The organism is Maricaulis sp. (assembly GCF_048269565.1).
In the GTDB taxonomy this organism is placed as follows: Bacteria; Pseudomonadota; Alphaproteobacteria; order Caulobacterales; family Maricaulaceae; genus Maricaulis.
Genome location: NZ_JBLXIK010000005.1, coordinates 146082 through 201427 on the forward strand (window position 1 = coordinate 146082; position 55346 = coordinate 201427).

The window sequence follows — 55346 nt, forward strand, 5'->3', positions numbered from 1 at the left end:
TTGCATGCCGATGGCGCCGAGCAGCAGGACGACCGGGAAGCGCTTGCGCGGGCCGAGAACCCAGGCGAGGCCGGCAAAAACGAACAGGCCCGCAAAACTGCGCAATTGCAGCGTCATGTCTTCCATCTGGTCCCCCGGAAAATCGCTGCGGCACCCTATTCCGGCCAACTGCACCGCTGCAAGCACTTGCCTCAACGCCCGCGCCGCGAAATGCTGGCGCCATGGCCGAAACCCCGATCAAGACCCCCTGCGTCAAAGTCTGCTTCGTCGACCCCGCAGCGGGGCTGTGCGTCGGCTGTTTTCGCACCCTCGAAGAACTCGGACGCTGGACGAAGTATTCCGATGCCGAGCGCGAGACGCTGCTGGCGGCGCTGCCGCAGCGCGAGGCGGCCTATGCTGCACGAAGCGGACCCGCAAAGGCACCGACACGATGAAACGCTGGCTCCCCCATCTCGCCCTCGCCGCACTGGTGATCGCCGCCGTGCTGCTGGCGATGCGATTCGCGGCGCCCGGCAGTCTCGATGACAGTGATACCGCGCTGCGCCTCGTCTACTCCGCCGGACTGATCGTCCTGATCTCCAGCGGTCTGGTCGGCGCCTTCGCCACCCGGCCCGGCCATGCGGTGCGCGATCTGGCGATCTGGATCGGGATCGGCCTGGTCTTGATGACCGGCTATGCCCTGCGCGAGGACTTCGCGATCATCGCCGGACGTGTGACCGGCAATCTCGTGCCGGCGCGGGCCCAGGGAGAGGCGGGCGGCGAACAGACCATCCGCCGCAATGCCGACGGGCATTTCTACATTGTCTCGGAGGTTGATGGCCGCCCGGTGCTGTTTCTGGTCGACACCGGCGCATCCATGGTCGCGCTCAGCCGCGCCGATGCCGAGCGCGCCGGGATCGACACCGCAGCCCTGCGCTTCAACCGGCCGATCCAGACCGCCTCAGGCACCTCCTCCGCTGCCGGAGTGCGCTTGCGCTCGATGCGGCTGGGAGGTCTGGAACTGCACGATGTCGAGGCCATCGTGATGATCGATGGCGGCCAGTCCCTGCTGGGCATGTCGGCGCTCAATCGCCTGTCCGGCGTCGAAATCCGCGGCGATGAACTTGTGCTGCGGCCCTGACGCTCGGTGGTCGCATTTTCGAACCGCAAGACCGGTGCCCGCTTTTGCTGAAAATGCTCCGGTCAGCCCCCCAGCACCGCTTCCTTGAGCAGCATGCCGCCGACAATCAGCAGGCCGACCGCGAAGAAGCGTTTCAGCGTCGCCGCCGGCAGGTCATGAGCCAGCCTGGCGCCGATCGGGGCGACGAAGAAGGCCGAACCCGCCAGCAGGGCAAAGCCGGGCAGATTCACATAACCCAGCGACCAGGGCACGATATTCGAGCCCCAGCCATTGGCGATATAGCCGATAGCGCCGGGCAGGCCGATGGCGACGCCGAAACCGGCCGCGGTCGCGACCGCCTTGTGGATCGGCTTGCCGCACAGGGTCATCAGGGTAACGCCGAAGACGCCGCCGCCAATCCCCATCATCGCCGAGAGGATACCGATCGTTCCGGCAAGCCCCACGCGGGCTGCGCCGCCGGGCAACTCATCGCGCAGTTTCCAGTCCGGACGGCCGAAGAAGAATTGCAGCGACAGCAAGAGCGCCATGCCGCCGAACAGGCCGGTCAGCACGCGGCCCGAGACCTGGTCGGCAATCACCGAGCCCAGCAGCGTCCCGGCAACAATCCAGGGGCCCCAGCTGCGCAGGACCGCAAAATCGACCGCATCGCGCTTGGCATGGGCAGCGACACTGCGGGCCGAGGTCGCGACGATCACCGCCAGCGAGGTGCCGACGGCAACATGCATCAGCTTGTCGTCATCATAGCCCAGCGCCGTGAAGGCATAATACATCGCCGGCACCATCACGACGCCGCCACCAATACCGAACAGGCCGGCCACAAGGCCCGCGAACGCGCCGGTCGCCGCCATCACGGCGACCAGCAGAAGCATATCGGTCATCAGGCGGCCTCATCTTGTTGCGGCACAGCAGCGCTGGCCTCGTCGAGCACGTCGAGTCCGGCGCCGGGGCGGCCGGCTTTTTCCGACAGGATACGGCGCCATTGCCGCGCGCCCGGCAAGCCCTGGAACAGGCCCAGCACATGGCGCGTCATCGAATGCAGCGACACGCCCTCATCGAGGCGGGCCTGCACATAGGGCTGATAGGCGCGCAAGGCGTCATGGCGCGTCGCGACCGGATCGGGGCGGCCGAAAATCCGCGAGTCGACGCGGGCCAGCACCCAGGGATCATGATAGGCGGCGCGGCCGATCATGGCGCCATCGAGCCCGTCACTTTCGGCGATTGCCTGGTCAAGCGTTTCCAGCCCGCCATTGAGGATGATCTCGAGCTCGGGCCGATCCCGTTTGAGGCGATGGACCAGATCGTAATCGAGCGGCGGAATGGTGCGGTTTTCCTTCGGACTCAATCCTTTGAGCCAGGCCTTGCGGGCATGGACGGTAAAACTCGTCACCCCGGCCGCCGCGACGGTATCGATAAAGCCGGGCAAGGCCGTCTGCGGGTCCTGGTCGTCAACACCGATCCGGCATTTGACCGTCACCGGCACATCAACCGCATCCTGCATCGCCCGGACGCAATCGGCGACCAGTTCGGGTTCCTGCATCAGACAGGCGCCAAAACGGCCCGATTGCACCCGGTCGGACGGGCAGCCGATATTGAGATTGATCTCGGCATAGCCAAAGCCGGCCCCGATCCGCGCTGCCGCCGCGAGATCCTCCGGCACCGATCCGCCAAGTTGCAGCGCCACCGGCTGTTCAAGCGGGTCAAAGCCGATAATCCGCTCCGGATCGCCATGGATCAGCGCCTTGTCGACCGCCATTTCCGTATACAGCAGGGCATGCCGGCTCAGGACACGGTGAAAGGCCCGGCAATGCCGGTCGGTCCAGTCCATCATCGGTGCCACGCTGAGGCGGCGATCAGGATTTCGATCAGAATTCATGCTGCCCCATAGCGCGCGAGCGCCGCGCCCGCAATTTGTGTCCGCCGCCCTGCTCGCAAAAGCATCAAATACTGCCGGCCGGATTTACCCCGTTTCAATCCGCTTGTGTTCATGTCGCACTGCAGGAGGACGACATGGCCAAGGCACTGTTCCACAAACATCAACGCGTCTATGTCGCGCCGGTCGGCACCTGGGCGATCGTCGAACATGTCAAACCGCACTGGGTCAAGGATGTCGAGGAGCCGGTCCGGATCTATTATGATTGCGGGCTCGGGCGCGACTTCACCACTCATGAACTGGCGTCCGAACAGGTCGAGACCGTTGATGGCGAGAACTGGCGTGTGCTGCGCGCCAGGAACAAGTGGCAGAGCATGGAAGAGTGCAGCCGCCACCCCTTCCCCGGCACCTTTCCTGTCGTGGTCACGGATCCGAAAGACTGGGGCGGTTGGCGTGTCCCGGCGGCCGAGTATGACCGCGACCCGAACCGGATCGAGGCCCAGGCCCGCCTGATCACACGCAGCCCCGGCCTGCTGGAACTCGCCGAACAACTGGTCCAGCTGGCCTCCGACGACACCGAACTGCCCGATTCCGTGTCCGCACTGGCGCGGCGCGCCGGTGAGCTGGTCCGCGAGATCAGCACCAAACCGTCGCCCGCCCCGTAATGCCACGCGCCCGTTTGGGTTGTTGGCTCAGCGGGTCTTAACGACCCTCTAACGATTTCGTAACAAGACTGTTTCAATTCTATAGATGGAACATTCTGTTATGTCATTGATTGAGCAGAGAAACCGTTTCCTGTCTTTCGCCTTTGCTGCCGCGGATGTTCTGATCGAAACGGATCTGGACGGGATGACCTGCTATGCCGCCGGCGCGACCGCCACGCTGGGCGAGCCCGCGATCGAGACCGGTGTGTTCGACTTTGCCCAACGGCTTGACCGGACCTCGCGCGCCATCGTCAAGGCCTTGATGCGCAGCCTGAAGCCCGGCCGCCGTGTCGGGCCGGTCCGCGTTGCAGTTGGCGGACGTGAGGCGCAATTGAGCGCCTGGATGCTGGGTGATGACAAAAAGATCCGATGGACGATGTCCTTCACCGCGCTGACAGCGCCAACCGAACTCGATCCGCAGGCCTTTGCCCGCACAGCCCAGAGCGCGATCACGCGGGCCCGGGAATCCGGTGTTCCGATGAGCATGTCAGTGCTGCGCATCGACGGAATTGACGATATCGATCGATTGCTTGGCGGCAAGCGCGCCGAAATGCTGCGCCAGGCTATCGCGGCAGAATGCGGCGCTGCGGTGGGTTCTGAAGGCCTGGCCAAGCGTGTCGATGCCGCCAGGACCGCGCTGATCCATCCGGCCAGTGCGGATCTGAAAACACTGCGCGCGGATATCGAGGCCCTGCTCGGTGACAACCGTATCGAGGACACTGTCGTCCGGCTTGAGTCCATTCCCGACGCCCCCGAGCTTGAACCGGATGTTGCGATCCAGGCCTTCCTGTATGCCGTCAACCAGGCCGCCGACAGCGCCAATGTGCTCGACGTGACAAGCTTGCAGCGGGTCGCGACAGAAATGCTCGAGGACACGCAGCGCCGGATGAACGAGATCCGCGCCACGATCGCCGGCCGGGTCATCGAGCCGCACGCCCAGCCCATCGTCTCGCTGGAAACCGGCAAGATCGAGCATTACGAGTTGCTGCTCCGGCTCCCCGGTGGCCAGCCCGTCTGCGACAGCGTCTGCTTCGCTGAAGGCACCGGCCTGATCCACGAAATCGACATTGCCATGGTCGAGATCGGCGCCAATTTCCTGCGCGATGATTTCGATCGCCCTGCCCTGGCGGTCAACCTGTCGGGCCGCTCGCTGGAGAACCCGGTCTGGGGCAAGAAATTCCTGCAAATGCTGGCCGACCTGCGCATTGATCGCAGCCGCCTGAGCTTCGAGCTGACTGAAACCGCCTCGGTCCGGAACGTGAAGGCTGCCAATGCCATCATCCAGAAGATCCGCGAGCGCGGCCACAAGGTCTGCCTCGATGATTTCGGCGCCGGTGCCGCGGGCTTCCAGTATCTGCGCGATTTCCCGGCCGATATCGTCAAAATTGACGGTTCCTATATCCGGCGCCCGCAGCTGGGCGAACGCGACACCGCGATCCTGAAGGGGATGGTTTCGCTGTGCAGGGAGCTGAAGCTCGAAACAGTCGCCGAAATGATCGAGACCGAGCAACGCGCCAAGCAAATGCAGGCCCTCGGTGTCACCTATGGGCAGGGTTACTATTTCGGTAAGCCTATTCCACTTAAAGTGCTCACTGATCCGCGGCGCAAATCCACGCGCGCCGCATGAGGCGACGTTAGGTAGAGCATGGCCGTAGATCTGAGCCGGTTGAAAGTCCTCGTCGTCGACGACAACGGCTACATGCTGACCATCCTGCGCACCCTGCTGCACGGTTTCGGCATCAAGAATATCTTTGAATCCCGCGACCCGGCCGAAGCCTTCGACACGGTGCGCGCGGACGCGATCGATATCATCATCACCGATTATCAGATGGACATCCTCGACGGGCTCGATTTCGTGCGCCTGGTGCGCACTGCCGACGACAGCCCCAACCCGATGATCCCCATCGTCATGATCAGTGCCTATTCCGAACGTCGCCGTGTCCAGAAGGCACGCGATGCCGGCGTGACGGAGTTCTGCTGCAAGCCGGTGACCGCGCGCGACGTGTTCGCGAAACTCACTTCGGTGATCAACACGCCGCGGCCATTCATCCGCAACAAGAGCTATTTTGGCCCCGACCGCCGCCGGGCTGGCGTCGAGCAGCCGACCTATCGCGGGCCGGGGCGGCGCGCGAGCGACCAGGTTGAGGCCACTTCCGGCGAAGAGGCGGGTGACAGCAATGCTGACCAGGGCGGCGCGAACGCAGCGTGAGTGCCTCCAGCCCGATGATCGACTGTCGACAGAGCCGCCAAACGCAACGTAGTTTGGCACCATGATTCAGGATGCCCCCCGCAGCGACAGAGCGCGCAAGGTCGAGGCTGGCTCGCAAAGCCCGGCTGCGGCCGAAGCTGCGCGCGCGTCAAAGCCGCGCCGCAATAGTGGTGCGGGATGGATCATCATCGCCATGGTCCTGTTTTCACTGGCTTATGGCGGCATTCTCCTCGTCAAGATCCAGCAGGAACGCGAAGCGCTGGTCAGCGAGGCCGAGCGCTCCCAGGCCAATGCTGCCGGTTATCTCGCCGAACGCGTCACCGGGCGCCTCGCCGAGGCGCGCTATGCGCTGTCCTTTGCCAGCACCGATCTGCGCAATACGCCGATGCGCGATATCGAGACCGTGGCCCGCGCCCGCCTCGCGACGCTGGCGGATTCGGAACTGATCGCCGAACTGGCCCTGTTGCTGCCCGATGGGCGCGTGCTGGCGTCCGGCGAGACCGATTCCGGCCTGCGCGAGATCGCCGGCACCGCGCTGGACGCGGCCTCAGGCTTCACCACGGAAATCACCGCAGACGGCCAGGCCTTTCTCGTCCTCGCCGTTCCCGCCGAGCTCAGCGATGGCACGGTCGGTGCCTATGTGGCACGCCTGCCCGCCCTGGCGGTCCTGCCCGACTGGGGCGAGGAACGCGTCGTGGCGCTGGCCGACGGCGTCGGCGGCATGCTTGCCATCCGGCCACGCATTACCGGCGCGCGTCCGGGCACGCCCCTCGCCCAGCGCTTTGGCCTGACCCACAGCTTCATCCAGCGGCTGGCAGCGGGCGGCGGCGGTGCGACATCACAGGCGCATTTCGGTGAGGAACAGGTCACCTTCGCGGTCGCCCCGATCACCGGCACCGAGCTGCACGTCTATGCGCTCGGCGCCATGCGCATCAACCAGAATGCCTGGTACCGGACCCTGTTCTTCTACGGGCTGATGTTCATCGCACCGATTTTCGTGGCGATGGGGCTCAGTGCGCTGGTCTTCATGCAGATGGGGCGCCTGCGCTCGACACGGCAGCAACTGGCCGACAATGAACAGCGTTTCCGCTTCGCCATCGAAGGCGCGCGCTGCGGTGTCTGGGACTGGAATCCCGATGCCGACACCGTTTTCGTCACCGACTCGCTGGCCCGCATTCTCGGGCTCGGCGATGCGGTGCAGTGCACAGGCACCGAATTCCTCAAACTCTTCAGCCGCCCCGATCGCGAAAAACTGCGCGCGGCGATGCGCGGCGCGCCGACCGGTGGTGAGGTTGATCTGGAAGTCCTCGCGGCCTCGGCACCGGTCTGGCTGCAGATGCGCGGCGGCATTCTCAACGAGGCCGGTGATGCCACCAAGGCACGCATTGTCGGCGTCGCGATCGATGTCACCGACCGCAAGGGCGCGCAGGCGCGCGTCGTCGCGGCCGAGACCCGGCTGCGCGCGGCGCTGGAATCGATGACGGAATCCTTCGTGCTCTGGGATTCCCGCCAGCGCCTGGTGCTGTGGAACCGAAAGTTCCGCGACCTGTTCAATTTCTCCGATGGCCGACTCAAGCCGGGCATGTCCTACAGCGCCGTCGAACAGGCCGCAGCCCTCGCGATCAAGGCCGTGCATGGCGACACCGACGGCACCGAGGCCTATGATATCGAGCTCGCCGACGGGCGCTGGCTGCACTATTCCGAGCGCGCCACCGCCGATGGCGGCCTGGTCAGCGTCGGCGCCGACATCACCGCCCTCAAGCACCATGAGGCGGCGCTGACGGAGAATGAGGCCCAGCTGCGCAAGACCGTCGATGACGTCAAGCGCAGCCAGGCGCGCATCGCCGACCTCGCCAAGAAATATGAGGAAGAGAAGATCCGGGCCGAGGAAGCCAACCGCTCGAAGAGTGAATTCCTCGCCAATATGAGCCATGAATTGCGCACGCCGCTCAACGCCATCAATGGCTTCTCGGAAATCATGTTGCGCGAAATGTTCGGTCCGATCGGCGACCAGCGCTATGTCGGCTATATGAAGGACATCCTCGGATCGGGGCAGCATCTGCTCGAATTGATCAATGACATCCTCGATATGTCGAAGATCGAGGCCGGCAAGATGCAGCTCCAGACCGAGCCGACCGATGCCGGCGACTTGGTCGACCAGTGCGTGCGCATCGTGCGCGGCCGTGCCGAGGAAAAGCAATTGCGCCTGCATGCCGATGTCTCGGACCTGCCGGAGATCGAGGTCGATCCGCGCGCCTTCAAACAGGTGATGATCAATCTGGTTTCCAACGCCGTGAAGTTCACGCCCGAGGGCGGACGCGTCACCATTCGCGGCTTCATGTCGGGCCTGGGTGTCGCCTTCCAGGTCTCCGATACCGGCATCGGCATTGCCGCCGACGACCTGCCACGACTGGGGCGGCCGTTTGAACAGATCGAGAGCCAGCACTCCAAGAGCCATCAGGGCTCAGGCCTCGGCCTGGCGCTGTCGAAATCACTGATCGAGCTGCACGGCGGCTCGCTGTCGATCGATTCCCGCCTCGGCGAGGGTACGACGGTGAGCTTCGTGCTGCCGGTCAGCCAGAACCAGCCGCTCGAATCGACGCCCGCCCCGGCACCGGACACGGGCCTCGATGATGCGGACGCCTACGGCGATTATGAGGATGAGTTCGTCGATCAGCCGCTGCAATCCCGGCTCACCGCCAACGAATAGCGAGCCCGGCTAGTCCCGGTCCCCGGGACCGCGGGGCGGGCCATCCCGCCGCGGCCCGTCCCGGCGGCGGCGTTCGCGGATGGACGAGCGGCGCCCGGCTTCCAGCGCGGCAGCACGCACCTCCGGGTCGAGCCCGGCTATAACCTCGATCAGCGACGCCTCCATCCCGGCTTCAAAGCCCAGTCGGATTTCGCGGACTCGTTCCAATGCGGCCTGCGCGGCCTCCGGATCAAAGGGATTGGCGGCGAGCACCTCATCGGCCTCGCGACGTGCCTCCCGGGCCTCACGGCCCAGCTCACGCATCGTCTCCATATTCTCGCGCAGGCGCCGGCCGGCCACCTCACGTTCAGCCTCCGGCAGGGCCTCCAGGAATCCGCGCACATTGAAGCCATTGGACATGGGCCCCTCATGCGGCGGCGGCCCGTCAGGGCCAGCCCCACCGGGTCCGGCGCGCCAGGACGGTCCGTCAGCGCTGCGATGGACGACAAAGCCGATCAGCGCGCCATTGAGCAGTACAGAGACCAGCAGGGCGGCAATCCAGGGTGTGGGCGATCTCATGCGTCTCCTCCCAGCCAGTCAACCCAGTCCTCATCCAGACCGTTGAAGGCATCGGCATAATAGGTTTCGACCTCGTCAGCCGGTGAAATCAGGGCGCCGCTCGAGAAGCCGAGCATGACACCGATCACCAGCGCCGCAGCCGCCGCCATGGCGGGAGCGTGCCAGTTCCACACTGCCGGTTCGGGCAGGCTGCGCAGGATGCGGCGCTCAAGCAGGTCGCTGGCGCGGCCGTCACCACTGCCGAGCATCGCATCAAGTTCCGCCTCGGCTTCCAGCTCCGCCAGGACATCGCTCCGGTGCCGCGCCGCAAAGGCTTCCGCCTGCGCGCGCTCGGCCACAGGCCAGCGTTCCGGGTTGGCGCCATAGGCGCTCAGGATCTGGTAAAATCTCTCTTCAGTCATGGCTCTACACCTGTCTGCGATGGTTCGGGCTGACGATAGCCTGACATCAATTCCGTGGCCTCTCCGATCAGGATGGATCGCAGATTCCGCCGCCCTCGCGCCAGAAGGGACTCAAGGGCCTCGACGCTGACCGACATTATCTCTGCCGCATCGATATTGCTCATTTCCTGGAAATGCACGAGTTCCATCGCCAGCTTTTGCCGCTCGGGCAATTGCACCATGGCTTCGGCAATCCGGTCCTGGGTCTCCGACCGCACGATGGTCGCTTCCTGGTCGAGCGCCGGATCACGGCGCTCCGGCAGGGTTTCCGGCAAGACCTCGCGATGCTTGCGCCGGCGGTCGTGACAGAGATTGATCGCGATCCGGCTCATCCAGGTCGAGACCTGAGCCCGGCCCGCCTCCCAGCGCGGCGCCGCCTTCCAGACACGAATGAACGTCTCCTGGGCGATATCTTCCGCCGCAACCGGGTCATTGAGCATGCGATTGGCAAGCCCGATGATGCGCGGCAATCGCCGCTGCATCAAAAGGCTGGCGGCAGCGCGGTCACCATCGGCAATCCGCGCCATGAGGGCTTCGTCGCTCTCTCCACCTGTCATGTGCTTCGCCATGTTGCGGGTACGGAAAGGCATCCTGTCATTGCTGACCTGGACTTCACTTGCCATTCCGCACCCGTCAAACATGGCAAAGTCACTAGTTGCGCCACCAGCGACGGCGATCATGACGCTCGTCGGCAGCCGCGTCCAGTTCCTCCGGCGTGATCACGCCATTGCTGTCGGCATCAAGCCGCGCAAAGCCGCGATGTTCCACGGCCAGGAACTCGGCACGGGAGACGCGATTATCGCCATCGGTGTCGGCATCGCGCGGACCGCGCTCACCGCGTCCACCGCGGTCACCACGTTCACCACGCTCGCCACCGCGGCCCATGCGCCGGCGGCCTTCGCCATCGGGACTGTCACCGTCGTCAGCGCGCGCTTCGCGCATGTCACGCATGCGCTGGCGGATCGGGGATTGATCGGCCTCGTCGAGATAGCCATCGCCATTGCGATCCATCCACTCGAACATTTCGGCCTGCAGCGCATCGACTTCAGCCTGGGTGATCGAATTGTCACCATTGGCATCGGCCAGACGCAGCATCATGGCGCCGCGTTCGGCACCGCCGCCATGGCGGCCTGGACCATCATGACCACGACCGGGTTGTGCCTGGGCTGCCGTACCGGCCATGACAATGGCGGTTCCGGCCAGCAGCATTGTGAGCATAGATTTCTTCATCGGAATTATCCTGTTTCAATGTCCTCGCTGTCCCTTCAACGCGCGGCCAATACAATTCCGTCGCCACCCTGTCAGTTTTTCTCCAGATACCGCGCAAACAACGCCCGCACCCTGTTGCAGCGCGCGTCGAGATCGGCGCGCAGACCGTCGAGGTCCGGCGCGCCGGCCATCGCCACAAGGCTGCGCGTGAAACCGGCGCTGGCACCGGCCGGATCGAATCCTGTCCCGTGCGCGGCACGCAGCAATTGCGCGATACCGAGATAGAGGTGGAGGCACTCATTGAGGAAGGCCGCATCCCGGCCCGCAATCAGCCCGGCCTGCGCCAGCGCCACCAGGGCCGGATTGGTGGAATTGCGAACCATATAGCCGTCCGGCGCCGCCAGCAGCTGCAGCGTCTGGACGATGAATTCAATGTCCTGCAGTCCGCCGACCCGGCTCTTGATATCCCACTCGCCCTGCGCAGGCCGTGCGGCCTCGAGCCGTTCGCGCATTTCGCGCGCATCCGCCAGCAGCGCGTCGCGTGGCCGTACACGGGTCAGCGCCATCTCGATCGCGCGCGCGACCTCGGCCTCAACTTCGGCGTTACCGGCCACCACCCGCGCCCGGGTCAGCGCCATCAGCTCCCAGGTCCAGGCTTCCTCGAGATAATACTGCCCGAAGCGCGCCAGCCGCACGGCGACCGGGCCTGCCTTGCCCGAGGGGCGCAATTGCATGTCGACCTCGTAGAGCTCGCCCTCCTCGGTCGGGGCCGACAGGGCGCTGATCAGGCGCTGGGCAAAGCGCGAGAACCAGGTCTGGGCCAGCTCGCCGCCATCATAGATGATCATGATGTCGAGATCGGAATCGGCCGCCAGCTCGCGCCCGCCCAGCTTGCCCATTCCAAGCACGACATAGCGCCCCGGCATTTCGCCCGAGCGCCGCACCGTCTCGCGTTCCGCGGCGCGGGCCATGAATTCCACCGCCGCATCGGCCACCGCGGAATAGGCTGCGCCGGCGGTCTGGGCGTCGGCGGTGCCGCGCACGATCTGGGTGCCGATGCGGAAGCGCTCCTCACGCACCAGCCGCCGCGCCGCATTGAGCGCCGCCTCATAGGTCTCGCAAGCCGTGATCTCGCTGCCGAGCCGGTTGCGGAAATCATCCGGCGGGTCCTGGGCCAGCGGTACCGAGAAACGGTTGTCCAGCATCACATCGAGCATGTTGGGCCGGCGCGCGAGATCGGCGGCCATACGCGGCGCCAGGGTCAGGATCGAGATCAGGTCAGCCGCCAGCCCCGGCTCATTGACCAGCAGCGAGAGCGGCTGCACCCCCATCGGCAGATTCTCGAAAAAGGCGGCGAAACGGATGAAGGCGGCATCGGGCTCGCCGGTTGCCGCCATGATATCCACCAGGCGCGGCGCGATCTGCGCCAGCAGGGTCCGGGCGCGTGGAGAGCGGGCCGCGCGCACCTTGCCGCCCGCCCAGCCATTGAGCCGTTTCCACACCTGCGACGCCTGCTGGAAACCGAGCCTGTGCAGTGTCGCCAGGGTGTCGGGCGTGGGTTCGACACCGGTGAGGATCAGGGTGCCCGCTTCCGATGAGAGCGAGGCATCATCCTCGAACTGGTCGGAGAAATGGCCGTGAACCCGGCGCAGCAGCGCCTCGACCGCAGCATCGAACGCCGCCAGATCGCCATAGCCGGCCATCGCCGCGACGGCGCGGCGGTCCTCATCGCGCAGCGGCAGGGTCTGGCTGGCCTCGTCCTGGCGCATCTGGATCCGGTGTTCCCAGGCGCGCAGGCTGCGATAATCCTCGCTGAGCGATTGCAGCGTGGCCGCATCGACGACGCCGCGCGCCTCCAGCGCCGCCAGCGCCTTCAGGGTTGGCGAGACCCGCACACTGGGGTCACGGCCGCCAAACACCAATTGCGGCACCTGGGCGAAGAATTCGATCTCGCGAATACCGCCGCGGCCAAGCTTGAGGTCATGGCCGGCCGGCTGGATCTCGCCGCGACGCCCGACCGTCTGGATCTGGCGCGCCAGGCCGCGGATATCCTCGATCGCCGCAAAATCCAGCGCCCGGCGCCAGATGAAGGGCTGCATCTGCCCGAGATAATCCTGCGCCGCAGCCGCATCGCCGGCGCAATAGCGCGCCTTGATCCAGGCGGCGCGCTCCCAGGTCTGGCCGAAGGATTCGTAATAATTCAGCGCCGCATCGGTCGAGAGCACCAGCGGGGTCGCGCCCGGATCAGGCCGCAGGCGCAGATCGGTGCGGAAGACATAGCCGTCGGCGGTGACCTCCTGCAGCGACCGCACGATTGCCTGCATCAGGCGTGGCAGGCGCTTGCGCGGCTCCTCCTCTGCCGGCATCGCCAGCCGCTCGGGATCGAACAGGGCCACCAGATCGATATCGGACGAGTAATTGAGCTCGCCGGTGCCCATCTTGCCCAGCGCGAAGACGAACAGGCCCGGCAGCGGATTGGCGGCATCGGTGACCGGCAGGAGCCGCCCCGCCTCTGCGGCAAAGCGGACATGGGCGAGCAGGGCCGCCTGCACGGCCGCCCCGGCGAACGCCGTCACCGCGCCGGTGACCTGCGCCACGTCCCAGCGTCCCGCCAAGTCGGCCAGTGCGACCAGCAGATGCATATCCGCCTTGGCCTGGCGCAGACCGGCATCAAGGCTGGCGATATCGGCCGCCTCTGCCCCGATGGCCCGCGCCGCGGCAATCACCGCCTCGAGCCGTTCGTCAGCGCTGTCTCGGACACAGAGCGCCAGCCCTTCGGGCCGCCGCTGGGCCAGGCGTCCGAGATAGGGCGCGGCGGCGAAAACGCTGTCGAGAAAGGGGCGCACCGCGGCGATCGCGGTCTGTACGTCCTGTGGCAGGCCGGCGAACAGGTGTTCACATTGCCCGGCCATTGACCCGGGCAAGGCAGGCAGATCAGGCGTGAGCAGGGCAAGGTCGGACATGGGCTCAAACTGGCGTGATTGCCCGGTCGGGGAAAGCCCCTAGGACTTGATGTCTTTGGCCGCGGCAGGAAAGCTGAGCGAAGCGCGCAGGCCCGGCCCGTGCTCGCCCTCGACCACGCCGGGGCCTTCTTCAATCCGGAATATCCCGTTGTGGATATCGCTGATCGCCTGCACCAGCGACAGGCCGAGGCCGGACCCGGGCAGGGTACGCGAATTGTCCAGCCGGACGAAGCGCTGCACCACGCGCTCGCGATCGGCTTCCGGCACACCCGGACCGGTATCGGTGACGGACAATTCAATCATGCCATCAGCCGTCTGCCGCAAGCGCAATGTCACGGCACCGCCGGACGGCGTATATTTGACGGCATTGTCGAGCAGATTGGCCAGCGCCTGTGACAACAGCCCGCGATCGCCGAGCATGGTGAGGCCCTGCTGCACCTCGCTGTCAAAGGAGAGGCCCTCGTCCTCGCAGACCGGCTGGTAAAGCTCGGCCAGATCGGTGGCGATATCGGCCGGATCCAGGCGCACCAGGGCGCTGCGGCTCTCGCCGGCCTCCAGCCGCGACAGGGAGAGAATGGCGTTGAAAATGCCGAGCAATTCATCGGTGTCGGCGACGGCGCGCTCGAGTGCCTGCTCGCGCGCCTCGATATCGCCATCCTCGCGCAGGGCCTCGTCGAGCCGGTTGCGCATGCGCGTCAGCGGTGTGCGCAGGTCATGGGCGATGCTGTCGCCGGTATGACGCATGCGATGCATCAGCGCCTCGACCCGGTCGAGCATGGCATTGAAATTTTCGGACAATTCGTCGAGCTCGTCGCCGGTGAAATTGCGCGGTGCCCGGCGTTTGAGGTCGCCGGCCTTGACGCTGCGCGCGACCGCATTGATTCCGTCCAGACGGCGCACGAAGCGGCGGCTGACGAATATTCCCGCCGCCACACCCAGCGCCAGCGCCAGGGCCGATGCAGCCAGAATGGTGTTGAGCATCCGCCCGACCAGGCGGTTCTCGTCGTCGACATCGAGGCCGACAAACAGGCGATAGCCGCTGGGCAGTTCGAGGATCTGGCCGCGGCCGGCGCGGTCATCCTTGTCGGTCTCTTCGGTCCCGCCGGCGGGCGGACGCCGATAGGTGAAACGCACCCGCCCCTCATCATCGGGCTGGACATCAGGCAGGCCGGACAGATTGCCCGACAGGGCCCGCCCGGACGGGTGAACCAGCAGATAGAGATAGTCGGCACCGCCGCCGACGGTGCGCTGCAGGATATAGCGGTTGATGTCGCGGATACCGCCGACCTGGAAACGCTCCTCAAGGACGGCGACCTCATCCTGGATCGATTCATCGGCGCGACGCATCATCATCCCCGCCGACGCCACATAGACGAAAGCGAGGATGACGAAGCTGGAGAGGGCGAACAGGCCGGCCGACAGGAGGGTTTGCCGGAAGGCCGTCGTTCTCAGAAAGGCGGCGCCGCGATTGCTCACGACCGATCAGGCCTGCAGGCGGTAGCCGGCCCCGCGCACCGTGTGCAGCAGCGCACGCGGGAAGGGCTTGTCGATCTTGGAGCGCAGGCGCGAGATATGGACATCGATCACATTGGTCTGGGGGTCAAAATGATAGTCCCACACCTTTTCCAGCAACATGGTCCGTGTCACCACCTGGCCGGAATGCTTCATCAGGAATTCCAGCAGGCGGAATTCGCGCGGCTGCAGCAGGATTTCCTCCTCGCCGCGCACAACCTTGCGGGCGAGCAGGTCCATCTCCAGATCGCCGACCACCAGCCGGGTCTTGACGGCGTCAGGGTCACGGCGCCGGGCCAGGGCCTCGACGCGGGCGAGCAGTTCGGCGAAGGCGTAGGGCTTGACGAGATAATCATCACCGCCAGCCTTCAGCCCCTCGACGCGATCATCGACCTCGCCAAGGGCCGAGAGGATCAGCACCGGCGTGCGGACATTGTCGGCCCGCAACGCCGCCACCATGGTCAGACCGTCCATGCGCGGCATCATCCGGTCGACGACGAGCACGTCATATTCGGCGGCGCGGGCCATTTCCAGGCCCTCTTCCCCGTCGGGGGCGTGGTCGGCGACATGGCCGGATTCGCGCAGGCCCTTCCGGATATAGTTGGCCGCCTCGCGGTCGTCTTCAACGATCAGAATGCGCATGGCTGTGTCCTTCAGGTTATTCGTCGTCGCCAAGCTGGAGCGCGATATAGCGCTGGCCGGCCTGGGTTTCGACGAGCAGGAGAATGGCGCTGCGATTGCCGGCGCGGGCCGCATTGACGGCCTCGCGCAGGGCCTCGGTCGATCCGACCGCGCGGCCGCCCGCCTCCAGAATGATATCGCCGCGCGACAGACCCTTGCGGGCCGCTTCACCGGCGGGTTCCAAGGTTTCGATCACCAGGCCGACAGTGCCTGCGGGAAGACCGCGACCGTCGCGGACCTCATCGGACAGTGGCGACAGGCTCATGCCGAAGATGTCGACCGTGGCTTCGGCCTCTTCCCGGCTGGGCAGCTGGTTCAACGTGCTGTCATCAGGGCGTTCGCCCAGTTCGACGCGCAGGGTGCGCTCGCGCCCGTCGCGCAGGATGCGGAAGCGCACTTCCGTACCGGAGGAGAACTCGCCAATGCGGCGGGTCAGGTCGCGGGAGTTGTCGACGCCCTGGTCATTGACCGACAGCACCACATCCTCGCGCTCGAAGCCCGCCTGGTCGGCCGGACCACCGGCGACAACGGAGCTGATGATCGCACCTGTGCTCTGGTCCAGGCCCATGGCACTGGCGATGTCCTCGGTGACATTCTGGATGCCGACGCCGAGCCAGCCACGCGAGACATGGCCGGTTTCGCGCAGCGAAGCGACGACGCGTGCTGCGACGTCAGAGGGAATGGCGAAGCCGATGCCGACACTGCCGCCGGTCGGCGAGAAGATCTGCGAATTCACACCGACCACCTTGCCGTCGAGGCTGAAGGTCGGGCCGCCGGAATTGCCGCGATTGATCGGCGCGTCGATCTGCAGGAAATCATTATAGTTCGAATTGCCGATCTCACGGCCCGTGGCCGAGATGATACCGGCTGTCGCGGTACCGCCAAGCCCGAAGGGATTGCCGACCGCCACGACCCAGTCACCAACGCGGTAATGCGGCTGGTCCTCAAGCGTGACGAAGGGGAATTCGATGTCTTCATCGACTTTCAGCAGCGCCAGATCGGTCTGCGGATCGAGACCGATCACACGGGCCGGATAGGTATCGCCCTCGGCGGTGCCGATGGTGATCTCGGTGGCGCCTTCGACAACGTGGTTATTGGTAACCAGATAGCCATCGGCCGAGATGAAGAAACCGGAACCGAGCGACTGGCGCGGCTGGGCCGTCTGAGGCAGCGCGCGGCCACCGAACTGACGTTCGAGCCATTCACGCATTTGCGGCGGCACATTCTCGAGATCGGCGCTGCCGGTGGCCGGATCGGGCACCGAGCTGGCCTGGATCGTCACCACGGCCGGGCTGACATGCTCGATCAGGTCGGCAAAGGACATCGGCGCGCCGGCGGGAATCGCGGCGGTGAAATCGGGTTGGGAAATCTGTTGCATCGCATGCGCAGGGGTCACCGCCTGATCGAGCAGGGAGCCGGCAGCAAGTGCGGCGAGAACCAGAACTGAAACCCCGCCGAGGCGGCGGATTTTGGAAACTGACATCATGATTCAGGAAGACCTTTCTTGTTCGAGCCGGGGGCAGATTAGGCAGGGGGAAGCTGACGGTTGCGTGTCCCAAACATTACAATAACATTACAAGCGGTAATTTACCCGTCATGTTTCAGACGGGCTGCCAGTCTCGTGGGTCTGCACCAGAACCGGGCCGTGCAGCGTGCGGTGAACCGGGCATTTGTCGGCGATCTCCAGCAGGCGCTGGCGCTGGGCAGCATCGAGATCACCCTCGAGCCGGATGGCGCGTTCGAAGATGTCGATCTTGCCCTCATGCCCCTCGGCCTCGCCCTTGCTGTGACGCACCGTGACCGTGACCCGATCGAGCGGCAGGGATTTGCGCGTCGCATACATGCGCAGCGTGATCGAGGTACAGCTGCCCAGGGCCGCATTGAGAAAATCATAGGGCGCCGGGCCGCTATCGCCGCCGCCGAGGTCGGCCGGTTCGTCTGCGCGCAGCACGTGGTGGGCGGCCACGACATGATTGGCATAGGCCCCCTCACCGGTCTCGCGCACCACAACCCCGCCCTCGCGGTCCGGGGCCGGCACCGCAGGGCGACGATCCTCACCGATATAGCGCAGTGCCCAGGCGGCGATCACGTCTGCGGCATGGATGGCATCGTCCGGATTGCTCAACAGGTGATCGGCGCCATCGAGATCGAGATAGCTGCGCGAATGCCGCGCCGCCTTGAACAGTCGCGTCGCATTCTCCACCCCGACAGTATTGTCGACCGGCGAATGCGTGATCAGCAAGGCCGGCTTGAGCGCCGCGACGGCATCCTCGAGCGAATGGTCCTCAAGGTCGTCGAGGAATTGCTTGCGGATACAGAAGGGACGGCCGGCGAGCTCGACCCTGGCCTCCCCCTTCGCCTCGATCTCGGCAATGTCGGGATGGAAGGCCTTGCGCACATGCGAGGCATCGGCCGGCGCGCCCAGCGTCGCGATGGCACGCACCGAGGGCAATTGCGCCGACGCCGCGATCACGGCTGCCCCGCCCAGGCTGTGCCCGACCATCAGGGCCGGCGCCTGGTATTGCGCCGCGAGAAACTCGCCGGCCTTCACCAGGTCCTGGATATTGGAGGAAAAATTGGTGTTGGCGAAATCGCCCTCGGACTGCCCCAGCCCGGTAAAGTCAAAGCGCAGCACGGCAAAACCGGCGCGGGCCAGATGCCGCGAAATCCGGCTGGCGGCGTGGATATCCTTGGAGCAGGAGAAGCAATGGGCAAACAGCGCGAAGGCGCGCGGTGTCCCGTCCGGCAATTCCAGCCGCGCGGCGAGGGTCTCGCCAAGGGCACCGGTAAATTCAACGCGTTCGGATCTGGCCATGACATTCTCCCTGTCTTGCCGACAGAGATAGGGGCGACCGCCGCCAACGCCAAATCTATTGCGGAGACGGTGCGGTCACGTCTGCTTGATCGGACGCGGCGGCATCCTCATCGCCTTCCCACAGGCCGGCATCACGCAGCGCCTCGGCGACCTCCGGCGGCATATAGCGTTCATCATGCTTGGCCAGCACGGTTTCCGCCTGGAACACACCATCCTCGCGGAACCGGCCCTCGGCGATCACGCCCTGCCCCTCGCGGAACAGGTCAGGCAAAATGCCGACATAGGCGACCACGACATCCTCGACACGGTCCGTGATGACAAACACCACGCCGTCTCCTGCGCCGGGGCCATCGATGGAATTTTCCAGCACCAGGCCGCCGACGCGCACGCGCTCACCGGCCTGCGGCGGTTCGACGGCGATCTCGCTCGGGCTGTAGAAGAACACGACCGCATCGCGCATCGCGAACAGGCCCAGCGCGACAGCGGCCACCAGAACGAGGGCGGCAAGGGCGATCGTGGCCAGACGGCGATTGCGGTGACGCATCAGACAGGACTCCGGGAGTGGAACACAAGGGAGAGATTATTGGCCGGCATGACATGGCGGTCCGGCGCAGCCCATCCGGCCGCGGCGAACAGGGCCTCGACATCGCTGCGGGCGCGCACGCCCCACGCCGGATTGCGCGAGCGCAGCGAGCGGTCGAAATCGAGGTTCGACGGCGCCGTCGCCTCCCCCTCCAGATAGGGCCCATACAGATAGACCAGCCCGCCGGCGACAACCCGGTCGCGACTGGCATTGGCCAGCGCTTCGGCCACACTCCAGGGCGCGATATGGATCACATTCACACAGACGATGGCATCGAACACGTCCAGCGCGCCAGGCCAGCCCGGCCGGGTCAGGTCGAGATCGATCGACGGGCGCATATTGGGTGCCGCGTCCGCAGCCCAGGCATCCTGGCTGGTGCGCGAGGCGGGATCGGGATCGCTGGGCTGCCAGTCCAGATCCGGCCGGCGCTGGCACACGGCGACCGCATGTTCGCCCGTGCCCGAGCCGATCTCGAGAACCCGCGCGCCCTTCGGCAGCAAACGCGCCAGCATATCGCCGATCGCATCGCGATTGCGCGCCGCGCTCGGCGAGAACAGTCGCGCCGCATCGGCCTGGCGCGCTTCGAGCGCGATCTCGGGAGCTGAAGTCTCGGTCATGGAGGCGAATTAGGGGTAGCGGACGGCGAAGGCAAGCATGGCCTGCCTGACGGGACGCTATGCCGCGGCGGCGACACCGCGCCGGCGCAACAGCGACGCGGCCTCATTGCTGCCGGCCGCATCGAGGAGGTCGGCGACGATGCCGAGCGCTTCCTCGGCGCTGACGCGGCTCTGGCCGGTGCTGCCGGCGACCAGGTCGACCAGCATTTTCCCCGCTTCCAGCATCCGTTTCTCGACCTGCTCGTAAATCCGCTTCTGGGCACTGGCAATGGCCGCGGCATTGGCGTGTTCACGAGCGCGAAACAGGAAATAGAGCAGCCCGCTCGCCCGATTGATGGCCTCGGTTGGCGGCAATTGCGCCGGAATGATGCGGCCGCTCCGGCCGCGCCGCGGCTCGGGCAGGCCGGCATCCAGCGCCAGCGGCACCTTCTCCATCACCTTCTCGACATTGCTCGAGGCCTCGGCCCGCAGACCAAACAACGAGCGTCCCCAGCGGCCATCCTTGCGAATGCCAAATTCCTGGACCATGCCGGTGGAATAACCGACATAGCGCTCGAACACGCCGAAATAGGACTCGGCCTCCGCGCGGTCGGCCGGTGGGTGTTTAAGCTTGGCAGCGAAATAGCCGGTGTCGGCGAGGACGCTGTCACCGATCGCGGCCAGCTCCGTCTTGGAGACGACAAGATCGTCGGCGCGCCGGCCAATCTTTTCGACGACGCGAAAGACCTGCCAGGGAGAGGTCAGCCGCCCCATCACCAGCATGAGCAGCCAGACGGCGGCCTCCGGCGCTTCCTCGATCAGGATTTCATGCCGCGCCCGCACTGTTTCGACCAATGCCGGATCGAAATCCTCGATCACGACGGGAATATCGGTCATCGCCAGCGCCAGGTTCTCGCTGGATTGCAGCAAAGTAACGGCGTCGTGGAGCATCGGGCGGCAATCGGAACCGAATCGCTTGTCGAGCGCGACCATGTCCTTTGGAACCCGTTCCGCCTTCGCAACGCCTGCTGCCAGGGCCTCGGCGGCGCGGCGACGAAGCTCATGCCAGACCGGATCGCTGACGGGCTTGCGGCACTTGCGCGCCTCCTCGACCAGATCCTGCGCCAGCTCCCGGCCAAGCCAACCCCACATCTTGCTGAGGTCATCCGGGCTGAAGCGGAATTTTGACGGTGGTGCCTTGTCCGGCTCGGCGGTCAGGGCCCTCAGGGGTTCAAACATCCAGGCCTTGGCCAGGTCACCGGCCGGCTCGTTCAGGCTCGCCTCCAGCTCGTCAAACAGCTGCAGCATGGTTTGTGAGGCCGGATCCGCGGCCGCCCCCGCCTGCGCCGCCCCGTACAGGTTTGCGCGCATTTGCGGCGGCATGCTGCGCCAGAGCGCCTCCAGCTTGCTTCTTTTTGCCGACGAAAGATTTGGCATCGGTGAATAAGGACCGTGACTACAGACGGCGAGTATTCAACAGTTGTGGTTAACGTGGCTTTATCGTGCTGTGGTGGGCAAGGTCAGACGCACACACAACCCGTCAAGTGTAGACCTCGACAATACAACACCACCATCATAAGCCTTTGCCAAATCTGCAACAATGGCCAGGCCGAGACCGGATCCCGGCGCCTGTTCATCCAGACGCACCCCGCGCTGCAGCGCCGCCTCGCAGCCGGCCTCGTCAAGACCAGGGCCATCATCCTCGATCAGGAGTTCAAGATTTCGCTCGTCACCCTGCCGCGCCGACACCATCACCCGGGACGACGCCCACTTGCAGGCATTGTCCATCAGATTGCCGACCATTTCCTCGAGGTCCTGGCGTTCGCCGCGGAATTGCAGATCGGGTTCGAGCCGGGTTTCGATGGACACCCCGCGCCGGGCATAGATCTTGTTGAGGGTACGCGCGAGATCGCCGACGGTCGGCTCGACCCCGGTCCGGGCACCGATCGCCTTGGCGTGGGCGGCGGCACGGGCACGGCGGAGATGATGGTCGACCTGTTCGGCCATGATCGCGGTCTGGCGGCTGACCAGGTCGCCGAAACCGCCACCGGCCTCGCGCGCCTCATTGGTGAGGACAGCGATCGGGGTTTTCAGCGCGTGGGCCAGATTGCCGACATGGGTGCGCGAGCGCTCGACCAGTTCGCGTGAATGGTCGAGCATGGCATTGAGTTCATCGGCGAGCGGCTGCAGCTCGACGGGGAATTGACCGTCAACGCGCTCGCTGCGGCCCTCGCGCACATCGGCAACGCTGTTGCGCATGCGCAGGACCGGCGCCAGCCCGATCCGGACCTGGAAGAAGACACCGGCCGCGATCGCGGCGGCGAAGCCGAGCAACAGAACAGCGGAAGTAATGGCAAAGTTACGGACATCACGGTCAGCCGGACGGCGGTCCTCGCCCGCCATCATGATCACGACATCCTCGCGATCGGGCAGGAGCACGGCCTGGGCGACCACGCGCAAGGGTTCTCCGGCCGGCCCCTTGGCGCGGCCCGTCACGATCTGGCCCGGTGAGGCCTCGGCCCGGTTGCGCAGCCCCTGGGAGGCCGCCAGGGTCTCGTCCCACAAGGAACGTGAAACGATCAATATACTGGCTTCGCCGCGCTCGCCGGCATCGACGATCTGCCAGTAGCGGCCCGAGAAGACACGGCCATAGGCCGGATCCGACGGACGGCGGGCCAGGGCGACCGCGCCACTCTCATCGGTCTCCGCTGCCGCGACCAGCGCCCCGACAATACTGGTGAGACGATCATCAAGCGTGCGGATCACCGATCGCTGATAGAGCGTGCTCAGCGCAATCGCGCCGACCAGCAGCAGGGCCAGTGCCCAGGCCGCTGCGCCGGCAAACAGCCGGAAGGCAAGTGAGACGCGGGAGGTCACGAGACCGGCGGCGACACCGGCTCGACCAGGCGATAACCAAGGCCGCGAACCGTCTCGATCCGGTCCTGGCCGATTTTCTTGCGCAGGCGGCCGACAAAGACCTCGATCGTATTGCTGTCGCGGTCGAAATCCTGGTCATAGATGTGCTCGACCAGCTCGGTGCGCGAGATGACGCGATCCTGGTGATGGGCGAGATAGCTCAGCATGCGGAATTCGTGCGAGGTCACCTTGACCGGATCGCCATTGATGAAAACCCGCGCGCCGCGCGTATCGATCGACAGGCCGCCGCATTCAATCGTCGAGGTCGAATGGCCGGCCGCGCGCCGGGTCAGGGCCCGCAGGCGCGCCAGCAATTCCTCGGTATGGAAAGGCTTGGTGAGATAGTCATCGGCGCCGGCATCGAAGCCGGCGACCTTTTCACTCCAGCGATCACGCGCCGTCAGGATCAGGACCGGAAAATCGCGGCCGTCATTGCGCCAGCGCTCCAGGACGCTGACACCGTCCAGCTTGGGCAGGCCCAGATCGAGCACGACGACATCATAGGGCTCGGTATCACCGAGGAAATGGCCGTCCTCGCCATCGAGCGCGGTATCGACCGCATAACCGGTATCCTCGAGCGCCCGGCAAAGCTGGCGATTGAGATCCGGATCGTCTTCAATAATCAGAGCGCGCATGACTTCCCCTATCGTTCCGACAATATATTACCCGTACGGGCATCTGCCACCACATCAATCCGGCGGCCGTCAGCGGTCAGTATCTTGACGATATAGCGCGGGGCGCTGCCACCCTCGAGTTCGACGTCAAGCACATCGGCATTCGGATAGCGCTGCCGCACATCACCGATCACCCTGATCGCCGGCACGAGGTTTCCCTGCTCACGCTGCACCCGGGCTTCACCCGGTGTGTAGCGGTCGCGCATGTCGCGGCCCTGGGCCATTTCCAGGCCTGCCGCGTCTGCGTGCGTCACAGCCGGCACGCCCAGGGCGGTGAAAGCTGCTGCAATGATGATCAGTGTTCTCAACATGGCACTCTATGTGACGCAACGGCCCTGAACCCGGGCTGAACGACTCCCTAATCCTGCACTCATTCGCAGCTACAGACCCTTGCGCGGATCATAGGCCTGAGCCGGCGCCCACGTCTCGAGAAAAGCACGCAGCGCCTCGTCACGCGGCGGCAGGGCCACGACCAGTTTGACGATCTGGTCTCCACGCTTGCCCTTGCCACTCGCAAAACCCTTGCCGCGCAGGCGCAACAGGCTGCCGCTACTCGAGCCGGCGGGCACCTGCAGGTCGACCGGGCCATCAATGGTCGGCACGCGCACCTTCGCGCCGAGCACGGCTTCCTTGAGGCTGACAGGCAATTCGAGCCGGACATCATCGCCATCGCGGGAAAAATGCCGGTGTTCGGCGATCCGGATCTCGATCAGTGCATCGCCGGGCGCACCGCCCATCGCCGACGGTTCGCCCTGGCCACGCAGTCGCAGCACCTGGCCATCGGCCGCACCGGAGGGCACCGCAACCTCGACCGCCCGTCCGCCCGGCAGGGTGACGCGGTGCTTGCCGCCACTGGCCGCCGCGAGGAAATCAATCGTCAGCGTCTGGCGCACATCGGCTCCCTTGCGTGGTGCTTCGCGGGTCTGGGTCCCGAAATCGGTAAACAGATCGGAGAAAATATCGTCGAAGCCGCGATTATTCTGCCGCGTCTGACGGAAATTGAACGGACCGCGCGCGCCGCCGCCCATGCCCGCACCCATGCCGGCGCCCGGTCCGAAACCGGCGCGTTGGCCGGCATCGTATTCGGCGCGCAATTTCGGGTCCGACAGCGTCTTGAAGGCCTGGGAGACCTTCTTGAACCGCTCTTCGGCCGCCTTGTTGCCGGGATTGGCATCGGGGTGCAGTTCCTTGGCCAACTTGCGATAGGCCTTGCGGATCTCGTCCGCTGTCGCCGTCTTCGCCACACCGAGGATTTTATAAGGATCGTCCATGCCCACGCCATCAGCTCAATTCAGCGTTCATGTAAGGGGCTTTGCCGCCAATCGCAAAGCATCGCTCACAGGGCGGCGCCAGGCTGGCCATGCCGAGTGCGTGTGCAGATCACCCGGACACAGGACAGACAGCTGCAATGACGCGCTATTGAGCCGCCAGTGCCTTGCCGAGAGTTTCGTTCATGGCCTTGATGAATACCGCTTGCTCAATGATCGAGGCGTCAACATCGCCCTTGTCGTGAAGCCAGAGCGCCACCTCGTGCCAGTCATAGAGCGGGCTGTTGGTAGTGAAGCGTGCAATCGGGCGGGGAAAGCCTGAACCTCGCTTGCCCTGGGCGTAGAGCGACGGTGCCGCCCGCGACAGGCCGGCCCGCTCCGCGATCTCCGCGAGGCTGACCAGACAATCGGGCTCGATACGCTCAACCCGGGCGCCCGCTTCACGGACCTGGGCGATCGCAGAGGTGACGGCGTCTTCGAACGAGGCGGCCGTCCTGCAGAATGCCAGGACAAAAACGCCGCGTGTGAAGGCAATCGTGGCGTCATCGCACCCGGCTTCGAAGAAGCGGTCGATCGCGGTATCGCTATCGGGCTCCAACCCGGATGCGATAATGGAAAACTCGAATTCAGCCATCGCCGCCTCCCTGATCCATGTGCCCGCATTTGCGGCCCGCTCGCCGGATTTCGCGGGCGTGATGTTCCGGCACCCGCGGCGTCGACCAGACATAGAGCGTGCAGCCGGTCGCGTCGTGCTGCGGGCAGCGCAACTTGCCCCAGGCATGCGCGCTCTTGCCGCTTGCCTCATAGCGCCATCCAAGGGCGACCAGTTCGGCAATCGCCACTTCGATAGCCTTGTCCGGGTGACGCGGCCGCCGGGCCATGGCTCCATCCATAAATGCGCGCACCGTTAACAACTGTCAACATGCGGCCGCCCGAATTTCCATTGCGTGTATTATTTCACAATACACCTGTTGGAGGCTTTTGCCATGCCCGCGCGTCAAAGCGGCAGGCTGCAGCGGGCCGGACGGCCCGGGCCGGTGCGGGCTGAAATCTGGGCGATGCGGAGTTCGAGCGTCGCCGGCACCGCGCCCAGCCGCGTGACCAGATCGGCCTCGCTGATCGACCATGCGCTGGCCATCACCGTCTCACTGTGCACGACCACCGCGCCATCGAGCAATTCGATCTGCCAGGCCTCGGCGTCCTCGCCGAGCGGGACATCGGCGGCGCGCCAGTCATCGCCGCCGATGCGGGTGCGGCGGGTCCAGCTGACACTCACCACGCCGCCGGCGTGATCTGCGGTCACATGCACCGGCGCGAAGGGCCACAGATCGCGATCCTCGCCGGTGACACTGATTTCGGCGGCCTGGCCATCATCGGCCGCCCGCCCGGAAGCGACGGCGCGCATTGCCACAGGATTGCCAATCTCCGCCTCCAGCAATGGCAACACCGCCAGCGCCTCATCGAGCACGACACAGACGGCGCCCGCCATCGCCCCGGTCGCCAGCGTCCCGCCCTGCCCGCGCAGCAGGCCGGTCAGGCGATAGCGGCGCTCGGCGACCAGTTCGGCATTGGCGAATTGCAGCACTTCCCAGTCGCCATCGCCCAGCGAAACCGCCAGCCGGTTGGCGCGATTGAGCACCGCCTCGCGCGACAGGCTCGCCAGTTCACCGCCGGACAGCTCGACCTCCAGACTCGCCGCCTCGTCCCAATAGCCGACGGGGCCGGCAGCCAGATCCAGGAGCAATGCCCCGATCCGTGCCGGGCGGCGCAGCTGGCAACGCCGCTCCCAGCCGCCCTCTCCCGTCTCGCAATACACATCCAGCGCGCCGGGCCAGGGCTCGGCAAAACCGGCGACGAGCACACCGCCGCGCGGCCCCGTCTCGCGGCCATCGAGCGGCAGGTCGAGTGCGATCACTTGCGGCCGGGCGGGCGGTTGCAGCGGCGCGCCCGTCACCCCGCCCGCACTGCCCTGCCAGACCCCGGAACGCAGGCGCGGCGGCCGCAGACCGGCTTGCCGCGAGGCACCGCCATCGAGTGTCTCGGCGCGCCAGACCTCGCCATCAAGGCTCACCGCGTCACCCGCCTCCAGCGCCAGCCGCGAGGGCGGCAGATGCAGGCCCAGCTGCGCCGGCCGCGCCTCGATCTCGGCCAGGGCGTCGATACACCAGCTGCGCGCCAGATGCGGATCGGCCAAGACCGGTGCCGAACGGGCCAGACTCTGCACCGTCTCGAACAGGCCGCGCGCGACGGCGTGGCCGGGCCGGTATTCGGCCGTATCATCAATGAAATCGAGGCTGAGTTCGCGCGGCAAATCGAACACCGGCGGATCGATGCGCTCGAGCGCCGGGCCACGGGCTGGCTGCACCGGTTCGACGAGATTGAGCCTTGCCATTGCCGTGCCGGCCGAGGCGAAAAACAAGCCCGCGGCGCGCGGCAGGGCATCAATGCCGAGCACCTCGATCAAGGGTTCCAGCGCCGCGCGCGCCGTCACCGGCTGCGGCAGGACATAGCCCGCGACCAGATCATCGACGGCGGCGACATCGAACTCGGCCAGACCCGCCGCCGCGCAGACCTCGGCGATGATCGCGGCGACCGGCACCAGACCGGCGCGGCCATTGAGCCAATGCCCCAGCGTCCAGTTGGTGCCATCGGACCAGATATCGCTGCGGGCGGGAAAGTCCGGCCAGGGCCGCGCGTCCCAGGCCCAGACATGGATCAGACCAGGCGCCAGCATCGCCTCGCCATAAACGGCAGAGACCGGATTGGCCGCCACATCGCCGGACCAGTGCGCCAGCAGCGCTTCGAGATAGCGCCGCTGCACCAGATCATCGCGCGAGCCGTCGGAAAACCAGGGCAGATGGCTTTCCGAGCTTTTCGGATCAACGAAGACATTGGGCTGGTTGGAGCCCTTGTCGACGGCAGGACAGCCCACTTCCGTCAGCCAGATCGGCTTGGATTGCGGCACCCAGCCGGTCGGCGTTTCCGAGCGCACACCACCGGGCCGGTCATGATGCGACTGGCTCCACCAGCTCACCAGGTCCTTGCTGCGCCAGATCCAGGCCTCGTCATGGGCACCATCACTGATCGGTGTGCGGATCTGGGCCGTGCGATCCGCTTCGGAGGCGTAATACCAGTCGAAGCCCTCGCCCGCCGTCAGGTTGGAGGCGAGATAATCGCGGTCATGCGGACCGGTCGCGAGCGCAGCATCCAGCTCACCGGGGGAGCCGCGCCAGTCCGACAGCGGCACATACCAGTCGATCGCCACGGCATCGATCTCACCATCGCTCCAGAGCGGGTCGAGATGGAAGAGTTTGCCGCCGCCGCCGGGCTGGTGGCCGGAATATTCGGTCCAGTCGGCGGCATAGGAGATCCGCGTCGCCGGCCCCAGCAAGACCCGCGCCTCGCCGGCGAGGGTGCGCAGCGCCGTCACCGCCGGATAGCTGCCGCCGGTGCCGCGCACCACGGTCAAGGCCGCCAGTTCCGAGCCGATCAGGAAGCCGTCCACCCCGCCGGCCGCCCGGGCCAGCGCGGCGCAATGCAGGATGAAGCGGTTGAGCCCCCATTCGGCCGGCCCGGAATAGCTCACGCCGCCGCCGGTGACGGTATAATCGCTCGCCGATGCCGTGCCGAAAAAGTCCGCAACCTGCATCGCAGCCGCTGCGCTGTCATCAACCGTACCGGCCTCGCCCGGCGCCGGATGGCAGCTGATGCGCCCGCGCCAGGGGAAGGCCGCCTGTTCGGCTGCGCCCCACGGGTCGGGCAGGCCATTGCCGGCCGGAATATCCATCAGGATGAAGGGGTAGAGCGTGACGGCAAAGCCGCGCGCTTTCAGTTCACCAATGGCGGCGATGATGCTGGCATCGTCGGGCGTGCCGCCATAGACGGGTCGGCCATCGGCGCCGCTGATCAGATATGCGCTGGCGCGGTCCTCGCCCGCCACCGACCAGACCAGGGGCCGTGTGAGCTTGTCGCGCGTCTCGACACCGGGGCGGATCTGGCAAACGCCGCAGCGCAGATCATCGCCGAACCAGGAGAGCACCAGCTGCACCGAGCGGCAATTGGGCAGATCGCGTTCCAGATCATCAATCGCGGCAATAAAATCGGTGATGCCGCGGCTATTATTACAATTCTCGGCTACCTCCCGTCCCGGTCCAAGCACACGCATCACCGCCTCGGGCGCATAGGCAAATTCGCCCGAACCGGGGATGAGATTGACGCCGGCGATCCGGTCCTCCAGCTGCACGCCATCGCGCACGGGCCGGAAGACCTCGAAGGAGAGATTGGGGATGCGATGGCCGAACTCATCAAGCGGCAAATCCTCGAACACGACATAGGCCGTGCCGCGAAAGCCGGGCGCATCGCCGCCCTCGATGGTCTCGATCAGCGCATCGGGCATTTGCGTCTCGCTGCCCGGATAGACCCGCATCGCCAGACCGGAGGTGTCGAGCAGCGCCCCATTGGCCCAGACGCGGCCAATACCGGCAATCTCGCCCTCACAAAGCCCGACCGCGAAACTGATCGAATAGCTGTAATCGACCTGGCTCGGCCCGCCGCCCTTGCCGCCGCTCGATGTCTTGACGGCGTGTTCCAGATAGCGCGACGCCCAGATCACCTGGCCGGCGATGCGCGCCCGGCCCCAGATACGCGCCATGGCCGCGCCATCGGTCGAGGTCTGGATCGGGATTTCCGGCAGGCGCGGGCCTTCGCGGCGTGGCCCGCCGATCAGGGCGTTGACCGCGAGATTAGCCGCCGCATTGGCCAGCGCCGGGCCGGCCGCCTGCAGCGTCGACAGCGCCGCGCGCCCGGCCGTCATCACCAGCTGGCCCATCAGCGCGCGCCTTGCGGGAAGGCGAAAGCAGCCACCAGCCGCCGCTGCCACCAGTGCGATAGCGAGGTCTCGGCGACGGCACGGCCCCAATAGGCATGGATGATCCCGGTCGGACCGGCCGCGATGGCGCAATGCTTGGCCGGGCCCTTGAGCTCGGGCCGGAACAGCAGCAGATCGCCGGGTTTGACCTTGCGGATGTCGATCTCGACCAGATGCCGCTGCGCCGCCTCGAGCAGGCTCTCGCCGCCATTTCGCTCGGCCCAGTCGGGCGTATAGGGCGGCAGGCCTTCCGGCTCGGTGCCATAAATGGCGCGCCAGATGCCACGCACCAGGCCGAGGCAGTCACAGCCGGCGCCGAGGCAACTCGCCTGGTGGCGATAGGGCGTGCCGATCCAGCGCCGCGCCTCGCTGAGGACGCGGCTGCGCATATTCATTGTCCGTTTCATGATGATTGTCCTCTCGACCCGCCATCGCGGATCGCCTCGCTGGCGGCCGAGGCCTGCAACACGTCATTGCCGACCATGTGCGGAAAGCCGCGAAAATTGATGATGTTGGCGAAACGCCCGCCACAGGTGGCCAGGCGCTGATCGCAGCCCGATGCGAAATCGGGATGCTCCGGCGAAACGCCGCACCGCGCATCGCCCAGCGACGCATCACAGCGCCGCGTGAACACACGCCCCGTCACCCGCTCCAGCCGGTGGGCCAGGCCGAGCAACTCGGCCTCGAAGCGCCCGTCGATACGGCGCACCTCGCCCAGCTCGCCGGTCGAGACCAGCACCCGCAGCGCCGTGTCCGACCAGTCCACACGCCAGCACTCGACCCGCGCACCGCCCCACAGCCCGGCGGCGAGATCCGCCTCGGTCAGCACCTCGCTGTCGAGCGCACCGGCAAGATCGCCCTGCGACGGTGCCAGCCCCGGCGCCGCCTCGATATCGGCGCCGCCAAAACCGCTGCCGGCGCGATAGACAACGCCATCAAATTCGAGGTCGCGATCATGATCGGTGAAGCCGAACACGGCGTCGTCGCTACGCCTCACGCGCCAGCACCAGGCATGCGTCGTCACGCCGGCATCGAGTGATGCCTGCATCGCAGGAGGGATGGAGAGCATGGGGTAAAGCTTTCAGGGCTAATACCCTTGTCATCCCTGACGGATGCCCGGACGCGAAGCGATCCGGGCGCAAGTCCGGGATGACAAGGGTTTGGTTTTGGAAAGAAAAGTTGAGCCGGAAAATTCAAACCCGCCCTCCTCTTCCTTGATGGAAGAGGGGCCCCGAAGGGGGCGGAGCTGGTGAAATTCATAGCGCCCAACGCCTTCCCTCTCCGCGAGGAGAGGGTGCCCGGAAGGGCGGGTGAGGCGGGCCATGGGGACCGTTGAGAACTGGCACTACGCCTGTAATAGCCGGACGGCGGTGTTACCCACCTCATCCGCCCTTCGGGCACCTTCTCCCCGTGGGAGAAGGGGGCGCGCTACAGCTTCAATTCCACCAGCGGCACGCTCGGCGCTTCACCAGCGCCAACCGCGTCGAGCGCGATATCGAGCCGGTCGGTGTCGAAGCGGACGGGGCAATCGAAAGCGAAACCGGCGGTGATTGCGGCGCCATCGGCGGGCGGAGCGGCAAAGCTCACCTGGCCGGTGGCGTGATCAACGGAGACTGCGGCCTCCACGCCATCGACGGCCACCACAACGGTGTCCTCGACCGGTTTGGCAATGGTCCGCGTCCAGCTCTCGCCCCCGCTGGCATAGTGTTTCACCAACTGAAATTCCGTCGCCACGCCATCGCCGGTGCCGATCAGCTGGTCGAGCATGGAGGGCGCAGCCGAGGGCGCGCAGGAGCGGTTATCAATCGGATCGCGAAAGCGAAACCCGTGCAGACGGCCGCGGCGCGCCTCGAAGAAGGCGATCAGCGTGTTGAGATCGTCGAGTGATTTGACGCCCGGGCCGGCATCCCAGCGGCGCAAACTGTCGGCCCAGGGCGAATTGCGCTCCTCGCGGCCGGAGATGAGGGTGACGATCTCGGTGCGCCTCTGCGGGCCGCCAACAGCGCCGATCGCGACAGCGAAGGGAAAGCGGATGTCGTGAAAATCACTCATAAATAGCGGCTCCCTTTGGCGACGGCGCGGGCCAGGGCGCGGGAAATCCGGGCCTGCGACTGCTCGACGGTGCGGGCATCACTGCCCGGCCCCAGCGCGAGATTAACGGTGATATTGGGCCCGGCGGCTGCGGCGATGGAACCGGCGCCGGGCGGCACGAACAGCTCCGGTCCGCGCTCGCCGACGAGATAGGCGCCGCCGGGGGTGACCGGCCCGCCCTCGGCGCGGGCGCCGAACAGCGGCAGGCCGGAGAGCACGGAATTGATCGCGCCGGACAACGGTTTCTCGATCAATTGCTCCGCCGCCAGCCGCGCCAGATCGCGCAATATGCTCTCGGTCAGACGCGAAAACGACGTCTCGCCGGAGCTGGCGGCGCGCTGGAAGGCGCGCTCAATGCTGTCGCCGGTGCGCTCGAAGGCCGCCTCGATCGCCTGGCTGGCGCGCGCGGCGGGACCATCGGCGAGCGCATCGAGGGCTTCGCCGGCGCTTTCGGTCTGGTCGGTCAAATCAGTCATGAGGTCTTGTCCGGATAATCAGCCATCAGGATTTGCAGGGCGCGCCGGCTCAGCGGCCGGGCGTCATGGGCGCCCACCAGGGCGCGCCATTCGATCAGGCTCAGACGCCAGAACTCGGCCGGCGCAATACCCATCCGTGCCGCCAGGCGCAGGGCGGCGAGCCAGTCTGGCCGGCTCATAGCGCTGTCTCGAAACAGGTGGAGATCGCCGAAGCCGCTGCCAGCGGATCGAGCGGTGCGGCGCGCAAATCCGCCTCGGTGAGGCTCGAGCCACCACCGCGCAACAACACCGCCAGCACGGTGACCAGATTGCGGGCATCGAGCCTGACGCCGCTCTCGAACAGCGCCTCGATCTCGGCCAGGGCGCCGAGCGTCAGGCAAAGTGTGTGCGACACCCCGCCAATCTCCAGAATGGCTTCGCCGCGAGCAGGATTGGCCATCAGATCGCTCCAAAGCTCAATTGTCCGGCCGAAGCGAGCGTCATCGACCAGGCCGCCTCGCCATCATGGCGTCCGGAATAATCCAGCGCCGCGACCAGGAAGGCGCCCTCGATCGTGCCGAAGTCCGGGATGATCAATTGCCAGTCCCGCGCCGCCTGGTCGAAGAAAGCCTGCCTGACCTGCGCATCACTCGCCGCATCGACAAACACGCCGGCGCCGGAGACCGAACAGGTCTTCACCCCCGCCCCCGCCAGCAATTCGCGCCAGCCGTCAGGACTGTCCGCCGTGGTGACATCGATGCTGCGGGCATTGAGCGAGATCGTCTTCATGCGCAGACCTGCAGCGGCGGAAAACGCCTGCGGGTCGCCGCCATCGCCGATTTTCAGGAGTATGTCCTTGCCGGACTGGATGGTCATGGGGTGGTCCTTTCCAAAATTCGGGCACAAAAAAACCGCCCCGAAAGGCGGTGAAGCATGTGGCATCGCTCAAAGCGGCGGAGGGTCAGAGCAAGCCCTGCTCCTCCTCGGTCGCCCAGCGTCGCACCAGGGATTCATACTCGATGAACAGGCGCGGCAGACGGTCACGCTTGCGCTTGGCGCGGATGTATTCGGCAAAATCCATCCAGTCGAGAATATAGCTCTTGCGCCACCAGCTCTTGATCATCTGCTCGTCGAGCGCGTGCCGCTTCACGCCGATCGCCGTCGCCTCATAATAGTTGAACACCTTCTTGATCACGTCGGCCGGCCGGACCTTGCGCTCGCCGACCTTGACCGGATCGGCCGCCTCCACCGTATCGGCATCAAGAGGCTGTTTGTCGTTTGAGGCTTGCAACTCGCGCCTGACAACGCGGAATTCCTCGAACATCTGGATCAGATCGCCATCGCGCGTCTGCACCGCGATGTGCTGGAAGGAATTGGCCAGTCTCGCGGCGCGGTAGGAAAGACGGTAGCCGTACAAGGCGGCAAAGAAGGAGACGATGAGGACTTCCAGCACCATGACATCGTAGCGGGCACTTCCCAGCTCACCCCAATATTTGACGGTCAGGATCGTGCCGGCGAGACTGAGCATGAGCAGCCAGCCCATCCAGACCAGATGGAAACGGCGATCATAGATCCGGGTCCACAGATTGCCCGCCAAATGCAACTCCCCATAGCAAGGGCACAACCCTAGACTGGGAAGCGGATGACCGGCAACAAAAAAGGGCCCCAAACGGGGCCCCGGTGCACGCGGAGGAATGGCATACGGATGAGACGGCCTAGCGGCTCGTGCCTTCAATTCGGCTCGTGCCTTCGATCCGGCTCGTGCCTTCGATATTCGTTCGGCAAAACTTCATCTCATCCCCCTCCGATTCAACGGGGCTAACAAAACACTGCTTGGGCATCCTGGCAAGACGCACTCGCCGTATCGGCGAAAGCTCCTAACGCAATTCAACCCTCACGTCCATACGCCGGATTGGTTGAGAAGCCGTTATCAGGCAGGCCTCAACCCCACGCATGTTACACAATAACATAAGCAGGAATCGTGTTGAATGTAAGGTCGCGGCGGCAGATATTCGATGAATTCCCTGTCATCTGCGCCCGCCGCCGCGAGCCCCGTATCCGCGGAGACCGGCTCTCACCCGGCGCTGCGCCCCATCACCGCCCTCAACCGAATAATCCCGCGCTTCACCCGCCGGTCCCGCGTCGTGAAGACATCGCTATAGGCGGGGGCCAGCAGGACCAGCGTCCACGGCTCCGGCAGCACAGGATCCAGCCCGCGCAGGGCTTCGCGCAGTTGGCCGGTGGTGGCGTGGGCGTCGCTGTCGCGGCACCAGATTTCCAGGGTCAGGCGGTGTTCGATCAGGGTGACGTCATCGGCGTCGCGCGCCAGGGTCTCGCTGCGGCCCCAGCTGGCGTGCGGCCAGGCGGCGCTGCGCGAGCGTTCGGCGGACAGGCGCACCGGATCGCCGAGCACGGCCATCACGGCGGCATCCCCCGCCATCGCCGCGCTGAGCGCCGCGATCAGATCGGCGTCGGGGGCGCTCACAGCGAGATCCTCCACCAGGGCGTGAGTAGCGCCTTCACCGAGGCCGGCATGCCGACCTCCAGCCCGCCCTCAAACATCGCCTCGACCAGCTGGCCGATCGCCTCCACCAGCGGTGCGGGGACATCGTCGGGGTCGGTGCCATAGCCGCAGGTGAAGGCGATCTCGATGCCGCCAACGCTGCGGCCCGGCTCGGGGAAATGACCATTCGGCCGCAGCGCCAGCCGGCCCGGTTCGGACAGGGTGTCGATGAAGAAGTCCGCCGGATCATGGCTCGTCGGCGTGTCGTCGGCGGCATAGGTGGTGATGGCCTCGATGGAAATCAGCGGCGGTCTGGGCAGTTTGAACTGGGTGCCGAAGGCGCAGAGCCGGCCGTCGCCATCCCAGGCATCGCGCCGTTCCAGCCAGCTCTGGGAGAGACAGGCGCGGCCCGTATCCCCCTCGACACGCTGGCGCGCGCTTCGTATCAGATGCGTCAGACGCGCATCCTGACTGGTATCGGAAATGCGCAAACGCGCCTTGGCCTGGTCGAGCGAAAGCGGCTCGGCCGCCGGCGGCGTGACGAGGGATAGAGACATGAGTGACTCCGGATTGAATGACAATGATCGCGGACGCTTCACGCGCCAGGTACGGCTCTATGGCGGCGCTGCGGCGGCCTGTGCGGCGCTCGGAAGCGTGCAGATGACTTTTGGCTTTCCCGGCTGGAGCTTTTCATTTGTGCTGGCGCTGATCTTCACGATCAGCACCTTCTTCGCCTGGATGAAAAGCCGCGCATGAACACGCCCGGTCCCGGCCGCCTCAACGCGCTGCAGGCCTGGATCCTGGCCTTCGCCCTGTGCGGCCTGCCAGCCCTGGCGCTGGCCTGGGGCCTGACCTTCTACGGCTTCACCGCCGCCGGCCTGATCGATCCGCCGATGATGGAAGCGAAATCCGTGGTGCTGGTCTGGCTGATCCCCGGCCTGGTCGGCACGGCGGTCTGGATGCGGCCGGTCGAGAATTATATCCGGCGGGTTTTCTACGATCTGCCCGGCGTCGAGGCGACGCATGGCACCGAGGCGGGTGATGCGGTGAGCGATGCGGCGGAGGCCGCGCTGATCGAGGCGGTGCAAAGGGAGATCGGGCGGCGATAGCCCATCCTTCTCCCTGCGAGAAGAATGGGCGTTCAACCGATCAGCTCACGCCAAACTTCAACAGCTTGATCGCCGCGAAGTCCTGCACGCCGCCGCCGACACGCTTGGTGGTGTAGAACAGGACATAGGGCTTGGCCGAGTACGGGTCGCGCAGGACTTCGACGCCCTGGCGGTCGAGCACGAGATAGCCCTTGGCGAAATCACCGAAGGCAATCGAAAAACTGTCGGATCCGATATCCGGCATGTCCTCGGCTTCGGTGACGGGATAGCCGAGCAGGGTCGAGGTGCCTCCCTCGCTTAAAGACGGCTGCCAGAGATAATTGCCATCGGCATCCTTGAAGCGCCGGACGGCGGAGACGGTGCGCCGGTTCATCACGAAACGGCCCGCGGCGCGATAGCCGGTCTTGGGCGCATAGATCAGATCGATCAGCGCATCGGCCGGATCGCCGGCATCGAATGCGCCATCGGTGCCGGTGGGCACATAACCGATCTCGCCCCAGGCCTCGGTGCCGTCGAGCGCCTTGGTATAGCTGAGAAAGCCCTTCGGCTTATCACTGCCGTCGCCGGAAACGAAAGCCGCGCTCTCCTGCACCGCGAAGACATCGCGCACTTCTTCCGCCAGCCATTGATCGACATCGACCATGGCATCGTCGAGCAATTGCTGCGTTGCCGCCGGCATGGCGTAGAGCTCGGCGCAGGGGAAATCGAGCAGGTCGAGGCTCGGCGCCCCGGTTTCCGGCCGCGCTGCCGTCTCGGTGACCCAGCCCGAAGCGGCCCCGCCGCGCGAGACCGGTTTGCGGAAGACGGGAGCAGACGTTTGGCGCACCGAGGCGATGGCGCGGATGGGGGAGGCCTCGATCAACAGCCGGTCAATGCGCGCCTCGGTCTCGGCCGGCACGACATAGCCCCCATCGGCGTTGGAGCCGGCGCTGAGCGACTTGGCCTCCGCCAGCCCGGCCAGATCACCGCGCCGCATATAGCGCGACCAGGCCGCGTTCTCCGCCGATCCATTGCTGCCGGAAAGTCCCGGACGCGCTTCGCCGAGCAGAAGCCGGTCGAGGGCGGATTTCTGGTCGGTGAGTGCGGCATCGATGCGCGCGACTTTCTCGTCGAGCAGGATATCGGCCGAGGCCTTGGCCTCGATCTCGCCGAGACGCTGGTCATTGGCCTGTTTGAAGGCCTCGAAGGCGGCCAGCACTTCGCCGAGCGCGGCCCGGGTTTCGCCGGAGACCGGGCTCATCTTGGTTTCCTTGGTCATGATGATCCTTGTTGTCAGGCCGCGAGGGCCGGTTGGGAAACAAGCCGCAGGCGGGCCTGCGGCAGCATCGGGAAGGTCACGATCGAGACCTCCCACAGATCCAGTTCAATCAGCTCGCGCCCGCGCGGGGAGCGGCCGGAAAAACGCCTTGTGCGAAAGCCGATCGACAGCCCGTCAATCGCGCCGGAGCGCACCAGCGACAGCGCCGTGCGCCCGCGCGGCCCCTCGGCCAGGATCTCGCCGCGGACATAAAGCCCGCGCTTGTCCTCGCGCAGCTCGCGCCAGACTCCAATCGGCTCGGAGGCCTCGTGCTGGAACAGCATCGGCACATGGGTGCGATGGCGCAGGCTGGCGGCGAACGCACCGCGGCGCACGACATCGCCGGCCAGATCGGCGAGATCAAACACACTGGCGTGACCCTCGATCAGCAGGGTTTGGGGCATGATGGGCCTCGTTGAATTTGGAAACTTCAAAACAAACGCGCCTTCTCCCGGAGGAGCGCGCAGCGCGAATTCCGGGATCTGCCGGAGGGTGAAATCGAAGCGCATCCCCTTCCTTCTCCGTGAGGAGAAGGTGGCCCGCAGGGCCGGATGAGGCGGGAGACTCCCAGGTTGAAACTATCGAGCTGTCGCCAGTCCTGAGACGTACACATCGCCCGCCTCACCCGCCCTTCGGGCACCCTCTCCTCACGGAGAGGGAAGCGCCGCCGCTATTCCTCCATCCGCCGCTCGATCCGCACCAGGCTCTCGCGCGCCAGGCGCACTTCCGCCTCCAGCCCGGCCATGCGTTCGGCCAGGGCGCTCTGCCTGGCATTATCCCGTTCGAGCTGGTCGAGGCGTTCGCCGACGCGGCCGAACCAGACCAGGGCGCCGGAGGTTTGCAGCACCAGCGCCAGCACGACGCCGAGCGTCACCTGGCGCTGCAGATGCCAGTCGCGCGTCTCGCTCATTGTTCCAGCTCCCTGAGGCCCGGCACGCCGCTCTCATCGGCCTCGATCACCAGATCGGGCGAGAACCAGGGCCGCAGCCAGACGGCGAGCGCGCGCGCCATCTTGCGCGCCAGCGGCGAGACGGTCTGGCGCCAGAAGGCGAGATTGGCCTCGCGGTAATTGGCGTAGGTATTGTCGCCGGGCAGGCCGAGCAGAAGCGGCGGCACGCCAAAGGCCAGCGCGATCTCGCGCGCCGCCTCGCGCCGCGCCGCCGTGAAATCCATATCGGCCGGTGACAGCGCCATCGGCTTCCAGTCGAGCCCGCCTTCCAGCAGCAGCGGCCGTCCGGCATTGCCGGGCCCGGTATGATTATCCTCCAGCTCGGCCTTGAGCCGGTCAAACTGGTCCGGGCTCATCCGCCCCTCGCCGCCATCGAAGATCAGCGCTCCGGATGGCCGCGCCGCATTGTCGAGCAGAGCCTTGGCCCATTCGCCGCCGGCATTGTGCAGATCAAGCGCCCGCGCCGCCGCCTGTATCGGGGAGAGGCCGTAATAGTCATCGCCGGGATGGAAAAGCTTGATGTGGAAAACCGGCGCGCGCCCCGTCGCACGGTCACGCTCGAACCGGCGTTTGGTGCCATTGACCGCATACTCCCAGCCCTGCGGCCGGCCCTGCGCCCCGGGCAGCACACGCATGCGATCCGGGCGCAAGACATGCAGTTCGCGCGGCGCGCCGTCCAGGCTGACCAGTTCGAGATAGGCATTTCCCGCCACCTGTAGAAAACCATGGAAGTTTTCCCACAATTCCGGCCCCGACTGGTCCGGATTGGGCGCATCGATCAAGGCCTGCACCGCCGCATCGGATGCCTTGAGCGGCACGGCAGCGGCGGCCTCGGCGATCAGGCGCACACAGCGATGGGTGATCGCATTGCGCTCGAAACCCTCGCGCATCAGCGCGGGAATATCGCGCGGCGACCAGGCGGCGCGGGCGGCAAATTGCAGCGCCACCAGGCCGGGCGGCACGGTGGCCTTCGCCTCCCGGCCGATCAGCCGGCTGAACCAGTTGGACATGGCGGGTTCCTCTTCTCTTTCAAATCCCACTTCGCGTTGTCATCCCGGACGACTGCCCGGACGCGGCAGCGATCCGGGCGTAGCTCCGGGACCTACCCGCGGCTCCAGCGGTTTTCATGGGTAGGTCCCGGATCTGCGCCCCGCCTGCGCGGGGCCTCCGTCCGGGATGACAAGGGTTTGTATTTATTCGGGTTATGGGCAGAGCACGCGCCCCTAAAGCCGTCGGATCCTCGGCCCGGCCCGTGTCTGCAGCAGCAGATCCGTGATCGCCCAGACCAGGGCATCGACCCGGTCCGGGCTGGTGCGCGGGCCTTCCGGCGCTCCGAAGGCACACATCTGGTCCTCCAGCGCCGCGAAACGTCCGGCATGAAACACCCGGCCTGCCGCATAGAGCGCGGCGACCGGTTCGGCCCGCACATGCTTGCCGCGGCTGGCATGCACCAGCCGCACCGGCAGGCCGCTCGAGGCCGCCTGCAACACCGAACGCACCATCTCGCCGCCCTGATTGGCCTCGGCCACCAAGCCGTCGGCCTCAAAGGCCTCGAAACTCTCCGCCACGATGCGGGCCCAGTCGGCCGGCATGGCCGGACCGAATGAACGGTCAGCGAGCACATAAGCGCGCCGAAGGGCGCCCTCGCCGCACGCGCCGGCAATGACGATGCCGCATTCATCGGAACGCGCGCCGCCGGTCGCCGGCGGGTCCACCGCGACGATGATGCGGTCGAGCTCGGGCGGTCTGGCGACAATGGCTGCCTCGATATCGGCGCGGCGCCACAGCGCCCCGGCCGGGTCATCGATCAGCACGCCCTCGATCTCCTGGCGCCCCAGCGACGAGCCGCCATAGGCCGCCTGCATGGCGGCAAGAAAGCCCGGTGCCAGATTGGCGGCATTCTCCGAAGTCGGTTGATGCGAGCTTGCAACGCCCGTCGCCTTCATCAACGCCTTGAGCGCCGGGATCGGCCGCGGTGTCGTCGACAGCATCAGGCGTGGCTGATCGCCCAGCCTGAGTCCCATGCGCAGGGTATCGAGCGTCTTTTGCGGTTCCGCCCAGGCGGCGAATTCATCGCCCCAGGCCAGCTCGAATTGTGGCCCCCGCAGCCCGTCCGGATCCTCGGCGGAGAAGGCAAAGCCCTCCGCCCCGCACGGCCAGATCAGCCGCTTGCGCGAGACTTCATAGCGCGGACGCTCGGCCTCGCGCCCGATATTCGCCAGGCCGGACGGCCCGTCAATCATCACCTCGCGGACATCATTGAAAGTCGGCCCCACCAGGGCGATGCGGCGGACACCGGCCTTCACCTGCGCCCGCACCCATTCAGCCCCGGCACGCGTCTTGCCCGCCCCGCGCCCGCCAAGGAAAAGCCAGATCAGCCAGTCGCCGGGCGGGGGCAGCTGGGCGGGGGTGGCGGTGCCGTGAAAGTCACTCGCGAGTTCGAGCAGCTGGCCTTCCGTCGCCGCTTCCAGCATCAGAACCTTCTGCTCGGGCGGGCAGTTCAGGAATGTATCGACGTCGAAGGTCGGCGCGCAGGAGTTCGACTTCGGCATCGCTCAACTTCGCCTCCTTGTTCTCGCCCGGCGTGGCGGCATGTCTCGTTTCCATCATCGCGGTCCTTTCCTCATGTTCGGCGCGGCGCAGCGCGACATAGGCATTGGCGATTTTCGTCGCGACAGCCGGATCGCCGATCAGATATTCAGCCTCGGCTTCCAGCCGCCGCCGCTTCAACGCCTCCTCGCGCACCGCCGCCATTTTCTCCGGCGGCAGGCCCCGCAATCGCGCCTCGGCGCGATAGACGGTATGGCGCGTGCCGCCGAGACGCTCGGCAATCACCCGCGCCGGCGTGCCGCCGCGGTATTGCAGAATATGCGGATACCAGGCCGCAGCATCGCGCCGCGGCGTCTTGGCCGTCTCCGGCCTCTCGGCCGGTTCGGGTGGTTCAGTTTTTTCGGGTTCTTGGGTCATGCCGGATATTAGGCATCGAGCCGTACCGGTCGGATTGTTTGCCGAAATTTTCGCGCAAGGGCGCGTGGGGGTTGGGGATTTTATCTGAGGCGGCGTGGATAGCGGGGCGGTTATCCGCGCAATCGGCGCGATTTGGGCGGTTTGAGGGAGGAAAATGATGGCGCCCCCCTTCCCTCTCCGCGAGGAGAGGGGGCCCCGAAGGGGCGGGTGAGGCGGGCCATGTAGACGGCTGAGAACGGGCACCGGGAACGCCGCACGGCACCAAGCCAGCCCGCCCGCCCCCTGGAACCCATGCCGAAACCCACCTTCCACCTCCAAATCACCAAACCCTTGTCATCCCGGACGGATGCCCGGACGCGCCAGCGATCCGGGCGTAGCTCCGGGACCTACCCGTTCTTCCAGCTGGAGACACGGGTAGGTCCCGGACCTGCGCCCCGCCTGCGCGGGGCATCCGTCCGGGATGACAAAGGTTTTGGAATTTTGAAAAGAGTGAGGAGAGCAGAAGCTACTCCTCCTCATCCCCCTCGCCGGGCCATTCCACAATCCGGTCTTCCCAGTCTTCCGGATCGACATCATCCTCGGAGATCACCTGGTTGCGGATCGACATGCCGGCTTCATGCACGCTCATCGGATCGCCGGACACCAAGGGGTGCCAGTCATAGAGGTCCTTGCCCTCGCCGATCAGGCGGTAGGCGCAGGTCTGGGGCATCCATTCCAGTTCGGTGACGTTTTTCGGGGTGAGGATGACGCAGTCGGGGACGCGCTTTTTGCGGTTGGTGTAGTCGCCGCAGCGGCAGGTGTCGGCGTTGAACAGGCGGCAGGTGACGTCGGTGTGCAGGCGCAGGCCTGAATCCTCGTCTTCCAGCTGGATCAGGCAGCATTTGCCGCAGCCATCGCACAGCGATTCCCATTCCGGCTTGCTCAATTGTGACAATGTTTTCGTTTTCCAGAAAGGCTGTGTCATGTCTATCGCCTGAATTTGGCCCATTTGTTGGGGCCTTGAGTTTGCTGCGGACCCGCGCGTTTGGGCGGGGCCGGATTTCGGGTGGCTATAGCATGTTCAACGAGCCGTATCGCGCCGATCACATGATGGAACGCGAGCAACGCCAACGGCGCACGCTGATCATCGGCGCCAGCGTGACCGGTATCAGCCTGCTCGGCATGCTGATTGCGGCGCTGATGGTGTGGGACTGGGCCTTCCATGATCTGCCGCCAACGCCGGGCTCGGCGGCGGAATTATGGTCGGTGCGGCTGGAGCCTTCGGTCACCGTGCTCGACACAAATGGCGATGTGCTCGCCGTGCGCGGACCGCTGTATGCGCGCGCGGTGTCGCTCGATGCGCTGCCGGCTTATGTGCCGCAGGCCTTCCTGGCGATCGAGGACCAGCGCTTTTATGAACATAATGGCGTCGATTATCGCGGCGTGGCGCGGGCGCTATGGACCAATCTGCGCGCTGGACGCTCGGTGCAGGGCGGCTCGACCATCACCATGCAGCTGGTAAAGAATCTGATCCTCACCCCGGACCGGCTGTTGCGGCGCAAGCTGCAGGAGATGCGGCTCGCCTGGGCGCTGGAGGACAATCTCACCAAGACCGAAATCCTCGAGCTCTATCTCAACCGCATTTATCTCGGTGCCCGCGCCTTTGGCGTCGAGGCGGCGGCGCATCGCTATTTCTCCAAACCGGCGACCGATCTCACCCTCGCCGAGGCGGCGATGCTGGCGGCCCTGCCCAAGGCGCCCTCGCGGCTCGACCCGACGGTCAATCTGGAAGCGGCCCAGGCGCGCGCGGCGCAGGTGCTGGCGGCGATGCTGGAGGCGGGTTTCATCAGCGACGACGACCATGCCGAGGCGATCGCCAATCCGGGCGTGCCGGTGCCCGCCAGCCTCGACCCGCAGGCCGGGGTGACCTGGGGCTATGTGTTTGATTATGCGGTGCTCGAAGCGGCGCGCCTGCTGCCGGCCGAAGTGCCCGACCTGGTGATCCGCACCACGATTGATCCGGCGCTGACCCTGGCGGCGCGGGAAAGCATTGCCGGCGTGCTCGATAGCGATGGCGCCGCGGCCAATGCCAGCGAGGCAGCGATTGTTTTGCTGGCACAGGACGGGGCGATCCGCGCCTTTGCCGGCGGGCGCGACTATCTCACCAGCCAGTTCAACCGCGCCCTGCAGGCCCAGCGCCAGCCCGGCTCGGCCTTCAAGCCGGTTGTCTTCACCGCCGCGCTGGAAGCGGGTTACGACCCCTCCTCGGCCGTCTGGGACGAACCGGTCGATCTCGACGGCTGGGAGCCGGAGAATTTCTCCGGCGGCTATCGCGGCCTCGTCACCCTGCAGGAAGCGCTGCGGCGCTCGATCAATACCGTCGCGGCCCAGGTCGCCAGCGATGTCGGGCTGGCGCGCATTGTCGAGACCGGTCACCGGCTCGGTATCCGCTCGACCCTGCCGGAATTGCCGGCAATCGCGCTCGGTGCCGCCGAGGTCAATCTGCTGGAACTGACGGCGGCCTACTCGGTCTTCCCGCGCGACGGACAGCGCTTTGATCCCTGGTTCGTCGAGAGCATCACCAATTCGCGCGGCGACGTGTTGTACGAGCATCCCGAAGCGGCCCCGGTCCGGGCGCTGGCGCCGGAGGTGGCGCGGCCGATGTCCACCATGCTGCAGGACGTGGTATTATCGGGCACCGGACGCCGCGCCATCCTCGCCGGAGGTCGCGCCGTCGGCGGCAAGACCGGTACCAGCCAGTCCTTCCGCGACGCCTGGTTCATCGGCTTCACCGCCGACTACACCGCCGGCGTCTGGGTCGGCAATGATGATGACAGCCCGATGCGCAATGTCACCGGCGGCGGTCTGCCGGCCACGATCTGGCAACGCTATATGACGCGCGTGCACCAGGGCATTCCGGTCCACGCGCTCAGCGCCCCGGCGCCGCGCACCCGTTCGGAACGCGAGGAAAGGCTCGCCGCCTTCTATTCGGAATTGTCGGGCGCTTTCGAGGCGCTGCTCGAGGGCACGCCCTCACCCGCCGCAGGCGATCCCAGGGAGCGCTGAACCAGATCGCTCAGCACCGCGATCTGCTCACGCAGGCCCGCGATCTCGCTTTGCAGCTCGACCACATCCTCGCCGACCTCGGCATCGCGTTCTTCCTCGGCATCGAAATGCTTCGATTGCAGGCTGTCGACGATGATGGCGATGAACAGGTTGAGAATGGCGAAACTGGTCAGCACGATAAAGACGAGGAAGAACAGCCAGGCCCAGGGATGGAATTCCATCACCGGCAGCGCCAGATCCGTGGCCCAGCCCTCCAGCGTCATCACCTGGAACAGCGAGAAGGCGGTGTCGCCCAGCGTGCCGAACCGCTCCGGATTGGTTTCCGAGTAAAGCTTGGTCGCCATCACGGCGGAGACGTAAAAAGTCAGCCCCAGCACCGCCATCACCGCCCCCATGCCCGGGATGGCCCGCAGCAGGGCTTCGACGACCTTGCGCATTTCCGGCATCACCGAGAACAGGCGGAAGGCGCGCAGGATGCGCAGCGAGCGCAGCACCGAGAAGCTGCCCGCCATCGGCAACACCGAGGCGAGGATCACGATCAGGTCGAACCAGTTCCAGCCGGAGCGGAAGAAGCGCAGCCGGTAGGCGGCCAGTTTGAGCGCCAGTTCGACCAGGAAAACCCCGACCACGACCCGGTCGATCAGCGGCAGCGACTGCATGAACCAGTCGGCGTTGAAAGGCAGGGTGTCGAGGCCGAGCGTGACCGCGTTGAACACGATCACCGCCATGATGAAATTGCGAAATGCGCTGCTTTCAACGAAAGCGGTCAGCCGTGCACTGACGCCGTGCGAACTCGAAACCATGACACATCCCCTTGCTGGGGTTCTGGTAACCCCGGCGCGCGGCGAGTTCAACTTTGATTTGAGCCTGTTATGCGCCGACGCAACGGGCTGCTGACAGCATTGCCCGACCGACTTGCGGTGGTCATCGCGATGCGACGCTGCGGCACCCGGCCGCAAACCCTGCACGCAGCTGTCACAACGCCCTGAAATGCATGCCTGTTTACACATTTCACGCACAGTCGCGTGACGGCAGCGCACAATCTTAGACTGGCCTTAAGAAAAGTCTGTTTCTAATTGCCACTATCTGGACCGGGGATAGCGCGTGACTACAAGCGAGAAAAGCAAACTGGCCGACCAGGCAACGGATCAGCCAGCGCCGTCGGCTGATGCGGTCGAACGGGAAATGGCGATCGCCTTCCGGCCGGTCGTCCGCGGATTCCTGTTTGCCCTCTGCCTGTATTACGGCCTGCTGACCCTGTCCTACATCGTCATCCCGCAGGATTTCCCGGTCGCCACCTATGCCGTCCTCTTCGCGCTGATCAGCGGCTCGGCGATTGCGGCCGGTGTCATGCACCGGCTGGCCCGCTCGGCCTGCCGCAAGCGCACGATCGAGTTTTACGGTCTGGCGGCAAATGCGATACTGCTCGGCAATATCACGGTCCAGATGGCACTGAGTTTCGAGGCCGAAAACCTCGCCTATTTCATCCTCGCCATGCCGATATTCGCGACGACCTGTATCAGCCTGCGCACCACGCTCCCCAGCATCGCGATCACCATTGCCGCATTGTTGAGCTTTGTGGCGGTCCACATGCCCGAAATACTGGGCGAATACCTGTTCATGGCCCTGGCGGCCAGTATCAGCGCCGCCGGGATGGCAATGCTGATGCGGGGCGCCGTCTTCCGCGCCACCACCGCCCGCCTCGAAGCCGACGAAAACCGCCGCCGGGCCGAGCTCCTCGCTGCGAAATCGGAAATGCTGGCCGAAAAGGCCGAGGCGCTCACCGCCCAGACGCGTGAAATGGCCGAACGGGATTCCCTGACCGGTCTGGCCAATCGCTTCAGCTTCTTCAATGCCTTCGGCACCGCCATCGCCAGCCGGCGGCAGCCCGGCCAGGCGCCCATGCTGGTGCTGATCGACCTCGACGGCTTCAAGCCGGTCAATGACACTTACGGCCATTCGGTCGGCGATGAATTGCTGGGCGAAGTCGCCCGGCGGCTGAGCGCCGCCGCACCGCGCCAGGCAATCGTGGCGCGGCTGGGCGGCGATGAATTTGCAATCCTGCTGCCCCATGACCGCATCAGGACCAGTCTTGAAGAATTCGGACGTTCGATCTGCGCCGAGCTCGGCCAGCCCTATGTGCTCGATTCCATCCACGCCCACATTTCCGCCTCGGCAGGCCTGGTTGTCTGCGACCGTGAGGATCTGTCGATCCGGCAATGGATGGAACGCGGCGATTTCGCCATGTACCACGCCAAGCGCAACACCCGCGGCGAGGCAGTGCTTTTCAATAATCGCCACGAGGCCGAGATGCAGGGCTTCGGCCGCATCGACCAGGCGATGCGCGACGGCAATCTGAATGATGAGCTCAGCATCGTCTTCCAGCCGCAACACGATCTGGACAGTGGCCGCACCTATGGTTTCGAGGCGCTGGCACGCTGGGACAGCCCCGCGCTCGGCGCGGTCAACCCGGACAGTTTCATCAAGGTCGCGGAAGCCTCGGGCCTGATCCGCAAGGTCACCCCGGTCCTGCTGGCCAAGACATTGGACGCGGTGCAGGACTGGCCCGAACACATCCAGGTCTCCTTCAACCTGTCCGGCCATGATCTGATGTCGCCGGTCGCGGTCAGCGAAATCCTCGACCTCGTCAAGCAAAGCGGGATCGCGCCGGAGCGGATCGAGTTCGAGATCACCGAAACGGCGATGATGGCCGATATCGACCAGGCGCGCCGCTCGATCGAGCGCATGGCGGCATTGGGCTGCCGGCTGGCGCTCGACGATTTTGGCGCCGGCTATTCCAGCTTCAGCTATCTGCACCAGCTGCCGGTCAGCAAGATCAAGATCGACCGCTCCTTCGTGGTGCCGCTGCTCAAGGACCCGTCAGCGGGCAAGATCATCCAGACCATCATCAATCTGGGCCGGTCGCTCAATCTCGATTGCGTTGTCGAGGGCGTGGAATCCATCGTCGAGCTCGACCGTCTCAAGACGATGGGCGCCCGGTTTATCCAGGGCTATATATTCGGCCAGCCAATGCAGGCGCACAGCGTGCGCAGCTATCTGGCCGCGGAGGGCCGCGATACCGCATCGGCACCGCCGGCTGAGGCGGTCGAAGTGATAGAACCTGACCGGGCCGTTGCGGCAAAACGGGCCGGCCGCCGGCGCTGACCGCGCTGCAGCGCGGCCACCTGGCCGGCAAGTATTTGTTAGCCCGGCACCGGCATGGTGCGCCCATGCGCTTCTTCAAAACCATGTTGATTGTCCTGGCCTGTTGCGGCCTGACAGCGGCGCCCGCCAGCGCCGGTGACGTGCTGACGGGCTGGACCCGGCTCGGTTCGGTCTATCAGCGAACCAGCCTCACCGAGGGCAATCAGGCCATGTGCGCGGCGCTGTGCGATGACGACGCCCGCTGCCGCTCCTGGGTCTGGACACCGCCAGGGCTCGAGGATGTCGATGGCAGTTGTGCCCTGCTGGCCTCGACGCCGGCACCCCGGCCTTCGCCGCAACGCATCACCGGTCTGGCCAGCGATATCGCGGCACAGATCGAGGCCGCCAGCGAACGGCCGCCCAGCGCCCGCGAGATCGCCGCCCTTCGCGCCACCCGGCCCGGCCCGCACTGACAGGCAAGCCGTTTCCGGGACAATTAAGTCGATCCCGAAGACAATTCTTTTACCTACAACAGGCATGATGTCCCTCAACACCCTGGCAGTGACACCAAAGAGAGACGTTTCATGGCCGTCATCAGCAAGCTGAACAGCCTCCTGGATCTGGCCAAGGAGCGATCAAGCGATCGCCGCCGCACCCTGCTGCGCGAAGTCACCGACATGTTCTTCGACGCGCCCCCGGAGCGCGACACGCCGGTGTCGCAGGAATTCGACGATGTGCTCAGCGCCCTGGCCGAACAGACAGCGCAGGGCGCCCGCGCCGAGCTGGCGGAACGCTTCGCCGATGCGCCGCTGGCGCCGCGCGGCGTATTGCTCAAGCTGGCCCGTGACGCGATTGAGGTCGCTGGACCGATCCTGGCGCGCTCCACCGCCCTGAGCGAGGCGGAACTGCTCTCGATCGCCGAACAGGGCGCCCAGCCCCAGCTCAAGGCAATTTCCCAGCGCGAGGAAGTGTCCGAACGCCTGTCCGACACCATTGTCCGCCGCGGCGATGACGAGACGGTGGCGGTGCTGGTCCGCAATGAGGGTGCGCGCCTGTCACGCGAAAGCTTTGAATCAGTCAGCGAGCGGGCCGAACGGTCCAAGGTGCTGCAGGCGCCGCTCGTGACCCGCAAGGACACGCCGGCCGATTTGCTCGGCGACTTGATGCTGACGGTGGAAAATCAGTTGCGCGATCATATCCTGGAACGCTTTGACGGCATGGAGCCGGCCGTGGTCGAACAGGCGCTCGCCGCCTCGCACGCACGCCTCAGCCAGCGCATGGAACAGGACCGCGACGTGCAGGAGGCGGAGAAATTCGTCCGCGGCATGGCGGTGCGTAAAATGCTCGATGGCAGCCTGCTGGCGCGGCTGTTGCGCGAGCGCGGAATGACCCGTTTCCACGTCGCCTTTGCCGAAATGACCGGCGTTGACCGCGTCGCGGCCCGCCGCGCCATCGAACAGGACTGCATCGACCCGCTGGCGCTGATCTGCCGCTCGGCCGGCTTCGACAAGGCGCTGTTCGTGACCCTGGCCGTGCTGCGCAGCAATGCCACCGAAGACGCCTTCCGCGATGCGCGCGAACTCGGCCAGATCTATGACCGCGTCACGCCGGAAGATGCCGCCCGCGCCATGCGATTCTGGCGCATGCGCCGCGACATCGCCGCCTAGGGCGGGACCCGCCCGCCTCCATTCCCGGTCAGCTTCACCGGCTCTGTCTGCTAGCCTGCCACGCAGTTGACGTGAGGAGTTCCAGCATGACCGACCCGCTTGCCCGCTTCATTCGCCTGTCCGACGCCCTGCGCGAAGGCCGCCCGCGGCCCGACCGGCAGGCCGCGGCCTTTACTGCGGCGGCGCTGGTTCATGCCGAAGGCCAGGAAGCGGAACTGGTCGCGGCCTGCCAGGCCCGCCATGACGCCCTGGAAACGGCACTGGGCGGGTTTCGCGCGCCCAATGGCTCCATGCGCTGGGTCTATGCTGCCATGCTGGCCGCACACAATGTCGCGGTCGACAATTTCCTCGGCGCGCGCGACGCGCTGCGGCAGGCACGGGCGGCGTCGAACACCGGCTCGCTCCACGCGGGCGGCTCGCGCGCCGCGCTGATCCTCAGTTTCGGCGATGCCACACCGCAAGCCGTCGACGCCTTCTTCGAAATGAAGCGCACGCTGCGCCCGCCCTGGTGGCGCGCCAATACCGCGATCACCGACACTTTCGCCGCCGCGCATGTGCTGGCCGGCAGCCATCCGGCCGCCGTTCTGGCTGCGCGCGCTCATGCAGAGGCCGTGTTTGGTGCCGACCGGCAGGCCCGCGGCCATCGCCGCGACGGCGCGCGTCAGTGTGTATTGCTGGAGCAATCACCGGAACAGATGCTGGTCCGCTTCCATCAGCTCGAGGAGGCGCGCCGCGCCGAGCCGGGCCTGCGCGGCCGCAGTGATCGCGCCATGGCGATGGACTGGGCCGCTGCCGGCCGCACGCCGGCCGATCTGGCAGAAATCGCGCGCGTCATGGCTGCCATGCCGAAAGCGTCGACATCGGTGGGCCATGGCCGCACCCGGCTGGCCGCGCTGATCGCCTTCAATGACCATGAGCGGGACCCGGCCCGCAGCGCCAATGCCCTGGCCGCTGTCATCGCAGCCCAGGCCGCGATGATCGCCGCCGCCTCTGCGGCCACCATTGCCGCCACATCAGCATCCAGCTAGGTGTTCGCCTCCGGCGGCGAGAACAATTCGGCGCCCTGCTCCAGATAGATCGAGCTCGACGGGAAGGCGAAATCGGTTCCGGCTTCCTCGACGATCGTCTTGATCGTGAAGGCGAGGTCTTCCTTCAACCTCAGCCATTCGCCCCAATTTGTCGTCCGGGTGAAGCAATAGAGCATGAAATCGATCGAGGACGGGCCGAAACTGTCGACCCGCATGAAGGTCGAGACTTCCGGCGCCTGGGCGTAGTCGGGATGGCTGGTGACATAGTCGAGCACGCGGTCGCGAATGGCCTTGAGCTGTTCGACCGTGGTGTCGTAGCGCACGCCGATAATCCAGTAGGTCCGGCGATGGGTCATGCGGGAGAAATTCGTCACCGCATTGTCGGACAGTTTTGAATTGGGGACATAGACCGGCCCCTTGTCGAAGCGGCGCACCAGGGTGGAGCGGAAATTGATCTCCTCCACCGTGCCCTCGACGACGCCATCGACCTTGATCCAGTCGCCGGGCAAAAAGCGCTTCTCGGCCAGGATCAAAAGGCCGGCGATCAGATTCTTGAACAAATCCTGCGCCCCCAGCCCAACGGCAACGCCGAACAGGCCGAGCCCGGCGATGATGCCGCCAACCGGGATATTCCAGATCTGCAGCACGGCCGCGGCGCCGATAATGACAAACAGGATCCGCATCGCCTTGGTGAGCCAGTCGAGCATCACCGGCGTGAGCGCATTCTCGAGCGCCCGCATCAGATGCATGAGGGGATCGACCGCATTGTGCAGCGCCCAGAAAATCGCGACCGCCACCAGCGAGGGGATGATCCGGTCGACATCGGCAATGGCCGTGCTGCCGGTTCCTGCCTCGAGGATATTCATGGCGAAGAACAGGGCGACAATAACCGGCACGAGTTTGAGCGGCCCGGTCAGCGCCTCGACAATGGCGTCATCGACACCATTTTCGGTCTTTTGCGCCATGCGTTTGAGCAGGGCGACAATCGTCCTCGCGAGGATGGAGCGCAGGGTGATGCCGAGCAGGAGAATGATTACGGCGCTGACGCCGTGACCGACGCTGACGCCGAGAAACGAAGTCTGCCAGACCGCGACGATCTGGGTCCACAATTCGCCCGACTGGGCGAGAAAGCCGGTCTCGTCCTGCAGCCGCATCAGGAGGCCCTTTCGCGCACGCGGTGGAATTTGACGTTGGGGAATTTCTCCTCGGAATAGGAGACTTCCCAATTGCTCTTGGCGAGGAAGACCGGATTGCCGTCAATATCGAGCGCCATGGCGGATTTGTGCCGCTCGGCGAAGGCGTCGAGCTCCGCCTCGCTGCCGCCGAGCCAGCGTGCGGTCTCGTAGGGTGCCGGCTCGAAGGTGACCTCGAGTCCGTATTCCGCCGCGACGCGTTCGCGCATCACATCGATCTGCAGCGAGCCGACCGCGCCGACGATGAAATCGCCGCCGAGCACCGGACGGAACAGCTGGGTGACACCCTCCTCGGCCAGGCTTTCCAGCGCCTTCTTGAGGTGTTTCGCCTTGAGCGGATCGGCCAGACGGGCGCGGCGCAGGATTTCCGGCGCGAAATTCGGGATGCCGGAAAAACGCAGCTTGCCGCTCTCCGACAGGCTGTCGCCAACGCGCAGCGTGCCGTGATTGGGAACCCCCATCACATCGCCGGCGAAGGCCTCGTCGGCAATCTCGCGGTCCTGGGCGAAGAAGAGGATCGGCGAGGAGACGGTGAGCTGTTTGCCGGTCTCGGTCTTGAGCTTCATGCCGCGGCGGAACTTGCCCGAGCACAGGCGCACAAAGGCAACGCGGTCGCGGTGATTGGCGTCCATATTCGCCTGCACCTTGAAGACGAAGCCGGACACTTCCTTGTCGCCGGGCTGCATGAAGGTCTGCTCGCCATTGATCTGCACCTTCATCGGTGCCGGTCCGGGGATCTTGTCGGCCAGCCCGTCGAGCAATTCACGCACGCCGAAACCGCGCAGGGCCGAGCCGAAGAAGACCGGCGTCATATGGCCTTCCAAGAAGCTTTGCGGATTGAAGGCCGGGCAAAGCTCGCGCGCCACTTCGGCGCCGTCGCGAGCCTCCTCGATCTCTTCATCGGTGAGCAATTCGCGGATTTCCGGGCCATCAAGCGCCAAGCGTTCCGATGCCGCCTCGCGATCATGTTCGACGCCGGGGCGCTGATACAGCACCAGTTCATCGGTCACCAGATCGACCACGCCCTTGAAACGCTGGCCGGACCCGACCGGCCATTGCATCGGCACGGCATCAAGCGCCAGCTTGTCCTGGATGTCCTGCAGCAGATCGACCGGGTCGAGCGCCTCGCGGTCCATCTTGTTGATCAGGGTGACGATCGGGATATCGCGCAGGCGGCAGACCTCGACCAGTTTCAGGGTCCGCGGCTCAACACCCTTGGCGGCGTCGAGCACCATGATGGCGCTGTCGGCAGCTGTCAGCGTGCGATAGGTATCCTCGGAGAAGTCTTCATGACCGGGCGTATCAAGCAGGTTGAACAACAGGCCGCGATGCTCGAACGTCATCACCGAGGCGGACACGGAAATCCCGCGCTCCTGCTCGATTTTCATCCAGTCGGATCGTGTCCGGCGGTTCTCGCCGCGCGCGCGCACCTGTCCGGCCATGCGGATCGCGCCGGCTGCGAGCAACATGGTCTCGGTCAGCGTCGTCTTCCCGGCATCAGGGTGTGAGATAATGGCGAAGCTGCGGCGACGCGCCCATTCCGGCGCATCAATCGTCGGAGAAGTCATGAACTGGCCCGCTGAGAGTGCAAGCCCCGAACTAGCGCGATCAGTGGGCGCTGTGCAAGTTTTCCGTCACCCGGTTCCAGACTTCTTCATTGATCAATGCCGGGTCGAGTTCGCCATTCGTCTGGCGCTTCCACAGATAGGTCAGGATCAGCATCGGCACATTGGCGAAGCGCAATCCGACATCGTCCGGCCCGCGGGCATTGTCGGGGCGAACACCCAGCAGAGCATTGGCTCCAGGAGCGCGATAGGCGATCAGCGCCGCCAGGTGCCGGGTCCGGTCCGGTTTGTTCGTCGCCATCATCGGATCGACGAACAGCGCCTCACGCAGCAACAGGGTCAGATGGCCGGTCGTCAGGGTCTCGAACTGGGAAGGCGGCAAGGGAATCGTGCCGTCCTGCAGCACAGCCTCCAGATCGCCCAGGTCGAATACGGCTTCGTTGAACAAGAATAACATCGCAACCCCCGCGAACCCTTCCATTCCAACTCGCCCGATCCTAGCGGCGGATCGTTAAAAATCCGCCACCGGCTCGGTCAGGAAATGCCGCCCCGCCCGGTCCTCGATCTCGATGACCCAGATATCCGGATCATCACCGGCGCGGCGCTGGCAATAGGCATCCACCTCCGCTTCGGGAACCGGGCCCTGGCGATAGCGCGTCCAGACCCGTTCACCATTTTCGTCCCGCGCCGGCACAAACAACACAGCCTGGCCGCCCAGGTCTGCAACCTTGACCAGCACCGCGCCCGCATCTTCGTCTCCGTGGCGAATCACATAGGCCGCCGCCAGACCCGATTCAGCCCGTCGCAACAAGGCATCGACCCAGATTTTCGTCTTTAATTGAATCATTTTCATTGCTGGCAGCCGAATTGCTTAATAACGTATTAACGGGGTAAGGGAGCGTTCTATGTTGGTACGAGTTGCGTTGGTTGCGATGGCACTTTGTGCGTCGGCAGCAAGTCAGGCATTTGCGCAGGGGAATCAGAACGATCCTGCAATGGCCAGTCTGGACCAGAATGGCAGCGAAAGCACCCGGATCGAAGAGCGCACGCTCGCCGATCTCGAGACCGGGATGGATGCCTTCGTCCTGTCCTCCAGCCAGTCACGCACCCGCATCCGTTTCTACCTGCCCCCCAATACCTACAGCTCGGAAGCCTGGCTGCGCCTCGCAGCGCGCCCGGCCAGCGATCATTCCAATGGCCGCATCCTCGTCGCCATCAATGGTGGCGAGCCGATCGTGATCCGGCCGCAACCGCGTTCGCTGGAAGCCCGCTTCGCCCTGTTTTCCGCCGACATCCTGCCCGGCGAAAACACGCTGGAAGTTTCCTATAGTGTCGACAGCGCCACCACCGGCTGGATCGTCGATGCCCGGCGTTCGCAATTGCGCCTGACCCTGGAACAGGACAGCCCGATTGCCTCGCTGGACGAGCTGGAACTGGCCCTCTCGGCCGATTTCGCCGCGCCGCGCCGCATCGCCCTGATCACAGATATCAGCCGCGAGCGCGCAACGCTGGAAAGCCTCGTCGCCCAGGGCGTGGCCCTGCGGGCCGGCAATGTGCCGCTGTTCGGCGGCGATGAGGCCAATGCCGATCTGGTGATCCGCATCGCCGAAAATGACCGTCTCGACGGCGAAGACCGCGCCATCCTGCGCTCCGGTGACCGCAGCCAGGGACCGGAGATCGCCTTCGGCGCCGGCGAGACGCCGCGCCTGGTCGTCACCGGCCGCAATATCGATGAAGCCGTCGCCGCCGGCCGCCTGTTCGCGGCGCGCTCCTTCGCCGGCTATGGCCGCAGCTTCGTGGCTGCCGATGCGATCACGGCCGAACGCCTCGGCCGCCCGCAGGTCCGCGATGCCCGCCTGCTGAGCCGCAATGCCGATCTGCGCACCTTTGCCGCCTCCGGCCTGCCCTTCAGTGCCGACCAGGGTTCACGTACGGCGGTGCAGTTCACCACCCGCACCCGCGCCGACCGTTTCGGCGCCCTCTCGGTGCTGGCCCGCAGCGCCCTGGTCAGCGGCGAAGCCTGGCTCTATGCCTGGTATGGCGAGGAAAACGACCACGCCCCGGCCAACCACAATCTGCTGATCATCGGACCGGACAGCACCGGCGTCGACGCCATGAGCCGCAATGCGCCAGCCGAGTTCGGCGCCGCCATGCGCGCGGCCGAGCGCAGCCGCGGTCAACGCGGCCTGATGCGCCTGGCGGCCGCGGCCTATGCCGATGAGAGCGCCCCGGCGGCGACGCCCGAGGACAGCACCAGCATCGGTGTCGCCTCGCTGTTCAGTGACCCGCAACAGACCGGCCGCTGGATCGGCACCCTGACCTCGCCGGAAATGTCCTCGTTTGAATCGGCCGGCCGCAGCCTGGCCCGCTCCAATCTCTGGCACGCCCTTGAAGGCCGGGCCGCAGTGTGGAGCGTGCGCGGTGTCACCCCGCTCGATTACAGCGTGACGTCGCCGGGCCTGCGCGAGCGGGTCCAGGAGTTCGCGCTCGACCACACACGCGATGCCGCCTTCATGCTGTTCGGTGTCGCCTTCATCATGCTGATCCGCGGTATCTGGCGCCGCCGCCGCGTTCACGCGTCGTAAAACTTGCCGTGCTAGTGTCATTTCCTCGGATGTTCGGGGAATTGAGATGCGCC

At 65.7% G+C, this 55346-nt stretch carries 59 protein-coding genes (2 of these 59 cut by a window edge); 15 read left to right on the forward strand and 44 right to left on the reverse strand.

Translation table 11 applies throughout. The annotated features are described in order from the left end of the window. Nucleotides 1-126, reverse strand: partial view of a NupC/NupG family nucleoside CNT transporter gene (locus ACN0YL_RS11280; protein WP_417498037.1) — the 5' end (the start) only. The gene continues 1164 nt to the left of window position 1, outside the view; 126 of the gene's 1290 nt are visible here — the first part of the coding sequence; its start codon is at nt 124-126; the stop codon falls past the left edge of the window. Between the two features lie 95 nt (nt 127-221). Between ACN0YL_RS11280 and ACN0YL_RS11285 the strand changes: the two genes are divergently transcribed. Next, complete coding sequence (locus ACN0YL_RS11285) at nt 222-434, forward strand: DUF1289 domain-containing protein (protein WP_417491438.1); 213 nt, start codon at nt 222-224, stop codon at nt 432-434. Further along, entirely contained in the window at nt 431-1120 is a 690-nt protein-coding gene (locus ACN0YL_RS11290) for a retropepsin-like aspartic protease family protein (protein WP_417498038.1), read from the forward strand. Before ACN0YL_RS11285 ends, ACN0YL_RS11290 begins: the two co-directional genes overlap by 4 nt. A gap of 62 nt (nt 1121-1182) precedes the next feature. On the opposite strand, the gene ACN0YL_RS11295 is transcribed toward ACN0YL_RS11290, so the two are convergent. Both ACN0YL_RS11295 and dusA read right to left on the reverse strand, forming a co-directional pair. Beyond that, nucleotides 1183-1998: a sulfite exporter TauE/SafE family protein gene (locus ACN0YL_RS11295; protein ID WP_417491436.1), complete on the reverse strand. Its 816-nt coding sequence runs from the start codon at nt 1996-1998 to the stop codon at nt 1183-1185. Then, the gene (gene dusA, locus ACN0YL_RS11300) at nt 1998-2993 is read right to left on the reverse strand and encodes a tRNA dihydrouridine(20/20a) synthase DusA (protein WP_417498039.1); all 996 of its coding nucleotides are present in this window, start codon (nt 2991-2993) and stop codon (nt 1998-2000) included. The genes ACN0YL_RS11295 and dusA overlap by 1 nt, the downstream gene beginning before the upstream one ends. Before the next feature lie 134 nt (nt 2994-3127). Between dusA and ACN0YL_RS11305 the strand changes: the two genes are divergently transcribed. From ACN0YL_RS11305 to ACN0YL_RS11320, 4 genes are all read left to right on the forward strand, one after another. After that, nucleotides 3128-3655: a hypothetical protein gene (locus ACN0YL_RS11305; RefSeq protein WP_417491434.1), complete on the forward strand. Its 528-nt coding sequence runs from the start codon at nt 3128-3130 to the stop codon at nt 3653-3655. A gap of 100 nt (nt 3656-3755) precedes the next feature. After that, a complete protein-coding gene (locus tag ACN0YL_RS11310) occupies nt 3756-5321 on the forward strand; it encodes an EAL domain-containing protein (RefSeq protein WP_417498040.1) in 1566 nt (521 codons plus the stop codon). A gap of 18 nt (nt 5322-5339) precedes the next feature. Then, nucleotides 5340-5903: a response regulator gene (locus ACN0YL_RS11315; RefSeq protein WP_417491432.1), complete on the forward strand. Its 564-nt coding sequence runs from the start codon at nt 5340-5342 to the stop codon at nt 5901-5903. A gap of 61 nt (nt 5904-5964) precedes the next feature. After that, nucleotides 5965-8613: a PAS domain-containing sensor histidine kinase gene (locus ACN0YL_RS11320; protein WP_417498041.1), complete on the forward strand. Its 2649-nt coding sequence runs from the start codon at nt 5965-5967 to the stop codon at nt 8611-8613. Between the two features lie 9 nt (nt 8614-8622). Here the strand turns inward: ACN0YL_RS11320 and ACN0YL_RS11325 are convergent, their stop codons facing one another. The 29 genes from ACN0YL_RS11325 to ACN0YL_RS11465 form a co-directional block, all read right to left on the reverse strand. Continuing rightward, on the reverse strand, nt 8623-9171 hold the full coding sequence (locus tag ACN0YL_RS11325) for a periplasmic heavy metal sensor (RefSeq protein ID WP_417498042.1): 549 nt from the start codon (nt 9169-9171) through the stop codon (nt 8623-8625). After that, nucleotides 9168-9572, reverse strand: coding sequence for a hypothetical protein (locus ACN0YL_RS11330; protein WP_417498043.1), 405 nt, complete (start codon nt 9570-9572; stop codon nt 9168-9170). The genes ACN0YL_RS11325 and ACN0YL_RS11330 overlap by 4 nt, the downstream gene beginning before the upstream one ends. Further along, on the reverse strand, nt 9569-10291 hold the full coding sequence (locus ACN0YL_RS11335; protein WP_417498044.1) for an RNA polymerase sigma factor: 723 nt from the start codon (nt 10289-10291) through the stop codon (nt 9569-9571). The genes ACN0YL_RS11330 and ACN0YL_RS11335 overlap by 4 nt, the downstream gene beginning before the upstream one ends. Then, nucleotides 10263-10841: a hypothetical protein gene (locus ACN0YL_RS11340; protein ID WP_417498045.1), complete on the reverse strand. Its 579-nt coding sequence runs from the start codon at nt 10839-10841 to the stop codon at nt 10263-10265. The genes ACN0YL_RS11335 and ACN0YL_RS11340 overlap by 29 nt, the downstream gene beginning before the upstream one ends. A gap of 71 nt (nt 10842-10912) precedes the next feature. Further along, entirely contained in the window at nt 10913-13783 is a 2871-nt protein-coding gene (locus ACN0YL_RS11345) for a bifunctional [glutamine synthetase] adenylyltransferase/[glutamine synthetase]-adenylyl-L-tyrosine phosphorylase (RefSeq protein ID WP_417498046.1), read from the reverse strand. 39 nt (nt 13784-13822) lie between these two features. Continuing rightward, on the reverse strand, nt 13823-15259 hold the full coding sequence (locus tag ACN0YL_RS11350) for an ATP-binding protein (protein ID WP_417491425.1): 1437 nt from the start codon (nt 15257-15259) through the stop codon (nt 13823-13825). 6 nt (nt 15260-15265) lie between these two features. After that, nucleotides 15266-15937, reverse strand: coding sequence for a response regulator transcription factor (locus ACN0YL_RS11355; RefSeq protein ID WP_417468915.1), 672 nt, complete (start codon nt 15935-15937; stop codon nt 15266-15268). A gap of 16 nt (nt 15938-15953) precedes the next feature. Next, nucleotides 15954-17459, reverse strand: coding sequence for a Do family serine endopeptidase (locus ACN0YL_RS11360; RefSeq protein WP_417498047.1), 1506 nt, complete (start codon nt 17457-17459; stop codon nt 15954-15956). 111 nt (nt 17460-17570) lie between these two features. Further along, nucleotides 17571-18791 (reverse strand): alpha/beta fold hydrolase, encoded by a 1221-nt coding sequence (locus tag ACN0YL_RS11365; protein ID WP_417498048.1) that lies wholly within the window; start codon nt 18789-18791, stop codon nt 17571-17573. A gap of 55 nt (nt 18792-18846) precedes the next feature. Next, nucleotides 18847-19335: a cytochrome c maturation protein CcmE gene (ccmE, locus tag ACN0YL_RS11370; RefSeq protein ID WP_417498049.1), complete on the reverse strand. Its 489-nt coding sequence runs from the start codon at nt 19333-19335 to the stop codon at nt 18847-18849. Beyond that, on the reverse strand, nt 19335-19991 hold the full coding sequence (locus ACN0YL_RS11375) for a DUF938 domain-containing protein (protein WP_417498050.1): 657 nt from the start codon (nt 19989-19991) through the stop codon (nt 19335-19337). Before ACN0YL_RS11375 ends, ccmE begins: the two co-directional genes overlap by 1 nt. A gap of 57 nt (nt 19992-20048) precedes the next feature. Beyond that, on the reverse strand, nt 20049-21341 hold the full coding sequence (locus ACN0YL_RS11380) for a hypothetical protein (RefSeq protein WP_417498051.1): 1293 nt from the start codon (nt 21339-21341) through the stop codon (nt 20049-20051). 126 nt (nt 21342-21467) lie between these two features. Beyond that, nucleotides 21468-22847, reverse strand: coding sequence for a sensor histidine kinase (locus tag ACN0YL_RS11385; RefSeq protein WP_417498052.1), 1380 nt, complete (start codon nt 22845-22847; stop codon nt 21468-21470). After that, complete coding sequence (locus ACN0YL_RS11390; RefSeq protein ID WP_417468908.1) at nt 22844-23521, reverse strand: response regulator transcription factor; 678 nt, start codon at nt 23519-23521, stop codon at nt 22844-22846. The genes ACN0YL_RS11385 and ACN0YL_RS11390 overlap by 4 nt, the downstream gene beginning before the upstream one ends. 8 nt (nt 23522-23529) lie before the next feature. Then, nucleotides 23530-23871, reverse strand: coding sequence for a PepSY domain-containing protein (locus ACN0YL_RS11395; protein ID WP_417468907.1), 342 nt, complete (start codon nt 23869-23871; stop codon nt 23530-23532). A 69-nt stretch (nt 23872-23940) separates the two neighbouring features. Then, complete coding sequence (locus ACN0YL_RS11400; RefSeq protein ID WP_417498053.1) at nt 23941-24831, reverse strand: DnaJ C-terminal domain-containing protein; 891 nt, start codon at nt 24829-24831, stop codon at nt 23941-23943. 145 nt (nt 24832-24976) lie between these two features. Next, the gene (locus tag ACN0YL_RS11405) at nt 24977-25462 is read right to left on the reverse strand and encodes a helix-turn-helix transcriptional regulator (protein WP_417498054.1); all 486 of its coding nucleotides are present in this window, start codon (nt 25460-25462) and stop codon (nt 24977-24979) included. Continuing rightward, a complete protein-coding gene (locus ACN0YL_RS11410) occupies nt 25455-25709 on the reverse strand; it encodes a hypothetical protein (RefSeq protein WP_417498055.1) in 255 nt (84 codons plus the stop codon). The genes ACN0YL_RS11405 and ACN0YL_RS11410 overlap by 8 nt, the downstream gene beginning before the upstream one ends. Before the next feature lie 116 nt (nt 25710-25825). After that, nucleotides 25826-29656 (reverse strand): baseplate multidomain protein megatron, encoded by a 3831-nt coding sequence (locus ACN0YL_RS11415; RefSeq protein ID WP_417498056.1) that lies wholly within the window; start codon nt 29654-29656, stop codon nt 25826-25828. After that, nucleotides 29656-30102 carry an NlpC/P60 family protein gene (locus ACN0YL_RS11420; protein WP_417498057.1) on the reverse strand — a complete coding sequence of 149 codons (447 nt, stop codon included), beginning with the start codon at nt 30100-30102 and terminating at the stop codon, nt 29656-29658. Before ACN0YL_RS11420 ends, ACN0YL_RS11415 begins: the two co-directional genes overlap by 1 nt. Continuing rightward, the gene (locus ACN0YL_RS11425; protein ID WP_417498058.1) at nt 30099-30764 is read right to left on the reverse strand and encodes a DUF2163 domain-containing protein; all 666 of its coding nucleotides are present in this window, start codon (nt 30762-30764) and stop codon (nt 30099-30101) included. The genes ACN0YL_RS11420 and ACN0YL_RS11425 overlap by 4 nt, the downstream gene beginning before the upstream one ends. A 359-nt stretch (nt 30765-31123) precedes the next feature. Further along, nucleotides 31124-31747 carry a TIGR02217 family protein gene (locus tag ACN0YL_RS11430; protein ID WP_417498059.1) on the reverse strand — a complete coding sequence of 208 codons (624 nt, stop codon included), beginning with the start codon at nt 31745-31747 and terminating at the stop codon, nt 31124-31126. Next, nucleotides 31744-32262, reverse strand: a complete 519-nt coding sequence (locus ACN0YL_RS11435; RefSeq protein WP_417498060.1) for a phage tail tape measure C-terminal domain-containing protein — start codon at nt 32260-32262, stop codon at nt 31744-31746. The genes ACN0YL_RS11430 and ACN0YL_RS11435 overlap by 4 nt, the downstream gene beginning before the upstream one ends. Further along, a complete protein-coding gene (locus ACN0YL_RS11440; protein ID WP_417498061.1) occupies nt 32259-32441 on the reverse strand; it encodes a phage tail assembly chaperone in 183 nt (60 codons plus the stop codon). The genes ACN0YL_RS11435 and ACN0YL_RS11440 overlap by 4 nt, the downstream gene beginning before the upstream one ends. Then, a complete protein-coding gene (locus ACN0YL_RS11445) occupies nt 32438-32701 on the reverse strand; it encodes a GTA-gp10 family protein (protein ID WP_417498062.1) in 264 nt (87 codons plus the stop codon). Before ACN0YL_RS11445 ends, ACN0YL_RS11440 begins: the two co-directional genes overlap by 4 nt. Further along, nucleotides 32701-33117 carry a phage major tail protein, TP901-1 family gene (locus tag ACN0YL_RS11450; protein WP_417498063.1) on the reverse strand — a complete coding sequence of 139 codons (417 nt, stop codon included), beginning with the start codon at nt 33115-33117 and terminating at the stop codon, nt 32701-32703. Before ACN0YL_RS11450 ends, ACN0YL_RS11445 begins: the two co-directional genes overlap by 1 nt. Before the next feature lie 85 nt (nt 33118-33202). Further along, complete coding sequence (locus ACN0YL_RS11455; RefSeq protein WP_417498064.1) at nt 33203-33838, reverse strand: DUF4760 domain-containing protein; 636 nt, start codon at nt 33836-33838, stop codon at nt 33203-33205. Nucleotides 33839-34315: 477 nt separating this feature from the next. Continuing rightward, a complete protein-coding gene (locus ACN0YL_RS11460) occupies nt 34316-34741 on the reverse strand; it encodes a DUF3168 domain-containing protein (RefSeq protein ID WP_417498065.1) in 426 nt (141 codons plus the stop codon). Next, a complete protein-coding gene (locus ACN0YL_RS11465) occupies nt 34723-35301 on the reverse strand; it encodes a head-tail connector protein (protein WP_417498066.1) in 579 nt (192 codons plus the stop codon). The genes ACN0YL_RS11460 and ACN0YL_RS11465 overlap by 19 nt, the downstream gene beginning before the upstream one ends. Here ACN0YL_RS11465 and ACN0YL_RS11470 point away from each other — a divergent pair. Both ACN0YL_RS11470 and ACN0YL_RS11475 read left to right on the forward strand, forming a co-directional pair. Beyond that, nucleotides 35300-35500, forward strand: a complete 201-nt coding sequence (locus ACN0YL_RS11470; protein ID WP_417498067.1) for a hypothetical protein — start codon at nt 35300-35302, stop codon at nt 35498-35500. The genes ACN0YL_RS11465 and ACN0YL_RS11470 overlap by 2 nt on opposite strands. Beyond that, a complete protein-coding gene (locus ACN0YL_RS11475; RefSeq protein ID WP_417498068.1) occupies nt 35497-35853 on the forward strand; it encodes a hypothetical protein in 357 nt (118 codons plus the stop codon). Before ACN0YL_RS11470 ends, ACN0YL_RS11475 begins: the two co-directional genes overlap by 4 nt. Nucleotides 35854-35893: 40 nt before the next feature. Here ACN0YL_RS11475 and ACN0YL_RS11480 read toward each other — a convergent pair whose 3' ends face one another. The 7 genes from ACN0YL_RS11480 to ACN0YL_RS11510 all read right to left on the reverse strand — a co-directional run bounded on the left by ACN0YL_RS11480 (nt 35894) and on the right by ACN0YL_RS11510 (nt 42054). Then, on the reverse strand, nt 35894-37111 hold the full coding sequence (locus ACN0YL_RS11480; RefSeq protein WP_417498069.1) for a phage major capsid protein: 1218 nt from the start codon (nt 37109-37111) through the stop codon (nt 35894-35896). Between the two features lie 14 nt (nt 37112-37125). After that, nucleotides 37126-37554 (reverse strand): HK97 family phage prohead protease, encoded by a 429-nt coding sequence (locus ACN0YL_RS11485; protein WP_339741786.1) that lies wholly within the window; start codon nt 37552-37554, stop codon nt 37126-37128. A gap of 266 nt (nt 37555-37820) precedes the next feature. Beyond that, entirely contained in the window at nt 37821-38060 is a 240-nt protein-coding gene (locus ACN0YL_RS11490; RefSeq protein ID WP_417498070.1) for a hypothetical protein, read from the reverse strand. Continuing rightward, on the reverse strand, nt 38057-39109 hold the full coding sequence (locus ACN0YL_RS11495; protein ID WP_417498071.1) for a phage portal protein: 1053 nt from the start codon (nt 39107-39109) through the stop codon (nt 38057-38059). Before ACN0YL_RS11495 ends, ACN0YL_RS11490 begins: the two co-directional genes overlap by 4 nt. 213 nt (nt 39110-39322) lie before the next feature. Beyond that, entirely contained in the window at nt 39323-40573 is a 1251-nt protein-coding gene (locus tag ACN0YL_RS11500) for a DNA-packaging protein (protein WP_417498094.1), read from the reverse strand. Next, a complete protein-coding gene (locus tag ACN0YL_RS11505; protein ID WP_417498072.1) occupies nt 40527-41066 on the reverse strand; it encodes a hypothetical protein in 540 nt (179 codons plus the stop codon). Before ACN0YL_RS11505 ends, ACN0YL_RS11500 begins: the two co-directional genes overlap by 47 nt. A gap of 505 nt (nt 41067-41571) precedes the next feature. After that, nucleotides 41572-42054, reverse strand: coding sequence for a YcgN family cysteine cluster protein (locus tag ACN0YL_RS11510; RefSeq protein WP_417498073.1), 483 nt, complete (start codon nt 42052-42054; stop codon nt 41572-41574). Nucleotides 42055-42122: 68 nt separating this feature from the next. Between ACN0YL_RS11510 and ACN0YL_RS11515 the strand changes: the two genes are divergently transcribed. After that, a complete protein-coding gene (locus ACN0YL_RS11515; protein ID WP_417498074.1) occupies nt 42123-44111 on the forward strand; it encodes a transglycosylase domain-containing protein in 1989 nt (662 codons plus the stop codon). Here ACN0YL_RS11515 and ACN0YL_RS11520 read toward each other — a convergent pair. Further along, a complete protein-coding gene (locus tag ACN0YL_RS11520) occupies nt 44030-44914 on the reverse strand; it encodes an ion transporter (RefSeq protein WP_417498075.1) in 885 nt (294 codons plus the stop codon). The two genes, ACN0YL_RS11515 and ACN0YL_RS11520, sit on opposite strands and share 82 nt — an antisense overlap. 301 nt (nt 44915-45215) lie before the next feature. Here ACN0YL_RS11520 and ACN0YL_RS11525 point away from each other — a divergent pair, with 301 nt between their 5' ends. From ACN0YL_RS11525 to ACN0YL_RS11540, 4 genes are all read left to right on the forward strand, one after another. Next, nucleotides 45216-47276 carry a putative bifunctional diguanylate cyclase/phosphodiesterase gene (locus ACN0YL_RS11525; protein WP_417498076.1) on the forward strand — a complete coding sequence of 687 codons (2061 nt, stop codon included), beginning with the start codon at nt 45216-45218 and terminating at the stop codon, nt 47274-47276. 65 nt (nt 47277-47341) lie between these two features. Next, nucleotides 47342-47728, forward strand: coding sequence for a PAN domain-containing protein (locus ACN0YL_RS11530; RefSeq protein WP_417491394.1), 387 nt, complete (start codon nt 47342-47344; stop codon nt 47726-47728). 111 nt (nt 47729-47839) lie between these two features. After that, nucleotides 47840-48922 (forward strand): DUF2336 domain-containing protein, encoded by a 1083-nt coding sequence (locus ACN0YL_RS11535; RefSeq protein ID WP_417498077.1) that lies wholly within the window; start codon nt 47840-47842, stop codon nt 48920-48922. 86 nt (nt 48923-49008) lie between these two features. After that, nucleotides 49009-49950, forward strand: coding sequence for a hypothetical protein (locus ACN0YL_RS11540; RefSeq protein WP_417498078.1), 942 nt, complete (start codon nt 49009-49011; stop codon nt 49948-49950). On the opposite strand, the gene ACN0YL_RS11545 is transcribed toward ACN0YL_RS11540, so the two are convergent. Genes ACN0YL_RS11545 through ACN0YL_RS11560 form a run of 4 tightly spaced genes read right to left on the reverse strand, consistent with a single transcriptional unit; the run spans nt 49947 to nt 53561 of the window. Beyond that, entirely contained in the window at nt 49947-51104 is a 1158-nt protein-coding gene (locus ACN0YL_RS11545) for a mechanosensitive ion channel family protein (RefSeq protein ID WP_417491391.1), read from the reverse strand. The two genes, ACN0YL_RS11540 and ACN0YL_RS11545, sit on opposite strands and share 4 nt — an antisense overlap. Further along, complete coding sequence (locus ACN0YL_RS11550) at nt 51104-52711, reverse strand: peptide chain release factor 3 (protein WP_417498079.1); 1608 nt, start codon at nt 52709-52711, stop codon at nt 51104-51106. Before ACN0YL_RS11550 ends, ACN0YL_RS11545 begins: the two co-directional genes overlap by 1 nt. Nucleotides 52712-52751: 40 nt before the next feature. Then, nucleotides 52752-53165, reverse strand: coding sequence for a hypothetical protein (locus ACN0YL_RS11555; RefSeq protein ID WP_417468876.1), 414 nt, complete (start codon nt 53163-53165; stop codon nt 52752-52754). A 54-nt stretch (nt 53166-53219) separates the two neighbouring features. Then, nucleotides 53220-53561, reverse strand: coding sequence for a DUF1491 family protein (locus tag ACN0YL_RS11560; protein ID WP_417498080.1), 342 nt, complete (start codon nt 53559-53561; stop codon nt 53220-53222). Between the two features lie 142 nt (nt 53562-53703). Between ACN0YL_RS11560 and ACN0YL_RS11565 the strand changes: the two genes are divergently transcribed. After that, complete coding sequence (locus ACN0YL_RS11565) at nt 53704-55293, forward strand: hypothetical protein (protein WP_417498081.1); 1590 nt, start codon at nt 53704-53706, stop codon at nt 55291-55293. Between the two features lie 46 nt (nt 55294-55339). Then, nucleotides 55340-55346: the 5' portion of a hypothetical protein gene (locus tag ACN0YL_RS11570; protein WP_417491387.1), read on the forward strand. Its footprint extends 896 nt past the window's final position; only the first 7 of its 903 coding nucleotides appear in the window; it begins with the start codon at nt 55340-55342; its stop codon lies off the right edge, out of view.

What these genes read in the sequence shown, in the direction of transcription:
- ACN0YL_RS11435 (WP_417498060.1), bottom strand. Translation starts at nt 32,262, where the DNA reads ATGACTGATTTGACCGACCAGACCGAAAGCGCCGGCGAAGCCCTCGAT.
- ACN0YL_RS11565 (WP_417498081.1), top strand. Translation starts at nt 53,704, where the DNA reads ATGGCCAGTCTGGACCAGAATGGCAGCGAAAGCACCCGGATCGAAGAG.
- ACN0YL_RS11320 (WP_417498041.1), top strand. Translation starts at nt 5,965, where the DNA reads ATGATTCAGGATGCCCCCCGCAGCGACAGAGCGCGCAAGGTCGAGGCT.
- ACN0YL_RS11375 (WP_417498050.1), bottom strand. Translation starts at nt 19,991, where the DNA reads ATGACCGAGACTTCAGCTCCCGAGATCGCGCTCGAAGCGCGCCAGGCC.
- ACN0YL_RS11515 (WP_417498074.1), top strand. Translation starts at nt 42,123, where the DNA reads ATGTTCAACGAGCCGTATCGCGCCGATCACATGATGGAACGCGAGCAA.
- ccmE (WP_417498049.1), bottom strand. Translation starts at nt 19,335, where the DNA reads ATGCGTCACCGCAATCGCCGTCTGGCCACGATCGCCCTTGCCGCCCTC.
- ACN0YL_RS11395 (WP_417468907.1), bottom strand. Translation starts at nt 23,871, where the DNA reads ATGTTGAGAACACTGATCATCATTGCAGCAGCTTTCACCGCCCTGGGC.
- ACN0YL_RS11550 (WP_417498079.1), bottom strand. Translation starts at nt 52,711, where the DNA reads ATGACTTCTCCGACGATTGATGCGCCGGAATGGGCGCGTCGCCGCAGC.
- ACN0YL_RS11545 (WP_417491391.1), bottom strand. Translation starts at nt 51,104, where the DNA reads ATGCGGCTGCAGGACGAGACCGGCTTTCTCGCCCAGTCGGGCGAATTG.
- ACN0YL_RS11470 (WP_417498067.1), top strand. Translation starts at nt 35,300, where the DNA reads ATGAGTGACTCCGGATTGAATGACAATGATCGCGGACGCTTCACGCGC.
- ACN0YL_RS11560 (WP_417498080.1), bottom strand. Translation starts at nt 53,561, where the DNA reads ATGAAAATGATTCAATTAAAGACGAAAATCTGGGTCGATGCCTTGTTG.
- ACN0YL_RS11405 (WP_417498054.1), bottom strand. Translation starts at nt 25,462, where the DNA reads ATGGCTGAATTCGAGTTTTCCATTATCGCATCCGGGTTGGAGCCCGAT.
- ACN0YL_RS11535 (WP_417498077.1), top strand. Translation starts at nt 47,840, where the DNA reads ATGGCCGTCATCAGCAAGCTGAACAGCCTCCTGGATCTGGCCAAGGAG.
- ACN0YL_RS11390 (WP_417468908.1), bottom strand. Translation starts at nt 23,521, where the DNA reads ATGCGCGCTCTGATTATTGAAGACGATCCGGATCTCAATCGCCAGCTT.
- ACN0YL_RS11345 (WP_417498046.1), bottom strand. Translation starts at nt 13,783, where the DNA reads ATGTCCGACCTTGCCCTGCTCACGCCTGATCTGCCTGCCTTGCCCGGG.
- ACN0YL_RS11540 (WP_417498078.1), top strand. Translation starts at nt 49,009, where the DNA reads ATGACCGACCCGCTTGCCCGCTTCATTCGCCTGTCCGACGCCCTGCGC.
- ACN0YL_RS11510 (WP_417498073.1), bottom strand. Translation starts at nt 42,054, where the DNA reads ATGGGCCAAATTCAGGCGATAGACATGACACAGCCTTTCTGGAAAACG.
- ACN0YL_RS11490 (WP_417498070.1), bottom strand. Translation starts at nt 38,060, where the DNA reads ATGAGCGAGACGCGCGACTGGCATCTGCAGCGCCAGGTGACGCTCGGC.
- ACN0YL_RS11330 (WP_417498043.1), bottom strand. Translation starts at nt 9,572, where the DNA reads ATGACTGAAGAGAGATTTTACCAGATCCTGAGCGCCTATGGCGCCAAC.
- ACN0YL_RS11530 (WP_417491394.1), top strand. Translation starts at nt 47,342, where the DNA reads ATGCGCTTCTTCAAAACCATGTTGATTGTCCTGGCCTGTTGCGGCCTG.
- ACN0YL_RS11420 (WP_417498057.1), bottom strand. Translation starts at nt 30,102, where the DNA reads ATGAAACGGACAATGAATATGCGCAGCCGCGTCCTCAGCGAGGCGCGG.
- ACN0YL_RS11480 (WP_417498069.1), bottom strand. Translation starts at nt 37,111, where the DNA reads ATGACCAAGGAAACCAAGATGAGCCCGGTCTCCGGCGAAACCCGGGCC.
- ACN0YL_RS11360 (WP_417498047.1), bottom strand. Translation starts at nt 17,459, where the DNA reads ATGTCAGTTTCCAAAATCCGCCGCCTCGGCGGGGTTTCAGTTCTGGTT.
- ACN0YL_RS11500 (WP_417498094.1), bottom strand. Translation starts at nt 40,573, where the DNA reads ATGCTGGAAGCGGCGACGGAAGGCCAGCTGCTCGAACTCGCGAGTGAC.
- ACN0YL_RS11415 (WP_417498056.1), bottom strand. Translation starts at nt 29,656, where the DNA reads ATGGGCCAGCTGGTGATGACGGCCGGGCGCGCGGCGCTGTCGACGCTG.
- ACN0YL_RS11555 (WP_417468876.1), bottom strand. Translation starts at nt 53,165, where the DNA reads ATGTTATTCTTGTTCAACGAAGCCGTATTCGACCTGGGCGATCTGGAG.
- ACN0YL_RS11450 (WP_417498063.1), bottom strand. Translation starts at nt 33,117, where the DNA reads ATGACCATCCAGTCCGGCAAGGACATACTCCTGAAAATCGGCGATGGC.
- ACN0YL_RS11340 (WP_417498045.1), bottom strand. Translation starts at nt 10,841, where the DNA reads ATGAAGAAATCTATGCTCACAATGCTGCTGGCCGGAACCGCCATTGTC.
- ACN0YL_RS11425 (WP_417498058.1), bottom strand. Translation starts at nt 30,764, where the DNA reads ATGCTCTCCATCCCTCCTGCGATGCAGGCATCACTCGATGCCGGCGTG.
- ACN0YL_RS11380 (WP_417498051.1), bottom strand. Translation starts at nt 21,341, where the DNA reads ATGCGCGCAAACCTGTACGGGGCGGCGCAGGCGGGGGCGGCCGCGGAT.
- ACN0YL_RS11310 (WP_417498040.1), top strand. Translation starts at nt 3,756, where the DNA reads ATGTCATTGATTGAGCAGAGAAACCGTTTCCTGTCTTTCGCCTTTGCT.
- ACN0YL_RS11285 (WP_417491438.1), top strand. Translation starts at nt 222, where the DNA reads ATGGCCGAAACCCCGATCAAGACCCCCTGCGTCAAAGTCTGCTTCGTC.
- ACN0YL_RS11410 (WP_417498055.1), bottom strand. Translation starts at nt 25,709, where the DNA reads ATGGCCCGGCGGCCGCGTCACCCGGACAAGGCTATCGAAGTGGCGATT.
- ACN0YL_RS11475 (WP_417498068.1), top strand. Translation starts at nt 35,497, where the DNA reads ATGAACACGCCCGGTCCCGGCCGCCTCAACGCGCTGCAGGCCTGGATC.
- ACN0YL_RS11335 (WP_417498044.1), bottom strand. Translation starts at nt 10,291, where the DNA reads ATGATCGCCGTCGCTGGTGGCGCAACTAGTGACTTTGCCATGTTTGAC.
- ACN0YL_RS11440 (WP_417498061.1), bottom strand. Translation starts at nt 32,441, where the DNA reads ATGAGCCGGCCAGACTGGCTCGCCGCCCTGCGCCTGGCGGCACGGATG.
- ACN0YL_RS11430 (WP_417498059.1), bottom strand. Translation starts at nt 31,747, where the DNA reads ATGAGTGATTTTCACGACATCCGCTTTCCCTTCGCTGTCGCGATCGGC.
- ACN0YL_RS11520 (WP_417498075.1), bottom strand. Translation starts at nt 44,914, where the DNA reads ATGGTTTCGAGTTCGCACGGCGTCAGTGCACGGCTGACCGCTTTCGTT.
- ACN0YL_RS11290 (WP_417498038.1), top strand. Translation starts at nt 431, where the DNA reads ATGAAACGCTGGCTCCCCCATCTCGCCCTCGCCGCACTGGTGATCGCC.
- ACN0YL_RS11325 (WP_417498042.1), bottom strand. Translation starts at nt 9,171, where the DNA reads ATGAGATCGCCCACACCCTGGATTGCCGCCCTGCTGGTCTCTGTACTG.
- ACN0YL_RS11465 (WP_417498066.1), bottom strand. Translation starts at nt 35,301, where the DNA reads ATGTCTCTATCCCTCGTCACGCCGCCGGCGGCCGAGCCGCTTTCGCTC.
- ACN0YL_RS11400 (WP_417498053.1), bottom strand. Translation starts at nt 24,831, where the DNA reads ATGGACGATCCTTATAAAATCCTCGGTGTGGCGAAGACGGCGACAGCG.
- ACN0YL_RS11315 (WP_417491432.1), top strand. Translation starts at nt 5,340, where the DNA reads ATGGCCGTAGATCTGAGCCGGTTGAAAGTCCTCGTCGTCGACGACAAC.
- ACN0YL_RS11485 (WP_339741786.1), bottom strand. Translation starts at nt 37,554, where the DNA reads ATGCCCCAAACCCTGCTGATCGAGGGTCACGCCAGTGTGTTTGATCTC.
- ACN0YL_RS11505 (WP_417498072.1), bottom strand. Translation starts at nt 41,066, where the DNA reads ATGACCCAAGAACCCGAAAAAACTGAACCACCCGAACCGGCCGAGAGG.
- ACN0YL_RS11305 (WP_417491434.1), top strand. Translation starts at nt 3,128, where the DNA reads ATGGCCAAGGCACTGTTCCACAAACATCAACGCGTCTATGTCGCGCCG.
- ACN0YL_RS11445 (WP_417498062.1), bottom strand. Translation starts at nt 32,701, where the DNA reads ATGGCCAATCCTGCTCGCGGCGAAGCCATTCTGGAGATTGGCGGGGTG.
- ACN0YL_RS11495 (WP_417498071.1), bottom strand. Translation starts at nt 39,109, where the DNA reads ATGTCCAACTGGTTCAGCCGGCTGATCGGCCGGGAGGCGAAGGCCACC.
- ACN0YL_RS11355 (WP_417468915.1), bottom strand. Translation starts at nt 15,937, where the DNA reads ATGCGCATTCTGATCGTTGAAGACGACCGCGAGGCGGCCAACTATATC.
- dusA (WP_417498039.1), bottom strand. Translation starts at nt 2,993, where the DNA reads ATGAATTCTGATCGAAATCCTGATCGCCGCCTCAGCGTGGCACCGATG.
- ACN0YL_RS11295 (WP_417491436.1), bottom strand. Translation starts at nt 1,998, where the DNA reads ATGACCGATATGCTTCTGCTGGTCGCCGTGATGGCGGCGACCGGCGCG.
- ACN0YL_RS11365 (WP_417498048.1), bottom strand. Translation starts at nt 18,791, where the DNA reads ATGGCCAGATCCGAACGCGTTGAATTTACCGGTGCCCTTGGCGAGACC.